The sequence below is a fragment of the Actinomyces stomatis genome (assembly GCF_031292835.1).
GTDB lineage: Bacteria > Actinomycetota > Actinomycetes > Actinomycetales > Actinomycetaceae > Actinomyces > Actinomyces stomatis.
Map to the genome: position 1 here is coordinate 56,742 of NZ_JASPEP010000007.1, position 57,671 is coordinate 114,412.

Annotated in this window: 46 protein-coding genes and 1 pseudogene; 8 read left to right on the top strand and 39 right to left on the bottom strand. The window is 69.0% G+C overall.

The window, feature by feature from the left end; genetic code table 11:
- Nucleotides 1-98 precede the first annotated feature (98 nt).
- From RIV12_RS06120 to RIV12_RS06130, 3 genes are all read right to left on the bottom strand, one after another.
- Complete coding sequence (locus RIV12_RS06120; RefSeq protein WP_075379513.1) at nt 99-548, bottom strand: hypothetical protein; 450 nt, start codon at nt 546-548, stop codon at nt 99-101.
- A 48-nt stretch (nt 549-596) separates the two neighbouring features.
- Nucleotides 597-1,664 carry an LLM class flavin-dependent oxidoreductase gene (locus RIV12_RS06125; protein ID WP_309322829.1) on the bottom strand — a complete coding sequence of 356 codons (1,068 nt, stop codon included), beginning with the start codon at nt 1,662-1,664 and terminating at the stop codon, nt 597-599.
- Between the two features lie 83 nt (nt 1,665-1,747).
- The gene (locus tag RIV12_RS06130) at nt 1,748-2,242 is read right to left on the bottom strand and encodes a methyltransferase family protein (protein ID WP_075414272.1); all 495 of its coding nucleotides are present in this window, start codon (nt 2,240-2,242) and stop codon (nt 1,748-1,750) included.
- Nucleotides 2,243-2,565: 323 nt separating this feature from the next.
- Between RIV12_RS06130 and RIV12_RS06135 the strand changes: the two genes are divergently transcribed.
- Nucleotides 2,566-4,770, top strand: a complete 2,205-nt coding sequence (locus tag RIV12_RS06135; RefSeq protein ID WP_309322830.1) for a PQQ-dependent sugar dehydrogenase family protein — start codon at nt 2,566-2,568, stop codon at nt 4,768-4,770.
- A gap of 112 nt (nt 4,771-4,882) precedes the next feature.
- Here RIV12_RS06135 and RIV12_RS06140 read toward each other — a convergent pair whose 3' ends face one another.
- The 10 genes and pseudogenes from RIV12_RS06140 to RIV12_RS06185 form a co-directional block, all read right to left on the bottom strand.
- Nucleotides 4,883-6,589 carry an MDR family MFS transporter gene (locus RIV12_RS06140; protein ID WP_309322831.1) on the bottom strand — a complete coding sequence of 569 codons (1,707 nt, stop codon included), beginning with the start codon at nt 6,587-6,589 and terminating at the stop codon, nt 4,883-4,885.
- Between the two features lie 87 nt (nt 6,590-6,676).
- Nucleotides 6,677-7,399 (bottom strand): TetR/AcrR family transcriptional regulator, encoded by a 723-nt coding sequence (locus RIV12_RS06145; protein ID WP_309322832.1) that lies wholly within the window; start codon nt 7,397-7,399, stop codon nt 6,677-6,679.
- Between the two features lie 382 nt (nt 7,400-7,781).
- Nucleotides 7,782-8,230 (bottom strand): annotated as a pseudogene (locus tag RIV12_RS06150) (RpiB/LacA/LacB family sugar-phosphate isomerase).
- A 54-nt stretch (nt 8,231-8,284) separates the two neighbouring features.
- Nucleotides 8,285-9,109, bottom strand: coding sequence for a class I SAM-dependent methyltransferase (locus tag RIV12_RS06155; RefSeq protein WP_309322833.1), 825 nt, complete (start codon nt 9,107-9,109; stop codon nt 8,285-8,287).
- 53 nt (nt 9,110-9,162) lie between these two features.
- Nucleotides 9,163-9,345 carry an NAD-binding protein gene (locus RIV12_RS06160; protein ID WP_309322863.1) on the bottom strand — a complete coding sequence of 61 codons (183 nt, stop codon included), beginning with the start codon at nt 9,343-9,345 and terminating at the stop codon, nt 9,163-9,165.
- A gap of 200 nt (nt 9,346-9,545) precedes the next feature.
- On the bottom strand, nt 9,546-9,668 hold the full coding sequence (locus RIV12_RS06165; RefSeq protein WP_256695847.1) for a hypothetical protein: 123 nt from the start codon (nt 9,666-9,668) through the stop codon (nt 9,546-9,548).
- A 271-nt stretch (nt 9,669-9,939) separates the two neighbouring features.
- On the bottom strand, nt 9,940-10,389 hold the full coding sequence (locus tag RIV12_RS06170) for an RpiB/LacA/LacB family sugar-phosphate isomerase (protein WP_309322834.1): 450 nt from the start codon (nt 10,387-10,389) through the stop codon (nt 9,940-9,942).
- A 108-nt stretch (nt 10,390-10,497) separates the two neighbouring features.
- Nucleotides 10,498-11,931 carry a dihydrolipoyl dehydrogenase family protein gene (locus RIV12_RS06175; protein ID WP_309322835.1) on the bottom strand — a complete coding sequence of 478 codons (1,434 nt, stop codon included), beginning with the start codon at nt 11,929-11,931 and terminating at the stop codon, nt 10,498-10,500.
- A 241-nt stretch (nt 11,932-12,172) separates the two neighbouring features.
- Entirely contained in the window at nt 12,173-12,295 is a 123-nt protein-coding gene (locus RIV12_RS06180; protein WP_256695847.1) for a hypothetical protein, read from the bottom strand.
- Nucleotides 12,296-12,362: 67 nt separating this feature from the next.
- Nucleotides 12,363-13,655 (bottom strand): IS30 family transposase, encoded by a 1,293-nt coding sequence (locus tag RIV12_RS06185; RefSeq protein WP_309322836.1) that lies wholly within the window; start codon nt 13,653-13,655, stop codon nt 12,363-12,365.
- Between the two features lie 236 nt (nt 13,656-13,891).
- Between RIV12_RS06185 and RIV12_RS06190 the strand changes: the two genes are divergently transcribed.
- Nucleotides 13,892-14,962 (top strand): alpha/beta hydrolase, encoded by a 1,071-nt coding sequence (locus RIV12_RS06190; RefSeq protein ID WP_309322837.1) that lies wholly within the window; start codon nt 13,892-13,894, stop codon nt 14,960-14,962.
- A gap of 19 nt (nt 14,963-14,981) precedes the next feature.
- Here RIV12_RS06190 and RIV12_RS06195 read toward each other — a convergent pair whose 3' ends face one another.
- The 4 genes from RIV12_RS06195 to RIV12_RS06210 form a co-directional block, all read right to left on the bottom strand.
- Nucleotides 14,982-15,629 (bottom strand): response regulator, encoded by a 648-nt coding sequence (locus RIV12_RS06195; RefSeq protein WP_309322838.1) that lies wholly within the window; start codon nt 15,627-15,629, stop codon nt 14,982-14,984.
- A complete protein-coding gene (locus RIV12_RS06200; RefSeq protein WP_309322839.1) occupies nt 15,626-16,876 on the bottom strand; it encodes a sensor histidine kinase in 1,251 nt (416 codons plus the stop codon). Before RIV12_RS06200 ends, RIV12_RS06195 begins: the two co-directional genes overlap by 4 nt.
- A 43-nt stretch (nt 16,877-16,919) precedes the next feature.
- Nucleotides 16,920-18,890 carry a serine hydrolase domain-containing protein gene (locus RIV12_RS06205; RefSeq protein ID WP_309322840.1) on the bottom strand — a complete coding sequence of 657 codons (1,971 nt, stop codon included), beginning with the start codon at nt 18,888-18,890 and terminating at the stop codon, nt 16,920-16,922.
- Nucleotides 18,891-19,063: 173 nt separating this feature from the next.
- On the bottom strand, nt 19,064-21,160 hold the full coding sequence (locus RIV12_RS06210) for a restriction system modified-DNA reader domain-containing protein (protein WP_309322841.1): 2,097 nt from the start codon (nt 21,158-21,160) through the stop codon (nt 19,064-19,066).
- A gap of 412 nt (nt 21,161-21,572) precedes the next feature.
- Here RIV12_RS06210 and RIV12_RS06215 point away from each other — a divergent pair, with 412 nt between their 5' ends.
- On the top strand, nt 21,573-24,119 hold the full coding sequence (locus RIV12_RS06215; protein WP_309322842.1) for a bifunctional lysylphosphatidylglycerol flippase/synthetase MprF: 2,547 nt from the start codon (nt 21,573-21,575) through the stop codon (nt 24,117-24,119).
- Nucleotides 24,120-24,257: 138 nt separating this feature from the next.
- Here the strand turns inward: RIV12_RS06215 and ppdK are convergent, their stop codons facing one another.
- From ppdK to RIV12_RS06255, 8 genes are all read right to left on the bottom strand, one after another.
- Nucleotides 24,258-26,963, bottom strand: a complete 2,706-nt coding sequence (ppdK, locus tag RIV12_RS06220) for a pyruvate, phosphate dikinase (RefSeq protein WP_309322843.1) — start codon at nt 26,961-26,963, stop codon at nt 24,258-24,260.
- A gap of 139 nt (nt 26,964-27,102) precedes the next feature.
- Nucleotides 27,103-27,540, bottom strand: coding sequence for a putative glycoside hydrolase (locus RIV12_RS06225; RefSeq protein ID WP_225792351.1), 438 nt, complete (start codon nt 27,538-27,540; stop codon nt 27,103-27,105).
- A gap of 147 nt (nt 27,541-27,687) precedes the next feature.
- Entirely contained in the window at nt 27,688-28,134 is a 447-nt protein-coding gene (locus tag RIV12_RS06230) for a universal stress protein (protein ID WP_009234307.1), read from the bottom strand.
- A gap of 28 nt (nt 28,135-28,162) precedes the next feature.
- Complete coding sequence (locus RIV12_RS06235) at nt 28,163-29,575, bottom strand: MFS transporter (protein WP_009395377.1); 1,413 nt, start codon at nt 29,573-29,575, stop codon at nt 28,163-28,165.
- A 202-nt stretch (nt 29,576-29,777) separates the two neighbouring features.
- The gene (locus tag RIV12_RS06240) at nt 29,778-30,887 is read right to left on the bottom strand and encodes a putative glycoside hydrolase (RefSeq protein ID WP_060957342.1); all 1,110 of its coding nucleotides are present in this window, start codon (nt 30,885-30,887) and stop codon (nt 29,778-29,780) included.
- Nucleotides 30,884-33,565 (bottom strand): GT4 family glycosyltransferase PelF, encoded by a 2,682-nt coding sequence (gene pelF / locus RIV12_RS06245; RefSeq protein ID WP_309322844.1) that lies wholly within the window; start codon nt 33,563-33,565, stop codon nt 30,884-30,886. Before pelF ends, RIV12_RS06240 begins: the two co-directional genes overlap by 4 nt.
- Nucleotides 33,562-35,010 (bottom strand): hypothetical protein, encoded by a 1,449-nt coding sequence (locus tag RIV12_RS06250; RefSeq protein WP_075418452.1) that lies wholly within the window; start codon nt 35,008-35,010, stop codon nt 33,562-33,564. The genes pelF and RIV12_RS06250 overlap by 4 nt, the downstream gene beginning before the upstream one ends.
- A 630-nt stretch (nt 35,011-35,640) precedes the next feature.
- Nucleotides 35,641-38,241 (bottom strand): ATP-dependent Clp protease ATP-binding subunit, encoded by a 2,601-nt coding sequence (locus tag RIV12_RS06255; RefSeq protein ID WP_075418451.1) that lies wholly within the window; start codon nt 38,239-38,241, stop codon nt 35,641-35,643.
- 267 nt (nt 38,242-38,508) lie between these two features.
- On the opposite strand from RIV12_RS06255, the gene RIV12_RS06260 reads away from it, so the two are divergent.
- Nucleotides 38,509-38,862 (top strand): DUF6054 family protein, encoded by a 354-nt coding sequence (locus RIV12_RS06260; RefSeq protein WP_075418450.1) that lies wholly within the window; start codon nt 38,509-38,511, stop codon nt 38,860-38,862.
- A gap of 173 nt (nt 38,863-39,035) precedes the next feature.
- On the opposite strand, the gene RIV12_RS06265 is transcribed toward RIV12_RS06260, so the two are convergent.
- Entirely contained in the window at nt 39,036-39,236 is a 201-nt protein-coding gene (locus RIV12_RS06265) for a LuxR C-terminal-related transcriptional regulator (RefSeq protein ID WP_075418449.1), read from the bottom strand.
- 151 nt (nt 39,237-39,387) lie between these two features.
- Here RIV12_RS06265 and RIV12_RS06270 point away from each other — a divergent pair, with 151 nt between their 5' ends.
- Together RIV12_RS06270 and RIV12_RS06275 are read left to right on the top strand one after the other, a co-directional pair.
- Nucleotides 39,388-41,556, top strand: coding sequence for an MFS transporter (locus tag RIV12_RS06270; RefSeq protein WP_309322845.1), 2,169 nt, complete (start codon nt 39,388-39,390; stop codon nt 41,554-41,556).
- The gene (locus RIV12_RS06275) at nt 41,553-42,770 is read left to right on the top strand and encodes a hypothetical protein (protein ID WP_309322846.1); all 1,218 of its coding nucleotides are present in this window, start codon (nt 41,553-41,555) and stop codon (nt 42,768-42,770) included. Before RIV12_RS06270 ends, RIV12_RS06275 begins: the two co-directional genes overlap by 4 nt.
- 108 nt (nt 42,771-42,878) lie before the next feature.
- On the opposite strand, the gene RIV12_RS06280 is transcribed toward RIV12_RS06275, so the two are convergent.
- Together RIV12_RS06280 and RIV12_RS06285 are read right to left on the bottom strand one after the other, a co-directional pair.
- Nucleotides 42,879-43,862 carry a ribokinase gene (locus RIV12_RS06280; RefSeq protein WP_309322847.1) on the bottom strand — a complete coding sequence of 328 codons (984 nt, stop codon included), beginning with the start codon at nt 43,860-43,862 and terminating at the stop codon, nt 42,879-42,881.
- A gap of 41 nt (nt 43,863-43,903) precedes the next feature.
- Entirely contained in the window at nt 43,904-44,833 is a 930-nt protein-coding gene (locus RIV12_RS06285) for a LysR family transcriptional regulator (RefSeq protein WP_309322848.1), read from the bottom strand.
- Between the two features lie 82 nt (nt 44,834-44,915).
- Between RIV12_RS06285 and RIV12_RS06290 the strand changes: the two genes are divergently transcribed.
- Nucleotides 44,916-45,944, top strand: a complete 1,029-nt coding sequence (locus RIV12_RS06290) for a threonine ammonia-lyase (protein WP_309322849.1) — start codon at nt 44,916-44,918, stop codon at nt 45,942-45,944.
- 310 nt (nt 45,945-46,254) lie between these two features.
- Here RIV12_RS06290 and RIV12_RS06295 read toward each other — a convergent pair whose 3' ends face one another.
- The 7 genes from RIV12_RS06295 to RIV12_RS06325 all read right to left on the bottom strand — a co-directional run bounded on the left by RIV12_RS06295 (nt 46,255) and on the right by RIV12_RS06325 (nt 52,267).
- Nucleotides 46,255-47,118: a DUF559 domain-containing protein gene (locus RIV12_RS06295; RefSeq protein WP_309322850.1), complete on the bottom strand. Its 864-nt coding sequence runs from the start codon at nt 47,116-47,118 to the stop codon at nt 46,255-46,257.
- Nucleotides 47,119-47,347: 229 nt separating this feature from the next.
- Nucleotides 47,348-47,854, bottom strand: a complete 507-nt coding sequence (locus RIV12_RS06300; protein ID WP_309322851.1) for a DUF3995 domain-containing protein — start codon at nt 47,852-47,854, stop codon at nt 47,348-47,350.
- A gap of 30 nt (nt 47,855-47,884) precedes the next feature.
- The gene (gene dtd, locus RIV12_RS06305; protein ID WP_075418442.1) at nt 47,885-48,313 is read right to left on the bottom strand and encodes a D-aminoacyl-tRNA deacylase; all 429 of its coding nucleotides are present in this window, start codon (nt 48,311-48,313) and stop codon (nt 47,885-47,887) included.
- A complete protein-coding gene (locus tag RIV12_RS06310) occupies nt 48,313-48,711 on the bottom strand; it encodes a DUF2516 family protein (RefSeq protein ID WP_309322852.1) in 399 nt (132 codons plus the stop codon). The genes dtd and RIV12_RS06310 overlap by 1 nt, the downstream gene beginning before the upstream one ends.
- A 125-nt stretch (nt 48,712-48,836) precedes the next feature.
- A complete protein-coding gene (gene ygfZ, locus RIV12_RS06315) occupies nt 48,837-50,093 on the bottom strand; it encodes a CAF17-like 4Fe-4S cluster assembly/insertion protein YgfZ (RefSeq protein WP_309322853.1) in 1,257 nt (418 codons plus the stop codon).
- Nucleotides 50,093-50,830, bottom strand: coding sequence for a heme-binding beta-barrel domain-containing protein (locus RIV12_RS06320; RefSeq protein ID WP_075418439.1), 738 nt, complete (start codon nt 50,828-50,830; stop codon nt 50,093-50,095). The genes ygfZ and RIV12_RS06320 overlap by 1 nt, the downstream gene beginning before the upstream one ends.
- Nucleotides 50,831-51,130: 300 nt before the next feature.
- Nucleotides 51,131-52,267 carry a hypothetical protein gene (locus tag RIV12_RS06325; RefSeq protein WP_309322854.1) on the bottom strand — a complete coding sequence of 379 codons (1,137 nt, stop codon included), beginning with the start codon at nt 52,265-52,267 and terminating at the stop codon, nt 51,131-51,133.
- Between the two features lie 194 nt (nt 52,268-52,461).
- Between RIV12_RS06325 and RIV12_RS06330 the strand changes: the two genes are divergently transcribed.
- Complete coding sequence (locus tag RIV12_RS06330) at nt 52,462-53,133, top strand: winged helix-turn-helix domain-containing protein (protein WP_075418437.1); 672 nt, start codon at nt 52,462-52,464, stop codon at nt 53,131-53,133.
- 217 nt (nt 53,134-53,350) lie between these two features.
- Here RIV12_RS06330 and pstB read toward each other — a convergent pair whose 3' ends face one another.
- The 4 genes from pstB to pstS all read right to left on the bottom strand — a co-directional run bounded on the left by pstB (nt 53,351) and on the right by pstS (nt 57,621).
- Nucleotides 53,351-54,130: a phosphate ABC transporter ATP-binding protein PstB gene (gene pstB, locus RIV12_RS06335; protein ID WP_003781705.1), complete on the bottom strand. Its 780-nt coding sequence runs from the start codon at nt 54,128-54,130 to the stop codon at nt 53,351-53,353.
- A 68-nt stretch (nt 54,131-54,198) separates the two neighbouring features.
- Nucleotides 54,199-55,425 (bottom strand): phosphate ABC transporter permease PstA, encoded by a 1,227-nt coding sequence (pstA, locus tag RIV12_RS06340; protein WP_309322855.1) that lies wholly within the window; start codon nt 55,423-55,425, stop codon nt 54,199-54,201.
- Between the two features lies 1 nt (nt 55,426).
- Nucleotides 55,427-56,443, bottom strand: coding sequence for a phosphate ABC transporter permease subunit PstC (gene pstC / locus RIV12_RS06345; RefSeq protein WP_075418435.1), 1,017 nt, complete (start codon nt 56,441-56,443; stop codon nt 55,427-55,429).
- Between the two features lie 104 nt (nt 56,444-56,547).
- Nucleotides 56,548-57,621, bottom strand: coding sequence for a phosphate ABC transporter substrate-binding protein PstS (pstS, locus tag RIV12_RS06350; RefSeq protein ID WP_309322856.1), 1,074 nt, complete (start codon nt 57,619-57,621; stop codon nt 56,548-56,550).
- Nucleotides 57,622-57,671 lie beyond the last annotated feature (50 nt).

The window sequence follows — 57,671 nt, forward strand, 5'->3', positions numbered from 1 at the left end:
CCCCGCGCTTCTAAGTCGCGGCCCCGGTGGGATCTTCTTGTCTGCAACCATTCTCCCACGAGTCGACTCACCATTGCAATGACGAGTCGACTCATGAGTCAGTCGCGACGCGGCTCTATCCGAATCAGGTCGGGGTCGAATTTCACGTGACCGGGCGTGATGGGCTCGATGGTCACCGTCACCAGCTCGTCCACGAGCATCCGGCGGCGGTCCACGTCCAACACCTTCCACTTCGCCTCGACCACCTCGCGGCGCTCCGCGGTGCCGACCGGCTCCTCGACGTCCGCGAGCAGCTTCGCCGCCGCCGACACCGAACGGTCGAGCAGCTCCGCGTCGATCTCGTCGATGCGGGCCTTCACGTCGTTGATCGCTGCCGTTATCTCCAGGACCGGCTGATGGATGTCGCGCAGCAGCGGGCTCAGCTCCTTCACCCGATCGACCAGGGCGTTCCGCTCCGTCAGCAGCTCCTCGCGATCCGGCCCATCGTCCTCCTGTGGCATCACGAGGTCGTGCACGACCACCGGGGCCTGATCGCCTGCACCCTCCATGACGGAACCGTATCGCGACCAGACGGGACGGTGACCGCTGCCGGAGGTCTACGCCTCCAGGGAGTAGCCCGTCACCGGTCCGGCGGTGTTGGGCTGCCACCCCAGTGCCGGGGCGACATGCTCTGCGAAGGCCTGCAAGATGTGGAGGTTGAAGTCGACGCCGAGCTGGCTGGGAATGGTGAGCATGAGGGTGTCGGCGGCATGGAGCGCCTCGTCCCGGGCGAGCTGCTCGATGAGGACGTCGGGCTCGGCGGCGTAGGTGCGCCCGAAGGTCGACTGCAGGCCGTCGATGACGCCGATCTGGTCGTGGGAGTCCTCGCCGCGCAGCGCGAAGAACTTCCGGTCGACCTCGGAGACGATCGGGAAGATGGAGCGCGAGACGCTCACGCGCGGGGTCCAGTTGTGGCCGGCCTCCTTCCACGTCTCGCGGTAGCGGCGGATCTGCTCGGCCTGAAGGTGGGAGAAGCCCTCGCCAGTGGCCTCGGTCAGGAGGGTCGAGCTCATGAGGTTCAGACCCTGGCGGGCGGTCCACTCGGCGGTCTCCCGCGAGCCGGCGCCCCACCACAGGCGGCGGTCCACGCCGGGGGCGTGCGGCTCGATGCGCAGGCGGGAGCTGGCGCCGGGTGCCATGCCACCGCTGGTGTCGAGGTCCGCCTGCGGGACGCCCCGGACGGCGTCGAGGAACTGGGCGGTGTGGGCGTGAGCGACGTCAGCCCCGCGCGGGTCGACGCCGCCGGTGTAGCCGAAGGTCTCCCAGCCGCGGCGGGCCTGCTCCGGCGAGCCGCGGGAGATGCCGATGGCAATGCGCTGGTCGGTGAGCAGGTCGAGGGCAGCGACCTCCTCAGCCAGGTAGAGCGGGTTCTCATAGCGCATGTCGATGACGCCGGTGCCGACCTCGATGCGCCGGGTACGGGCGCCGGCCGCGGAGAGCAGCGGGATGGGGGCGGCGGCCTGGCGGGCGTAGTGGTGGACGCGCCAGTAGGCGCCGTTGACGCCGATCTCGTCAGCGCCGACGGCGATCTCGACGGCCTCCTTGAGCGCCTGGCCGGCGTCGGGGTCGCCAGGGCCGCGACCGTGTCCATAGTGTCCGAAGCTGAGAAACCCGAATGCTTTCATACAACCTTCAACTACGCGCTCCGCCGGATCATTCCGGCCGACCGCGCGATTCAGGTCACCCCACCCTCATGCGCCGCACACCCTCAGCGCCGGCAGCGCGCCTGACAGCACCCTCGAGCGCACGGCACACCCAGCCAGCGGGGAACGGCCTCCTTGTAGTCGAGGTAGTCCTGCCCGAACCTCTCCTCCAGAGCCTTCTCCTCGGCCGGGATCTGGTGACGGTCGATGAGCCAGACGAAGCCGGCCAGCGGGATCAGCGCGGACGGGCTCCTGCGCGCGATCGCGTGCGAGAGCAGCAGGCCCGTCAGGCCCAGGTACATGGGATTGCGCGTCAGCCGGTTGGGGCCGTCCACAACGAGGTGCTGGGCCCGCTCGACCCTCACTGGGTCGACCGTGGTGCGGTGGCGAAGAAAGCTACCCGCACTTCCGGCAAGCAGGCACAGCGAGCCTCCGACGACGGCGGTGGCCGCCGCCACCGACGCAGGCGTCACTGTCCGACCACGAGCCATGGCGCCCTGCGCCGCGCCCGCCATCGCCAGCAGCACTGCCGGGGGCGGTCGCCTGAAGATCTGCTTCATCACCGGGCCATCCTCTCACCCACCACGCCCCGGCGGGACATCGGGCTCAGCCACACGACTGCTCCGGACCACCAGAACGGAGGTCGCACCGAGGGACCGACTCCTGGAGACGAAGAACAGGAGCCCGCACTCAAGTGGCGCACGACACTCACAATCAGTACTCTCTCAGTGACTTATCGTTCAACTTCACGTTTGGTTTCACCATCGTTCGTGTTGCCCCCGTTGAACAATGGCCACACGGTTCGTTCCACCCCAACGAGTTCAGCTGGTTGGACGGCGACACGCGTAGCACCTTCCTCCCCCGACACAATGCGAGAACAGATATGAGACAGCCAGCAAGGACGACCATCATCACGCTATGGGGCGCGCTTATCACCGCCCTTGCCCTGGCTCTGTCCATCACCGCGCCCGCCGTTGCCATCGACCCGGGGGGCCGGGAGGAGGCGCTGCCCACCCCACCACCACCCAAACCCAGCGTGCCAAGCGTCGGCACCACCGCCTTGAGTGACGGCACCCCCGTCGGCATTGTCGTGGCCGGAGGCGACGGCGGCATGCTGCATATCGTGGACCTCAGCACCCGCACACTGAGGTCGCGCGAGCGGCTCGCCCCGGAGAACACCGACGTGCAGCCCTGGGAGTTCGCCAGGCTGTCGAACCGGCACGTCCTGCTCGCCAGCGGCGGCGGACAGCTCTTCGAGATCGATCCGGATGCCCCCGAGGGGAAGAAGGCCACGAATCTGAGCGATCCGTCCCGGCCCGGCTACGAACAGGTCGCCGCCTACAGCAAGTTCCTCTGGGACGTCGTCGTCGACGAGCACGACCGGGTCTATGTGGCCACCCAGAGCGATCGCGGCGGCCACATCCTGCGATACGACCCCTCCGCCAACCAGGGAAGGGGCCAGTGGACCGACCTGTTGCCGGGAGGAGTCCAGGCCGGACAGACCGAGGTGCGCAGTCTCGCCTACGACAACGGGTTCCTCTACGCCGGGACGGGAACGAAGACCCTGTCCATTGTCCGGATCAACACCTCCACCAACGCCGCCACCAAGCTGTCGGTTCCCAGTCACGTCACCGCCGGCCTCGGTCACCTCGAGCGACTGCAGGTCAAGGCCGGCAACCTGTACGTCGGCACGAACGTCCCGGGTGGAGTCCGGCCGACCTGCGGGGGAACCTGCGTCCTGGACCCGGCCACCGGGGCGCAGAAGATGAAGGACGGCAAGCCGATTGAGCTGGACACCTGGTCCAGCCAGGTCGTCACCCGCCCCGGCGAGGCCGAGAAGGTCTACTACACCGTCCAGAGCGCCAACACACCAACGCTCCAGGAGTACGACCCCCGGACCAACACCTCACGGACGCTGGCCGAAGGACTGGCCTCCACAGCCCGGCCGAGCCAGTCGAGCTGGGCGACGCACGACCACTTCATCTCAGCGGGCAAGGACGACGGCAGCATCGCCATTGTTCATGCCTCTGATCGCAGCGCGGCAGACCTCCCCAAGGACGCGAACGGAAGCAACGGGATCCGGGGATCACTCCGCAGCATCCAGTCCCTCACGGCAGTCCCCGGCGGAGACCTCTACGCCTCTTGGTACATGACCACTCCGATGCTCCTTCGTACCACCCCCAACGCGCAGGTGGACAAGACGCAGTACAGCCTGACCACGGCCCCGCTGGGCCAGGTCGAGGGCTTCGGGCACAGCAGCAAGTGGTTCGTCACGGGCATTTATCCCAGCGGCGAGCTAGTCACATACGAGATGGGGGCGAACGGGCCAAGGATGGAGCATCCCCGATCGGTGAAGATCACGACTGATGCCAGCCAGGTGCGGCCGTACACCATCGTACCGATCGATGCGGATCGATTCGCCGTCGGCACCACCCCCATGGGGAAGAACGGCTCCGGGGCGCTGTCCATCTACGACGCCGCGCGCAACGAGATCTCCACCTACCCGCTGGATGATATCGCCTATGCGGATCCGTCCCTGCGAGGCTCGTTGAGCAACCGCAGGCCTCTCTCAATCGTCCATCACAAGGACAAGCTGTACGTGGGGACCAGTGCGAGCGGTGACGGCATGAACGCCGCCCAGACGGAGGCCACCGCCCCCAGGCTCTTCGAGTTCGACGTGAAGACAAAGCAGGTGACGCGCGTGATGACACCATTCAAGGATCAGCGTTCCATCACGGCCCTGACCTCGGGCAGCGACGGCACCTTGTACGGGACCACCGGCATGCACGTCTTCACTGTGAACCCGACAGACTTCACGATCGGACGCAGCCGAGCGCTGACAAGGCAGGGCTACGCCGACGCCAACCGCAGTCAGATGATAGAGCGCGACGGCGTGCTCTACGCCATCATGGCGGGCCGGCTGCGGGCCCTGAGCACATCCTTGCAGGACGACGGCACCGTCATCGCCGACTTCGTGAACACCCCCCAAGGAAAGGTCTACGTCAACTCCCTGACCCTCGGCGCCGACCGCAATCTCTACTACGCACGGGGAGCCACGATCTACCGTTACACGTTCCCAGCGGGATGAGGCGGATGCCGCCTGACCGTCGGGATGCCGGTGGCAGAGCCCGCCGACCTTGTCGGTGATCCCGGGCGGTGCGGAGCCGGGCCGGCCGCCCGGCTCACCACACCGCCCCTCATCATTCTGCGTCGGCCGCCGACTCCGGCGCCGCCGGCTCCTGCGCTGAGTCCGTATCCTGCGGCGCCGTCGGCTCGCTGACCTCGGCCTCGGCAGCACCCTCTGCCTCGGCGACCTGCTCCATCGCGGTCTTCTGGGACAGGGGCACCTCGGGCAGGAAGAGGGCGACGACGGAGGTCGCCACGAACAGCGGGATCATCCAGCCGAAGATCGGCAGGAGGGCGTCGGCGTAGGAGCCGGCCACGGCGTCGTGCAGGGCGGCGGGCAGCTGGTTGACCAGGGCGGGCGTGAGCGAGGAGGTGTCGGCGTCCTTGAACTGGGCCAGCGTCCCCAGGACGGCCGGGTCCGCGCTACGGGCCAGCGCCCCGATCCGATCGGTGAGGTTGGAGGTCAGACCGGAGGAGAAGGCCGCACCGATGAGCGAGGCACCCAGAGAGACGCCGACCTCGCGGAAGAAGTTGTTGCCGCTGGTGGCCGTGCCCAGGTGCTTGGCCGGCAGAGCGTTCTGAACCACGGTGACCAGGAGCTGGAAGAACAGCCCAATGCCCGCCCCCATGAGGAAGGTGGCCGCGGAGATCTGCCAGACGGGCGACGTCGTCGACAGGCGGGAGAGCCAGAAGGAGGCGCCGGCGGCGATCAGGGGTCCCAGGACCGGGTAGATCTTGTAGCGGTCGGTGCGCGACACGAGGACGCCTGACAGGATCGAGGAGACGAGCATCCCGACCGTGATGGGCACCAGGAGGAGGCCGGAGGCGGTGGCCGAGTACCCGTAGACCATCTGGAGGTAGGTGGGCAGGTAGCTCATGACGCCGATCATTCCGCCCATCGCGAGCATGCCGACGGCCGTGGAGACGATGAAGGTGCGGTTGGTCAGGATCGACCAGGGCAGGATGGGGTCGGCGGCGCGGGTCTCGACGAAGGCGAACAGCCCCCAGCAGACCAGGCCGACGACGCCCAGGCCGATGATGACGGGGCTGGTCCACGCGTACTGGTTGCCGCCCCAGGTGGCCATGAGGACGATGGCGATGGCGCCGGCGTTCATGAGTCCGAGTCCCCACCAGTCGATGGGGCTGGTCAGGCGGCTGCTGGGCAGGCGCAGGACGATGGCAATGGCGACGAAGGCGAGAACACCCAGCGGCAGGTTGATCCAGAAGGTCCAGCGCCAGGAGACCGAGTCGGTCAGCCAGCCGCCGATGATGGGCCCCAGGATGGAGGCGATGCCGAACATGGCTCCCATGGGGGCCATGTAGGTGCCGCGCACACGCGGCGGAATGAGGTCGCCGGTGATCGCCTGGGAGGAGATCATGAGACCGCCGCCGCCCAGGCCTTGGATGAAGCGGTAGATGATGAGCTGAGTCATGGTGTCGGCGGTGCCGCACAGAGCCGAGCCGATCAGGAACAGGGCAATGGCCACCAGGAAGAGGTTCTTGCGGCCCACGAGGTCGCCGAGCTTGCCGTAGACCGGCATGGCCACGGTAATGGCCAGGGTGTAGGCGGTCAGGACCCAGGCCATGTGGGCGGCGCCGCCGAGGTCGCCCACGATGGTCGGCAGGGCCGTGCCGACAATCGTCTGGTCCATGGCGGACAGGAACATGACCACCAGGAGCGAGGCGTAGACCGCCCAGAAGCGGCGGTCGGGGTGGAAGTCCGCCCCCGGTTCGTGGAGGGCGGGGCCGGTCAAGGCCGGCGTCGAGGTGCGTTGAGTCATGAGTGAGGCCTTGTCGGTGAGGGCGAAGAAAGGAAACGGTCGTTTCAGTGAGTCGGTGAGAAGGATGGGGGCGAGCCGCACGCTCAGCTATCCCGGCGAGCTCGACGGCCTCGGGTCGTTGGAAGCGGTGGAGGCCACTACTACCGACCGGGGGTGGGAGACGACCTCGGAGATCGCCTCGACCATGGCGCGGACGGCGTCGACCAAGCGGGCATGGGGGCACTGGCCTGAGGCTTCGGAGGCGCCGGTGGGCTCGGTGCGAGCTGCCGCCTCACGGTGTTCCTCCCAGGGGTGGGAGCGCCCGCACCACAGGTCCAGGGAGCTGCGCTGGACGGCCATAGCCAGGGCGACGACGGCGCGGGTGCGCGGGTCGTCAGGCTCGGCTCCCAGCCGACGGCCTGCTGCCTCCGCCAAGGACTGGGCGACGATGCGCAGCCGCTCGTGGACGGCTCGTTCCACCTCCGGGTTGTCCCGCACGATCTCCGGGAAGGACAAGAGCCAGCCGCGCTCAGACTCGACAGCCTCGGCGCCGGAGGCGAGCAGGGAGCCAAGGTCCTCCAGGAGACTTCCGGAGCCGTTGACGAAGGCCTCGATAACCGCGGGAGCCGGAGGCTCCAGGCCGACGACGAGGAGGTCGGCCTTGGAGGAGAAGTGGTTGAAGACGGTGCGCCGGGAGACTCCGGCGAGGGCGGCGACATCGTCGACCGTCATCGCGGCATAGCCGCGCTCCCGGGTCAGGGCGAGTGCGGCGGCGCGGATGGCGGCGCGGGTGCGTTGCGCATGGGTGGCGCGCAGGTCGGTTCCAGTCACACGCCCATCTTGCACTCAGTGCAGTATTGCACTCAATGCAGGTCTGCGCGAGGTTCCTCACGAGGGTCGTCAACCGGGAGCCGAGGCCCCATGCTCAGCAAGACTGGCCAAGATGTGCTGAGCGGTGTCCAAATCGGACACAAAGACTCGTCCCCAGTTCGGACACACAGAAAGAAACCGCATGATTCCGCGGTTCAGGCAGCAGCCACATCGGACTTCAGGCTCCTTTGTATCCGATTTGGACACAAGCTCCCCCTCCAGGAGCCGGGCGAGGCTCAGGCACTCTCGTCGACAGCGACGTCGATAAGGTTCTGGTCGGGTTCGCGCACGTAAAGACTGCGGATAGCGCCATGAGCACCCATCCGCTCGCGCGGGGCCGCCTTCAGGAGTGGAGGCGCGCCTCGTAGGCGGCGATCTCGCCGACCTTGGGGCCGTAGCTGCTGGTGGGGTCGTGATGCAGGTCGAGCCAGATGTCAATGAGCGCCCAGGCGGCTGGGGCCGCGATGACGTTCTGCCCCATGCACAGGATCTGGGCGTCGTAGTTCTCCACCGAGCCGCGCACGGTGAGCAGGTCGTGCGCGGTCGCTGCGCGCACCCCGGGACCTTGTTGGCCGCGATGGCGGTTCCCACGCCGGTGCCGCAGATGAGAACACCGCGGTCGGCCCATCCCTCGGCGACTGCCCGGGCGACCCGGAAGGAGACCTCCGGGTAGGTGATCTCCGGTGCGGACAGGTCGACGACGTCGCTCACGCGCCCATCCTCGACCAACCGCTCTTCGATGGCGTCCTTCAGGAGGGCTCCATTGCCCGGGGCACCGATGGCGATTCGCATGCGCCCAGTCTCTCAGGCCTCGTCACGGAAGGCGAGTATGCCCCGGTCAATGAGTCAGCAGGGTTCCCCTGAGACGGCAAAATCGGCGATGACCTCATAGAGAGCCCGACCCTGCCTCATCTGAGCGACGCCCTCGAGTACCTGTGCAGGAAGGGCTGAGGGATCGGCGGCGTAGGAGGACAGGTCGAAGTTCACCCTGATCTGGGAGACGCGGGGACTCCAGGTGTGTGCGGCGCAGGGGTCGGCGACCCGGAAGGGCATGGGGGCCGCGTCGATTCCTCGATCCCGGACGGCCTGCTCGCTCATCGCGACCATCTCCGGGGACTCGGAGTCGTAGACCAGACGGCCGCCGGGAAAGCGGTGGGACATCGCGTTGACGAGGTCTCGAACTGAGCTGGTCTCCAGGAAGTAGAAGACCCCGGAGGCCACGGCAATCAGTCCGCCGCTGGCATCGACCTCATCCATCCAGCGATGATCGGTTAAGGAGAAGGGGAGCTCCCGCTCTCGCTCATGGGGCTCGACCCAGGTGCGTCGGGACTCGAGAACGTCGGGGAAGTCCAGGTTGTAGATCAGCGCCCGACCGTTGTCGACCTCGTCAACGAGACGATCCAGTCCGCAGCCGAGATCGACGACGGCGGCTTCGGGGTGGGTGTCCAGGTAGCGCCGGATCTCCGTCACGGCGGCAAGGTGGCGCAAGGCGTAGATGGCGGCGGACATCTCGCCCATATCCATGTCCTCGACGCCAGGGCGGAAGGCGGAGACCATCGAGACCAGGCGCTCGGACCAGGAGTCCTGAAAGCAGCTCGGCCAGCTTCGCGCAGCACGAGCCCGCCCCAGAAGCGGGAAGAAGAGAGTCTCCTGAACCCCTGCGCCGATCATGGTCTCATCCTAGGAGACGGCACCACCGATGTCGATACTGACAATCACATTCATTATCCTTCATAGGAGGCCTCGCTGGTGAAGGACTCGATGAGTCGGGAGGCGAAGGACTCCGCAGCCGACAGGAGGCGGGGACCACGCACCAGCATGGTGACATCGCAGCCCAGGGCGGACATCCACGTGGCGGCCTCGCAGGCGACGACCCCGCCACCGACGACGATGAGATGCTGCGGGATCTACGGCATGTCGAGCCTCAGGCCAACCGCAGCGGAGTGATGGCATCGATCTGCATCGAAAGACGGTCCTCCGCCACGTCAAGGTCGTATTGGGTCTGCAGGTTCAGTCAGAACTGCGCGGATACCCCGAAGTACGTGCCGAGCCGCAGCGCCGTATCCGCGGTCACCGCAGGCTCGGAGGGCGAGCTCCCATCCCTGGCTCAGGAGGTCAGAGGGTCGTAGGCGGTGACGGCGCAGACGCCCAGGAGGAGGATGCCGAAGGCGGTCGTCAGGATCGAGGCCGAGGCCCGCCTCGCCAACGGCCCACCGAGGAGCCCTCCCACCTCTCCCCCGGCACCCCGCCTCACTTCGACAAAAACTCAGAAACGACGCGGCTCCGGGTCGTTTCTGAAGTTTTGGTCGGTGGGTGAGAATTCCGTCTTGGCGCCCCTTCCAGCGAGCAGTGCCATCATGGGGAGCGTGGACGCAAGAACCGAGCACACACCGGTGGACGCCTGAGGGGCCCGATATGAGACGCGCACTGCCCGCCGCGGGGCTCCTCGGCGCCGGGATCGCCATCTACGGTGCCACCCAGGCGCTTCGACGAGGCCGCCGTCAGGAGTGGAGACGCGCCTCGTAGGCGGCGATCTCGCCGACCTTGGGGCCGTAGCTGCTGGTGGGGTCGTGGCGCAGGTCGAGCCAGATGTCAATGAGCGCCCAGGCGGCGGGGGCCGCGATGACGTTCTGCCCCATGCACAGGATCTGGGCGTCGTAGTTCTCCACCGAGCCGCGCACGGTGAGCAGGTCGTGCGCGGTCGCTGCGCGCACCCCGGGCACCTTGTTGGCCGCGATGGCGGTTCCCACGCCGGTGCCGCAGATGAGAAGCCCGCGGTCGGCCCGTCCCTCGGCAACTGTCCGGGCGACCCGGAAGGAGACCTCCGGGTAGGTGATCTCCGGTGCGGACTGGTCGACGACGTCGCTCACGCGCCCATCCTTGGCCAGTCGTTCCTCAAGAGCGTCCTTCAGGAGGGCTCCATTGCCCGGGGCACCGATGGCGATTCGCATGCGCCCAGTCTCTCAGACTGGTGCCACTCAAGGCGAGGCTGCTCCAGGCTGATATCGCTGAAGACCTCTCATCCGCTTCCCATGGACGCCACGTGGCGCCGCCGCATATCACCTCTTCGGGTGGAGCAACTCGCTCGGGAGGGATTCGATGAGGCGCAGCCATATCTCACTGGCGGTGGGGTAGGCGGGCACGGCGTGACGCAGCCGATGGACGGGGACGCCCGCAGTAATAGCGATGGTGGCGGCGTGGATGAGCTCACCCGCACCAGGGCCCACGAAGGTGGCTCCCAGCACGGCCCCCGTCTGCCGGTCGACGACGAGCTTGGCCTCACCGTGGGCATCGTCGCGCAGGAGGGCAGCTCCAGCAGCCGAGGTGTAACCGACCTGGGCGGTGACGACGTCGTGGTCGAGGGCCCGGGCCCTCTGCTCGGTCAGGCCGCTGGAGGCGAGCTGGGGATCGGTGAAGACGACTTGCGGGACCGGGATGCTCTCGGGCACTGGTTCGGACTCGCAGCCCGCCGCATGGGCGGCGATCCTCTCCCCTACAACGCGTGCTCGGTACTTGCCTATGTGGGTCAACTGGGCCTCACCACTGGCGTCGCCGACGGCGTAGAGCCAGTCGGGCAGGCGACCGGCCAGGACGTCGTCGGGCTCCAGGCCGACGGTCTCCAGCCCAATGCCGGTCAGTAGCGGGCGACGGCCGGTGGCGACCAGAATCTCATCGGCCTCGATGGTTCGACCGGCGCAGGTGACCGTGACAGGGCCGCCATGGATACGACCGAGCCCGGTGTCACTGGCCTGGGACCGCTCGGCGGCAGTCACCCGAGCATCCGTTATGACGGTGACACCGCGGGCAGTAAGAGCCTCCTCGATGAGCCGGGAGGCGAAGGACTCCGCAGCCGACAGGAGGCTGGGGCCACGCACCAGCATGGTGACGTCGCTGCCCAGGGCGGACATCCACGTGGCGGCCTCGCAGGCGACGACCCCGCCACCGACGACGATGAGATGCTGCGGGATCTCCTGCACGCCGGTGGCGTCACGCGAATCCCAGGCCTCAAGGCCTTGGAACGCAGCAGGCATGACGGGCTGCGCGCCAGTGGCGAGAACGACAGCGCGGCGGGCACGAAGGACCCGCTCCCCCTCAGCGGTTCTCACGACGACGCGCCGCTCGCCGTCGAGGCGAGCCCATCCGCGAACGACGTCGAGGCCGGCACCCTCGGCCCAGCGCACCTGAGCAGCGTCGTTGTAGCGGGAAACCCACTCGTCACGACGCTCGAGCAGATCGAGCGCAGACAGTTCGGCAGGGCGCAGGCCACGGAGGTTGGCGGACGCCGCCGCGACCTCGATAGGCACGAGGAACGCCTTGCTGGGCATGCAGGCGTAGTAGGAGCACTCGCCACCCAGGAGCTCGCCCTCAACGAGGACCGCGGTCAGGTCGGTGCCCTTGATGGCGTACTGGGCGACGTTCTCCCCCGCCGGCCCGCCACCGATCACGACGACATCGTAGGTGCTGGTCTGCTCAGGCACTGTTTCCCTGCTCATGCCACCGATGCTGCCACGCATCTCGGCCGGCTGACCAACTTGTACGGCATGTCGAGCCTCAGGCCAACCGCAGCGGAGTGATGACATCGATCTGCATCGAAAGACGGTCCTCCGCCACGTCAAGGTCGTATTGGGTCTGCAGGTTCAGTCAGAACTGCGCGGATACCCCGAAGTACGTGCCGAGCCACAGCGCCGTATCCGCGGTCACCGCAGGCTCGGAGGGCGAGCTCCCATCCCTGGCTCAGGAGGTCAGAGGGTCGTAGGCGGTGACGGCGCAGACGCCCAGGAGGAGGATGCCGAAGGCGGTCGTCAGGATCGAGGCCGAGGCCCGCCTCGCCAACGGCCCACCGAGGAGCCCTCCCACCTCTCCCCCGGCACCCCGCCTCACTTCGACAAAAACTTCACAAACGACGCGGCTCCGGGTGGTGGGGTCAGGTGGTGTTTGCACCGTTGATGATGTCGTTGAGTTTCTCAGTTGGGGTCTGTCCGTTCAAGACGATGCGGGGTCGGCGGTTGAGGCGGTCCTGGATGGCTTGGACCTGGGTGTCGGTGACATCGGTGAAGCTGGTGCCTTTGGGGAGGTACTCGCGGATCAGGCGGTTGGTGTTCTCGTTGGTGGGGCGCTGCCAGGGGCTGTGGGGGTCGGCGAAGTAGACCGGGATGTCGGTGGCGGCGGTGAAGTCGGCGTGCCGGGCCATCTCGCTTCCCTGGTCCCAGGTGATCGAGGCCCTTACGGCTCGGGGCAGGTCAGCGACCATGGTCTGCAAGGCGGTGGTGACGGTCTGGGAGTCGTGGCCGGCGCCCAGGCGGTGTATGAGCACGAAGCGGCTGGTGCGCTCCACCAGGGTGATCAGGGCGCTGCGCCCGCCGGCGCCGATGACCAGGTCGCCCTCCCAGTGGCCCGGCACGGCCCGGTCAGCGGCCTGGGGCGGGCGCACACTGATCTGGGCCCCTTCGATCCAGGGACGCCTGGATCTGCGGGGCAGGCCGGCCAGCGGTGAGCGGGGCAGGCGCCGGGTGCGTCCCGAGCGCAGGGCCTTGTCCACCCGCAGCTGCTGGCGCAGGCTCCCGGCGCCCTGGACGTAGAGGGCCTGGTAGATCTGTTCATGGGAGATGCGCATGGCCTCATTGTCGGGGTGGGCCCAGCGCAGGCGCGCGCTGATCTGGCGGGGGCTGGCCCCGTCCTCAAGCAGGGCCACCACCTCGGCGCGCAGGACGGGATCGGTATCGAGCCTCCTGGCCTTGGGGCGGGCCAGGCGCTCCTGGGCCGCCGCCGAGGCCCTTGGGGCCCGGTAGACCCCGTCAGGGCCGGTGTTGCGGGCGATCTCCCGCCAGACGGTCTGACGGCACCGTCCCAGAAAGCGGGCGATGGCCCCGGCCGACTCCCCGCGGGCCCGGCCCTGAGCGATCAGGACCCGCTCGGCGTCGCTGACGCGCTGCCCGCGCCCGACCCGCCCGGCGCAGACCGACACCGACCAGCCCCCACGCCCCCGCCGCCTTGATGAGCGTCCTGATGCTGTTGCTGCGTCCTCCATGGCCTGATCGTGCCAGTACCGCCTCGCGGTATCCCGGCTCACCCCGGCCGCGGCTGCTGCCCGGGTCAGGGTTGCTCCGGCCAGGACGGCCTGGGCGACCTTGGCGCGTCTGGCCTGGTCGGACTGGACAGTCCCACCCCGTCGTCCGCCTACCAGCTCCACCCCCGCCGCCTGGCACCACAGACTCACCGACCCACGACAGCACCCCAGATCCCGAGCCACCGCCGAAGCCGACTCACCAGCCACCACACGCGCCACCGCATCACGACGCACACCCTGACCAAACCAAGCCCCAGACACACAACACCCCTCCCACGAGCGGTGCATCCACCACCAGACCCCACCGGTCGTTTCTGAAGTTTTGGTCGGTGGGTGAGAATTCCGGCTTGGCGCCCCCTTCCAGCGAGCGGTGGAATCATGGGGGTGTGAACGCAACGACCGAGCACGCGCCGGTGGACGCCTGGGGACCGGACTTCCTGGGCCCGGGCTTCGAGGCCCGCACCCTGGAGCTGCTGCCCGACGACGAGGACGACGGCGCCGTCGCCACCCTGGTGCGCCACCTACCGGCCCTCGACCCCGGCGCCCTGCCGGGCACCCCCACCACCCCCACCTTCATCTACCTCTACCTGCACGGCTGGAACGACTACTTCTTCCAGACCCACCTGGCCCGCGAGATCTCCCGCCTGGGCGGCGCCTTCTACGCCCTGGACCTGCGCCGCTACGGCCGCTCCTGGCGCGAGGGCCAGATGCTGGGCTGGTGCACCTCCCTGGCCGAGTACGACGAGGACCTGGGGCTGGCCCTGTCCGCCATCCGCGCCGACCAGGGCTGGGAGACCGAGGTCGTCCTGTCCGGCCACTCCACGGGCGGGCTCGTCGCCTCCTTGTGGGCCGATCGCCACCCGGGGGCCTTGCGCGCCCTGGTCCTGAACTCCGCCTGGCTCTCACTTCAGGGTTCCGAGCTCGTGCGCACCGTCGGCGACCCGGTCCTGCGCACCCTGGCGCTGCGCGATCCGCGCATGTCGATCCTCGACGGCTGGGTCGACCCGGCGCGCGTCTTCTCCGTCGCTGACGGCTGGGTCGCCGAGCGTGACGGCGAGCTGCCGGATCCCGCCTGGGCCGACGACCCCTACGTGACCGGCTGGGACATCAACCCCGCCTGGTCGATCAAGCCCTCCGCGCCCGTGCGCGTCGGCTGGCTCCAGGCCGTCATGGAGGGGCACAACCGGGTCGCCCAGGGTCTGGACATCCGCTGTCCGGTGCTGTCCATGGGCGCCGCCACCACCCGGCTCGGAGTGACGTGGACGCCGGAGTCGCGTAGCGCGGACACGATCATCGACGCCGACGCCACCGCCCGTCGCGCCGTCATGCTCGGCAAGCTGGTGACCATCGCCCGCTTCCCCGGCGGCGTCCACGACCTCACCCTGTCCGAGCCTCCCGTGCGAGAGCAGGTCTTCTCGGCCCTGCGCCGCTGGATGTCCGCCTACGTGCTGCGCTGAGCCCTGCCCGACAAGCGGCTCAGGCCAACCCGTTGCGGTAGGCCCACACGACGGCCTGGACCCGGTCGCGGGCACCGATCTTGGGCAGGATCCGCGTCAGGTGCGACTTGACCGTGCTGGTCTCGACGACGAGCTCGGCGGCGATCTCCGCGTTCGACATGCCGCCGGCCAGGAGCTGGACGACCTCGCGCTCCCGCTCGGTGAGCACACCGAGCGCCTCCTGGTTCTCGACCCGCCCCTGGCGGCGGGCGAACTCGGCGATCACCCGCCGGGTGACACTCTGATCCACCAGGCCGTAGCCGGAGGCCAGGCGGCGCACGGCGTCGATCAGTTCCTCGGGTTCGCAGTCCTTGAGGATGAAGCCGTCCGCTCCGGCCTCCAGTGCGCCGAAGACGTCGGCGTCCATGTCGAAGGTGGTGACGACCAGGACCGACGGGGTGCCGCCCTCCCGCTCGGAGACGATCTGCCGCGTGGCCGTCAGGCCGTCCCCCTCGGACATCCTCAGATCCATGCACACGACGTCGGGACGGGTCGCGCGCACCACGCGCACCGCCTCCCTGCCGCCGGAGGCCTCTCCCACCACCGTGATGTCCTCGTTCTCCTCCAGCAGGATGCGGAAGCCGGCGCGGATCACCGCCTGGTCATCCACCAGAACCACCCTGATCACGCGTCCTCCTCCTGTGCTAGCGGCAGGACCAACCGTACCCGCCAGCCGCCGCCCTCCACCGGGCCGGCGTGGAGAGAGCCGCCGACGGCGTCGGTCCTCTCCCGCATGACCGCCAGGCCGGTGCCGCCGCCACCGGGGTCGGTCGAGGGCCGGCGGGCCGGGCCGTTGAGAACGCTCAGCTCGAGGGAGTCCTCAAGGCGCTTCACCTCCACCGTGATCGGGGCTCCGGGAGCGTGCTGCAGGGCATTGCTGATCGACTGCTGCGCCACCCGGAAGACGGCGGTGTCGGCCGGCGGCGACAGGATCGGCATACCAGTCGGCGCGTCAGTGGGCGCGCTGCCAGAAGCTCTGACGGAGGCCGTCTCACCGGGCTCACCGTCCAGCAGTCCGCCGTCGAGCAGCTCGATGTCGACGCCGAGCGCCCGGGTGGAGGCGACCAGCTCGGGCAGGTCGCGTAGCCCGGGTGAGGGGTCTCCGGTCTCGGCGTCACTGCGCAGCAGCCCCACCACGGAGCGGAGCCCGGAGAGGGTCTCCTTGGCCTGCCGGCGCAGCTGCTGAGCCGCCTCCCTGGCCATCTGAGGGTCGCGGTCGATCAGTCGCTCGAGCGCGGCCGCCTGCACGACGATCCCGGCCAGGTGGTGGGCGGCGACGTCGTGCAGCTCACCGGCCAGGCGACGACGCTCCTGAATGAGGGCCGTCTCCAACTGCCTCTCGTGTTCACGCAGCTGGAGCTCCTGGCGGAAGTGCTCGTACCTGCGGCTGCTGGCCAGCGCGGCCCCGCCCAACATCGGCACCAGGTAGATCGCCAGCGTCACCAGTGCATTGACCATGTGCAGCTGCCACGGCTCGGGGGATCGTCGCCAGATGTCGACCGCCGAGTAGGCCAGTGACAGTGCGGTCAGGACAGCCGCCGTTCGACGCAGAGGAAACCGCATCCCCATGCCGAAGGACACGACGAGCTGGCCGTAGCCGCCGGCGACGTAGCCTGCGGGAAGCAGCAACACCGTCGCCACCTCCGCCGACCAGACCAGCGCCTGGCACAGCAGGGGGCGACTGCGCCACAGCACGAGGGCCAGACCCTCGGCCGCGAGCGGAATCGCCGTCGCGGCGAACCACGGCCGGGGGCCGGCCGGCACCGAGGTGCTCGCAAGAAACGCCACCGTCGGCTGAACCACTGCGGAAGCGAGGGCCAACAGCACATCGTTGCGCCGGATCGAGACCGGGCTGGTGGGAACGGACAGGCTCATGGCTGCATTGTCATCGACGGACACCGACCTCAACGTCCCCCGGTCACATCCCGAGGCTGGGTACCAGGGCGTTGCCGGCCCAGGCCCACCAGGCCAGCGCCACCAGTGCCGTCAGGAGAACGGCCGACATGGTGACTCGCCGCCACCCCGCCCGACGCCTCAGGGCGATGACCAGGTCAGCCGCCGCCGGAATGACGGCCACCACCCCCAGGACCTGAAGGACCTGGGCACATCGTGCCACCGGGATCAGCCAGGTGAAGGAACCGTCGGTAATAGTCGATGAATTGGCCACGAAAACAACGAGCAGCAGGGTCCAGGTGAGTTGGGCGGCCAGCGCCAGGGCCCCGCCGCCCCGAGCCACACGGGTCAACCACGGCACCGGGGCACCGACCTCCTGGCCCCCTCTGAGGGCCCGCCGTCGTCGCAGGGCACCGACCGGCCAGGCCACCGTGGCCACCAGCAGCAGAACCAAGCAGACACCGAACACGGGAACGAGCGCCTGCTGGACCGGTGTCACGGGGATCAGGGTCAACGCCGGCCCGTGGCTCAGGCTGGCAACCTTGCCGTCCTTGACCTGGGCGGCAATGGCGCCGGCACCGTCGACCTGTCGCCAGACCCACGGCTCGACCTCAACATACTGGGCCTCATCGAGCATGAGCTTCCCTCCACCCGTGTGCTCGATCGTTGCCTTGCCGAAAAAGGGTGACCAAGCTGCCAAAAAGGTATTCCAGGGACCTAGGCTGGATATGTAGGAGCCGGCGACCTGGCGGGCACGTTCGGCGGAGTCCTTGCTTCCGGAGGCCTTGACTGTCTCGCCGGGGAAGTAGCGGTCGGCGAAGCCCTGGGCCAGGTCCTCTCGCAGGCTGCGTGCGGACTCGTTGCCGTCACCGTTGTAGGAGATGAAGATGCCGGTCTTCTCCTCGGGGTAGAGCTCGAACTTGGAGTGCCAGCCCCGCGTATGGTCGCCGCTGTGCTCAACGATGCGCCGGCCGTGACGGGTGAGCTCGAAGTAGCCCAGGCCCATCTCCCCAGCCTTGGCCCGGTTGCCGAGCCGCTCCTCCCCCAGCCCAGGAGACCACATCTGCTCCCAGGTCTCCTCACGCAACAGCTTGGGCGAACGACTCAGCTGAGCGTTCATGAAGGCCGCGAAGTCCGGGGCCGAGACGGTCAGCGAGCCGGCCGGGAAGTCGCCCATGACCTCGAAGGGGACCTCCTCACCGGTGGAGGTGTAGCCCGGCCCCAGGGAACCGGCCATATCCTTGGGCAGGGGCTGCTCGTAGGTGGAGGAGGTCATCCCCGCCGGCTCCAGGACATGCTCACGCACGTAGGTCTCAAAAGGCTGACCACTCACCCGCTGCACAATGTAACCGGCCAGCGCCATCCCGTAGTTGGAGTAACCCGGGGTGGTGCCCGGAGCAAAGACCTGAGTCGGCGGATCGTTCTTGACGTAGGCCTCCAGATCCGTCGTCGGGGTGAGGCTGCCGTGTTCATCGAAGCCCGCTGAGTGGGTCAGCAGGTGACGCAGGGTCAGGGGCTCATCGAAGCGCCGCTCGATCTCGAAGTCCAGGTAGGCGCTGATATCGGCGTCAAGGTCCACCTTGCCCTGCTCCACCAGCTGCATCGCCGCGATGGAGGTCGGGATCTTGGAGATCGAGGCCACCCGGAACAGGGACTTCTCCGGGTCCACGGCCACCGGCTGCCCACCGGAGGCACCGATGTCGGCCCAGCCGTAACCACGAGTGGTCACCACCTGACCGTCCTTGACCACCGACACCACAGCACCCGGGATATCCCCGTTCTTCAAGGCATCGGGCAGCTTCCCATCCAACCAGGCGTTGACGTCCTCGGTCGTGAGCTGATGCTTCCCCGCAGGCGGCTCACGCGGCGGCAAGCTACTCGACGACGACGTCGACCCACAAGCGGTCAGTAGGGACAGTGAGGCCAACAGGGCCACCACGACCAGCGCCATGGCCCTGCGCGTCACGTTGCTCGTCGTATGGAGCGTCGCGTTCATGATCATCTCCCCGGCCCGCGTGATCGGGAAAGCCGCGAGCCACCTCCAGCCTCGCGGCATCGGGCGGCTCTCCTCTACGGGCGCAGGATGTCAGGTGGTTTACGACCTACGACGTAAGGGCCTCGACCGCACGGACGAGCCGACCGGACAGTCAGGTTCGGGGCCAGGGGATTTCAGAAGCCGCGGTCGGCCAAGTCATCGCGGAGGTCCCCCAGGTGGGCGCCGTGCACCCCTACGCGCCACACGCGCCAGCCGTCGGCGTCGGTAACGGCCTGGGCGGCATTGGCGGCCGACGTCGGGTCGGTGAAGGAACGCCCGTCGGACAGGGTGATGACGCCCTCCACCGACAGGGTCGCCTCGTGGTAGATGCCTCGGCGCAGCCGCTGCCAGACGAGCTGGGTCGGTTTGCCGAGTGAGGCCGCCACGGCCGCCAGCTCCGCGGTCTCCTGGACCAGGAGGGACTTCGAGGGGTCACCGCCCAGCGCCTCGGCCACAGGGTCGAGGGCGTCGGCCGACCCACGCAGCGGCTCCCAGGACACGAGCGGTACCGCGCCGGTGGGCGCCTCCGGGCGGGCATCGTTGGGGGCCACGGTGGACCAGGCCTCCGCGGCCCGCACCGTGGGCCCGCCGTTGTGGGAGCCGGGCGAGGCGTCGGCCTGCGAGCCGGGCGCGGCAGAGGAGGCGTCCGGCTGAGCGTGCGCCGCCCGCGAGCGCCGTCCCATGCGGGTGCGCGGATCGACGTCGTTCAGGGCATGACCGGTCTGCGGGACTCCTGCGGCATCGAGCGTCTCGTCGGAAGTGGCGCCGAGCGGAGCGGCGGAAGGCGCCGAGCCGGCCGACGCCGCTGAGCCGCTCCCCCCGGACAGGCTGCTCCCGCCGAGGATGTCGACGCCTCCGGCCAGGGCGGCGACTGCCCGCTCCTCGACGCTGCCGTCATCGGCGAAGTCGGGTTGGCCTCCGCGACCGGCGCCGGCGGGCTCGTCACCCAGGTCGACGACGGCGGGAACGGTCACGGTGTCGCCGCTGAGGATGTCGGCCAGATCCTGACCGACGTGACCGGCGCTTCCGGCAGCGTTGGGGGCGCCACCGTCGTGGTTGGAGTCACCGGGGCCGTCCGTGGGATCGGATGCAGCCGGAGCCTGAGAGGCGCCGGCGAAGCTCTCCGGGCCCGGATCAGGCCGGCTCTCCGTGGCCTTGTGGTCGCCCTCAGCGCCGTGGGCAGCATCGGGCGCGGTGTCGTCGGTGGTGTCCTTGGCCGGGCTCTGAGCGGGGGCGACAGGGGCGTGGGAATCGTCGGCGGGGCCGTCGGCGGCGCCGTCGTCCGGTTCGGACGCCGCCTTCCCGGCAGACTGGGTATCGCCCGCCTCGCCGGGGTTCTCGGGCCGGGGCTCGTCCCCGCCCTGGGCGGGCGGCTCGTGCACCTGGGGCTGCTCGGCGGTCACGGCCACCGGCTCGAACAGCTCGGAGAGCGCATCGGCGGCCCCCGTCGCGGCGAAGGCTCCTGCCGGAATAGCGGCGCTGCTGTCTTCGGTACCCTCCGCGTCGGGGGCGTGCGCCGGCTCTGAGGGCATGACGATCTCGATGGGGCCGGTGACCGGGCTCATGTACTCGACCTGCTCAGTGACATCGATGGCACGCGAGCCGGCGGAGGCGGTACTGGCCGGACCGGCGGAGCCGGCCAGGGCCGGGCGGGGCGCACGGGCCACGAGCAGCGGCCCCCCGGCAGCCACGTCCATCCCGGAGATCTTCTCCACCACCACGACGATGCGGGACTCGTCCACGATGCGCACGTCCACCTCGTGGATCTCCAACCCGGAGGAGGACAGCACTCCCAGCCCTCCGACGACGTCGGGCTCCAGGGCGGCACTCAGGATGGTCAGACGCGGGCCGGCCTCGACCTGAGCGGGCATCGCCTCGCGGAACTCGTTCCAGTCCTGGCTGAAGGCCCCCAGCCCGCCCGCGTACCTGCTGGCGATCTCACGGCGGCCCGCGGTAGCGGCCTGGGTCAGCCGCGACATGGCGGCCAGCAGCCCCGTGGAGTCGACGCTCTCCAGGACCTCGACGACGACGACCTGCCCAGTGGCGTCCAGGGCGGTCAGGCTCGCTCCGGCGTCGACCTCCTCCCATGACAGGGGGAAGAGCGGACGGCGCAGGACATCGACGATCTGCCGCTGGATGGCGACCAGACTGTGGGACAGGGTGATGGCGTCAGCGGAGCGACCCAGGCGCACGGGCAGGAGGTGGTTGCCGTCGAGCTCGTACATGGCCATGGATGGGGCCGCCTTTCCTCGTCGTCCTGCTCCGCGATGGCCCCCAGCACAGGTGGACACGCGCATGGCCGGCTCACAGTCGAGTCACCCACGAACACAGTGCCCAGCCATCCTGTCACGACCGCCAGCACACGGCAGACTATCTCATGACAGCAACAATGAGTGGGCCGTCGCCCCATCACATCGGCCCGCACACAGTGAGAAAACCGCGGGAGCACGGCCAGATCAAGGTTATCTCCGAGGGTTATCCCCGATCCTTGGAGAGACCGGTCTCATGGTTGCATCCACCTCGAGGTGGATGAGGATGCCCGAGAAGTGGACAAGAATGTCGGCTGGTCGGCTCCCGGCGGGGAGCCCTGCCATCCTCTATCGCATCACCAACCTCCCATCACCTACCGTCTGAGGAGCGTTCATGCCGTCGGTCTCGTCCACCACGACTCCCCCGGACGCACCCGAGATCGCGCCCTGCCCGGCGTCCTCCTCCGCCCCATCACCGTCATCCTCGCCGGCGGCCCCCGCGCCGCAGCCCTCGCGTCTGCACACCTACGCACACCGAGGCTGGCGGGCCGTACGCGCCTGGCTGGCCCCAGCGCCGGCAGCGACCACCTGCGCCGCACTGACCCTCATCATCGGGATCGTCCTCCTGCCCTGGGGGCCCCAGGGGCAGATCGCCCTGTCCGCCTACATCCACCGGCCCCAGCGGGTGTGGACCCTGTTGACCGCCTGGGCGGTCCCCGGTCACCTGTTGCCGCTGAGCGGCAGCCTCATGCTGCTGTCCATCGGCGTGCTGCTGGAGCGGCTCCTGGGCACACGACGGTGGCTGGCCACCGCCGCCGTGTCCTCCGCCGGGGGGATCGTCCTGGCTCAGGCGCTCTACCCCCTCATCGGTCGCGTGTGGGACGCCTGGTCGCCCTACCTCATCCACGCCCCGATCCAGGGCATCAGCCTGCCCACCGCCGGCCTGGTGGCGGCCTCCACCAGCGTCATGCGCCCGTCCTGGCGGCGTCGCACGCGTCTGGCGATGTTCGCCGTCCTCGTCGTCTCGGCCGCGGTGACCGGAACCGTGGGCGCCCTGGCCCGACTCGGAGCCGGCGTCATCGGCCTCATCATGGGCATCATCCTGGAACGCGGGCAGCAGACGGCTCCCTCCCAGGAGCTGCCCCGGCGCGTGGAGCGCGAGCTCGTGGCCTTCCTGGTGGCCTGCTGGGCCGTGAGCTGCGCCCTGGCGGTGGTGAGCAACGCCGCCGGCCCCCTGGCCGATGCCCGCTACGGGCTCACCCCAGCCATCCTGCCCAAGGACGCCGTCATCTACCCCGTCGAGCAGCTCCTGATGTGCATGCCGGCACTCCTGCAGCTGGTCCTGGCCGACGGTCTGCGCCGTGGGCGCCGCTCAGCGGCCCAGGGCACCATCGCCCTGCAGATATTCCTGGGGATGTGCGCGGCCCTGTTCGCCCTGGTGGAGAAGATCGGCGAGCAGTCGCCCGAGTCCGGTCCCACCACGGCCCGGCTCCTGGACAGCTGGCTGCGCTCGGGGCACCTGCTGGTTCCGCTGCTGCTCAACATCGTGGTCATCAGCCTCGTCGTGTGGACAAGAAGCCGATTCACCCTGGGGTCGCGCCCCGGCGTCATTCGCCGCGCCGTCATCGCCTGGGCCCTGACCCTCCTGGGCGGGGCGGCCCTGACCGTCGTCGGGGGCCTGCTCATGTCTCAGAACTTCTCCCCCTACGCGACCTGGCCCGCCCTGCTGGAGACCTACGTGTCCTACCTGCTGCCCGTGAGTACCGGCGGCATCGTGGGTCTGATCGTCGAGCCCCTGACCCCCGTGGCCTACCTGCTCACCGCCTGGGTACCGGTCCTGGTGTGGCTCCTGACGATCCTGTGGGTGTGGCTGGCCCAGTCCGCTCCCGCCCGCACCCAGGTCTCCGACCGGGAGGAGCTCGTTAACCTTGTGCGCAGCCGCGGCGCCGGGACCCTGGGGTGGATGCTCACCTGGGAGGGCAACGAGGCCTGGGTCAACGAGGCGGGTACGGCCGGCTTCTCCTACCGGCCCAGCCGCGACGTCGCCCTGACGGTCGGGGACCCCGCCGCAGACGACACCGATGTGGACCAGGCGGTGCGGGACTTCGCCGACTTCGCCACCGACGCCGGACTCATCCCGGCCCTGTACTCGGTGCACGCCCCGGCGATGGAGGCCGCCCGCGCCATGGGCTGGACGATCCTGCAGGTGGCCGAGGAGGCCGTCCTGGACCTGCCGGACCTGGCCTTCCGCGGCAAGGCGTACCAGGACGTGCGCACCGCCCTCAACCACGCCAACAAGGAGGGCATTGAGGCGGTGTGGACCACCTTCCGCGACTGCCCGGCCGGCCGGCGGGACCAGATCCGGGCCATCTCCCAGGCCTGGGCCAGTGATAAGCCGCTGCCGGAGATGGGCTTCACCCTGGGCGGCCTGGCCGAGCTCGACGACGCCGAGACGCGCCTGCTGCTGGCCGTCGACGCCGACGGCACCGTCCACGGCGTCACCTCCTGGCTGCCGGTCTATCGAGACGGACGCGTCATCGGCCTGACCCTGGACTTCATGCGACGCCGCGAAGGCGGTTTCCGCCCCGTCATGGAGTACCTCATCGGGCGCGCCGCCCAGGACGCCCAGGCCGAGGGCCTGGAGATCCTCTCCCTGTCCGGGGCGCCGCTGACCCGCTCCGCCCCGGCCGACGGCGGCGCCTCCTCGCCCTTCGACCGGCTCCTGAACCTGCTGGCCTCCGTGCTGGAGCCGGCCTACGGCTTCGGCTCCCTGCACGCCTACAAGCGCAAGTTCAAGCCGCGGGCGGTGCCCATGTACCTGGCGGTTCCCGACCTGGTGGATCTGCCCACGGTGGGGATCGCCATCGCCCGGGCCTACCTGCCCGACCTCAAGCCCTCCCAGACGGCGCGCTTCGCCCAGGTGCTCATGAACCGGGACTGAGGCCGGAGCCCACGACCAGGACCACGGCGCGGGCCGCGCAGTACAGACGCCGGAGCCGGCCGGCTCATCCCTCAGGGGGTTGAGTCGACCGGCTCCAGGGTGGTGCGGCCTCTCAGCGCGTCCCGGGCCTGCTCGGGTCTAGTCGGCCTTGTCCTCGACGGCTGCGCGCCCGGCCTCCAGGCGGGCCACCGGCACCCGGAAGGGCGAGCAGGAGACGTAGTTCAGGCCCACCCGGTGGAAGAAGCCGATGGACTCGGGGTCCCCGCCGTGCTCGCCGCACACGCCCATCTTCATCGTCGGCTTGGTGGAGCGGCCGCCCTCGACCCCCAGGCGCACCATGCCGCCCACGCCGTCGGTGTCGATGGTCTCGAAGGGGGAGACCCCGAAGATGCCGTCGTCGGTGTAGTGGCCCACGAAGGAGCCCTCGACGTCGTCGCGTGAGAAGCCCCAGGTGGTCTGGGTCAGGTCGTTGGTGCCGAAGGAGAAGAAGTCGGCCTCCTCGGCGACGTGGGCGGAGGTGACGGCAGCGCGCGGCAGCTCGATCATGCAGCCCACCGGGAAGTCGAGGGCGTAGCCGGAGGCCTGGGAGACCTCCTGCAGCACGTGCTCCACGCGCTCGCGCGCCAGCTGGAGCTCACGCACCGATCCGATGAGCGGGATCATGATCTCGGGGTGCGGGTCGCCGCCGGCCTTGAGGCGCTCGACGGCGGCCTCGGCGATGGCGCGCACCTGGAGCTCGATGAGGCCCGGCATGGTCAGCAGCAGGCGGACCCCGCGCAGGCCGAGCATCGGGTTGGCCTCGTGGCTCTTGCGCACCACGGCCAGGAGCTCCTCGTCGGCCGGGTCCAGCTCGCCACGCTCGCGGTCCACGGCCACCTTGACGCTCAGCTCGGTCAGGTCCGGCAGGAACTCGTGCAGCGGCGGGTCGATGAGGCGCACCGTCATGGGCTTGCCGTTCATCGTCTCGAACATCTGGATGAAGTCGCCCTTCTGCAGCGGCAGGAGGGCGGCCAGGGCGGCCTCGCGCTCGACCTCGGAGGAGGCCAGGATGAGGTTCTGGACGAACTGCTTGCGCTCGCCCAGGAACATGTGCTCGGTGCGGCACAGGCCCACGCCCTGGGCGCCGCGGTGGATGGCGTGGCGGGCGTCGTCGGGGGTGTCGGCGTTGGCGCGCACCTCCAGGCGGCGAACCTCATCGGCGTGGCCCATGAGGCGGTCCACGGCGGTGACGAGCTCGCGGGTGTCGTCGTCACCGGCCGCCTTGAGCGCCTCGTCCAGGCCTCGGCGCAGGTAGGTCATGACCGGGGAGTCGACGACGCCGACCTCGCCGAGGAAGACCTCGCCGGTGGTGCCGTCGATGGCGATGATGTCCTCACTGGTGAGGACCTCATCGCGCCCCGCGATGCGCAGGGTCTTGGCGGCGGAGTCGACCTCGAGGGCCTCGGCGCCGCACACGCAGGTCTTGCCCATGCCGCGGGCGACGACGGCGGCGTGGCTGGTCTTGCCGCCGCGGGCCGTGAGCACGCCGGCGGCCGCGACCATGCCGGGCAGGTCGTCGGGGTTGGTCTCGCGGCGCACGAGGATGACGGAGTCGCCCTTCTCGGCACGGGAGACGGCCTCGTCGTTGTCGAAGGCGATGTAGCCCACGGCGGCGCCCGGGGAGGCGGCCATGGCGCGGGTGAGCAGGTCGCGGCTGGAGTCGTCGTCGAACTGGGGGAACATCAGCTGGGTGAGCTGCTCGCCGGAGACGCGCGTGAGGGCCTCGTCCATGGTGATGAGCTTTTCGTCGACGAGCTGGGTGGCCACACGGAAGGCGGCCGCGGCGGTGCGCTTGCCCACGCGGGTCTGGAGCATCCACAGCTTGCCGCGCTCGATGGTGAACTCGATGTCGCACAGGTCGCGGTAGTGGGTCTCCAGGCGGCGCATGATGGAGCGCAGCTCGTCGTAGGAGGCCTTGTCCAGGCGCTCGAGGTCGGCCAGGGACAGGGTGTTGCGGATACCGGCGACGACGTCCTCGCCCTGGGCGTTGACGAGGTAGTCGCCGTAGACGCCAGTGCGCCCGGTGGAGGGGTCGCGGGTGAAGCACACGCCGGTGCCGGAGGTCTCCCCCATGTTGCCGAACACCATGGTGCACACGTTGACCGCGGTGCCCAAGTCGTGCGGGATCTTCTCGCGGCGGCGGTAGATGTGGGCGCGCTCGGTGTTCCAGGAGCGGAAGACGGCCTCGGTGGCCATGTCCAGCTGGGAGCGGGGGTCCTGCGGGAAGTCGATGCCGGCGTGCTCCTTGACGATGGCCTTGTACTCCTCCACCAGCTCCTGGAGGGCGTCCACGGGGAGCTCATAGTCCATGGAGACCCCCCGCGCGTCCTTCTTGGCGTCCAGGGCGTCGGAGAAGTGGTCGCCGTCGATGTCCAGGACGGTCTTGCCGAACATTTGGATGAGGCGGCGGTAGGAGTCCCAGGCGAAGCGCTCGTCGGAGCTGGCGGCGGCCAGGCCCTTGACGGAGACGTCGTTGAGGCCGATGTTGAGGACGGTCTCCATCATGCCGGGCATGGAGAACTTGGCGCCGCTTCGCACCGAGACGAGCAGGGGGTCCTCGGCGGCGCCGAGCTCGCGCCCCAGCTCCTCCTCGACTCCACGCAGAGCGGTAGTGACCTGGACCGAGAGCTCCTCAGGGACCTCGCCGCTGGCCAGGTAGGCGCGACAGGCGTCGGTGGTGATGGTGAAGCCGGGGGGAACGGGGAGAGCCAGCCGGGTCATCTCCGCCAGGTTCGCTCCCTTGCCACCCAGGAGATCCTTCTGGTCCTTGTCACCCTCGCTGAAGCGGTACACGTACTTGGGCATCCTTGCCTCTTTCGGTTCTTGTGGAACTAGGGACTCCGTGCACGCGCAGGCGCACGCGAAGCACTCTATGTGACTTCGGTCCCATGTTGCAGGTGACTCATCCAGCCGCGAACAGGGCTGCGCCGGCCGGCCCGAGGGCTTAAGGGCGCAGCGCCAACAGGCCGGTGTGTCCCGGCAGGGTGATGCGGGTGGACAGGGGCTCGCCGTCGGGCGCCCCGGTGGGGCCGGGCAGGACCAGGCCGGCGGGCAGCTCCAGCGTCGCCTTCTCCTCCCCGCTGAGCACGACGGCAGCCAGGCCGCCCTCGAACTCGCGCACCCAGGCTCCTGAGGTCCTCCGGGGCCGTCCCAGCGGGCGCCCCAGGTCGGCGTCGAGGGCGGAGAACCAGGCAGTGCGGGAGTAGTCGTCGTGACCGGTGGCAGCGTAGGCGCCCTCCCCCGCCCCGAAGACCCAGAAGGCCGCCAGTCCGTAGAGGCCCGGGGAGCGGCGGGCGCCGGCCATGGAGCCGCCTCCCCCGCCGTCGGGGGTGCGCACGATGGACAGGCCCGGCCCGCGCAGGACCCCGAGACGCCGAACCACCGGCACCCGCTCACCCCGACCACGCCCTCACACACGAAGAACCTCAAAACATAGCGGCGGATGCCCGCCACACTTCCGCGTGGCGGGCATCCGCCGCCGGTCCGATCGCGCAGGATCCGACGCGTGCGTCCGACGTCTATCCGGCGACTAGGGAACGACGACGAGGACGTCGCACTTCGACTTGCGGAGCACCTGGACGGAGACGGCTCCGAAGATGCGGCCGAACAGCGAATCGACGCCTTTGGATCCGACGATGACGAGGTCCGCCTCGGTCTCCAAGGTGACGAGGGTGACGGCATCGACCGCCGTGCCCTCGACGACGACGCCCTGGGCGAGGGCGACGCCGCGCTCAACGGCGGTATCACGCGCCTTCTCGACGACGGCGTAGGCCTGGTCCTCGGTGAGCCCGACCCGCACATCGGCGACGGGGGCAAACTCGTTGATGCGAGCCTTGTCCCGCGCCGAGACGGGGTCGAAGCCGGCGACGAGGAGAAGAGCGGCGTCGCACAGGCGAGCCATCTCGCAGGCGCGATCGATGACGTGGGTGTTCGCCTCGACATCGCCGACTCCGGCGACAATGGTGGTATAGGTCACGGATGACATCCTTTCGTGGGGCACCCGGTCAGGCCACGGCAGTCTCAGTGGCGGACACGGCGGCGGCGCGCACCCGCGGGTCCGCGTCCTTGACGGTGTCGATCCACTCGATGAGCAGACCGGCGATGACGAGGAAGACTGCGACGAAGAGCATGGCGTTGACCGGGTGATCGCCGAGCAGGTGCTTGTAAATGGGACCGAAGGTGAGGGTCTGGATGAACTGGGGGATGACGATCATCATATTGATAACGCCCATGTAGACGCCTCGGCGCTCCTTGCGGATCATCTCAATGGCCATGATGTAGGGTACGCCCGTAATAGAAGCCCAGGCCACACCAATGCCGATCATGGGCAGGTAGAGGACCGCGGTGTGGCCGGGGCTGCCGATGCGGGTGAGCAGGACCAGGCAGACGGCGGCGAGGCACAGCGCCGCGGTGTGGACGTGCTTGGGGCCGATGCGGTTGGACAGTCGCGCCAGGAAGAGGGCGACGACCGTGCAGGAGACGTAGTAGGCGACCATGAGCCCGGTGGCGAAGCCGGAGGCGTTGTTGAAGGCCTCGGTCTTGGCGTACCCCGGGTCGGACAGGTTCACGCCGAAGTAGGTGACGGCGCACATGAGGCCCAGGTACTGCCAGAAGACGTTCATGGCGTACCACTGGAAGAGGTAGACCAGGGCCATCTTCTTCAGGCCGCGGGGCATCTCGACGATGGCGACGCCGATGTCCTTGACGAAGCCGAAGGGGCCCTCCTCCCGCTTCTTGCGCTCGAGCTCGACCAAGCCCTCCGGCGTGGGCGGCAGCTCCTTGGTGGAGAGCACCGAGATGAGCACCGAGCCGATGGAGCACACCGAGCCCACCATGAAGGCGCCGAAGACCCAGTAGGGGATGCCGGCGGCGGTGGCGCCCGCCAGGGTCTTCTCCAGAACGACGAGGGTCCCGGCGGCCAGGGCCGAGCCGGCGCCGATGAACAGGGACTGGGCGAGGAAGCCCTTGGCGAGCTGCTTGGAGGGCAGGCGGTCGCCGATGAAGGCCCGGTAGGGCTCCATGGCCGTGTTGTTCGAGGCGTCCAGCAGCCACAGGCACAGAACCGCCATCCACACGGCGGTGACGAAGGGCATGAGGAACAGGAACACGGAGCAGCCGACGGCCCCGATCAGGAAGAAGGGCTTACGGCGTCCCCACTTCTCGCTCCAGGTCCGGTCCGAGAGCGCCCCGATGAGCGGTTGGACGAGCAGGCCGGTGACGGGTCCGGCCAGATTGAGGATGGGGATCTCATCAGCGGAAGCCCCGAGGAACTGGTAGATGGGCGACATGGCGTTCTGCTGCATGCCGAAGGAGTACTGGATGCCGAAGAATCCGACGTTCATCAGCAGGATCTGAGCAGTGCTCATCATGGGCTTGTGCGCGATGTCCGCCGCGCTATTCTGGGAAGTCTGTGCCATAGGTCATCCTTGTCCTGGGCCCTGTGGAACTCTGTCGACGCCGCCCGAGACGGACGCCGCACTTCCTGCCCGAGAGAACGCCGTACGGGACGGCGGGGATCTCAGGAAGTCAAGCAGGTCAATGATCCACCCAACATGACTAACGTTTGACAGGTCTTTAGTCCCATTATCGGATCTCGCACGAGCCGGACCGGGTCATGACTCAGGCACGCAGGGCAATCATCCCACGATGCGCGCTGAGGCGCACCTCCAGAGCCAGCGCCTCACCGTCCGGGTCCCCGGTGGGCCCCGGTGACCTGAGGCCCGCCGGGAGACGCACGGTGCCGCCTCCCTCCTCGCCGAGCGCGACGGCGGCCACTCCGCCCTCGAACTCGCGCACCCAGGCGCCCGAGGTCCTCCGGGGCCGTCCCAGCGGGCGCCCCAGGTCGGCGTCGAGGGCGGGGAACCAGGGAGTGCGCGAGTAGTCGTCGTGACCGGTGGCCGTGTAGGCGCCCTCCCCTCCCCCGAAGACCCAGAAGGCCGCCAGCCCGTAGAGGCCGGGGGACGTGCGGGCACCGGACATGGAGCCGCCGCCCCCGCCGTCGGGCGTGCGCACGATGGACAGGCCCGGCCCTCGCAGCTCGTGAATCTGGGCCAGGGCCGTGGCCTCATCGAAGAGGTGATGGTCCCCCCAGCCCAGCCAGCACTCGTCGAAGCCACCACCCCAGGCCGAGTGGCGCTCCCAGCGGCCGGGTTCCCGGCGGGCCTCGGCCACGTTGGGGATGAGGATCTTGCCGACGCCGTTGAGGCCGGCACCGGCCTGGTCCACGAAGATGTTCAGCTCGGCGCGCAGGGCGGCGGTGTCGGCGATTCCGTCCAGGGGGAGGTCCAGGCCGTAGTAGTCGTCGAAGACGTCGTTGTCCGCCATGACGCCGTCGAAGGCGGTCTCAGCGGTGGCCTGGCAGACCTCCTCCACCCAGCGGGCGCGGTAGTCGGGGTCCCACACGCGGGCCTGGAAGTGGCCGGGGTAGGTGTTCCACTCGACCAGGTCGCCGTTGTCACGCCTGGCGAGCCAGCCGCGGCGTCGGGCCTCGCGGTAGGACAGCCCGGAGGCGCGCATGGAGTCCGGCTCGAAGTCTCGCGTGGAGGACAGGCACCGGTAGGCCAGGACCGTCATGTCCGGTCGCGCCTCCTTGAGGCGGGCTGCTGCCTCGGTCTCCCAGGGCTGGAGGATCGCGGCCCGGTAGTGGGCGATCGCGAAGTCCAGCTCCCCGGGCTCGAGCGGGTTTCCGTAACGGATCCAGGCGCCGACGCCGCCGGTGCTGCTCCTCATGCTCCTCCTCGGTCGGCGCGGGTACCGGTCTGCTCGCCGGCACCGCCCTGACGGTAGATCTTGTTGTAGGAGGCGTTGACCTTGACCAGGTCGTAGGCCGCCTCCACGCGGCCGCGGGCGTTGAGGCTCAGGCGCTCGTAGAGATCGACGTCGCTGATGACCTCCTGGACCTTGTCCGCCATGACGGCGGGGTCACCGGGCTCGATGATGATGCCGCAGGGGTCCCAGGTCTCCCCCTCGTCGGTGACGATCATGTCCTCGACGACGGAGCGCACGGCGCCGACGTCGGTGCTCACCGTGGGGATGCCGGCGCCCATGGTCTCCAGGGAGACGACCGGCAGGCCCTCGTTGTAGCTGGGCAGGACGAACAGGTCGAACTCGGGCAGGAGCTCACGGACCTTGACGGTGCCGCGGATGGTGATGACGCTCTCCAGGCCCTGCTCGACGATGCGGGTGAGGCACTGCTCGAAGTAGGAGGGCATGTGCTCGGTCGGCCCGCACACGTCCAGGTGGATGTTCAGGCCCCGGTCCACCATGAGGCGCACCGAGTCGATCATGTCCAGCAGCCCCTTGATGGGTACGACGCGGGCGATGTACACCAGCTTCCACAGGTGCTTGTCCGCGCCCTCCTTCTTAATCTCCTCGATGGCGGCCAGGCGCGCGGCGTAGGAGGCGTCGAACTCCTTGGTGACAATGCCGTTGGGGATGACGATGGCGCGCCCGGCGTCGCCGCCGAGCTCATTGGCCTCGGTGATGGCCCGCGGGTAGAGGTAGGTGGAGGCGTAGGCGTAGGGGTAGCACAGGCGCCCCATCTCCAGCCACCAGGCCATCCACATGCGCTCGCGCCCGGTGACGTCGAAGGTGCGGTAGTCGGTGAGCTTGACGTTGAGGTCCAGCCTGCGTTCCAGGAGGGTGTTGACGGTGTCGCGCACGTAGAGGTTGTGCTCGGTCAGCAGCACCTTGGTGCCGTGCTCACGGGCGGCGTTGACGCCGAGCAGCATGGCGTAGCCGGTGGTGTGGGCGTGGTAGACCTGGGCGCGCGGGACGGGCTCGGCCAGGACCGCGTAGGCCAGGGAGAAGAAGTCGCGCAGGCACCAGAAGATGTCGGTCATCGACATCCCCAGGTCCGGCATCATGTCGTGGTAGGCCTCCATGAACTCGCGCGTGCCCAGGATCGCCCAGACCGGGTATCGACGTGAGGCACTCAGGCCCTCGCTGATGATGTCCCACAGCGGCTCGGTCCGGCCGTCCTGGGCCAGGGCGAGCAGGGCGCCCAGGATGCGCCGGGACAGCTCGCGGCGCTGGCGGCGGTTCATGCGCAGGTCGCGCGGGCGGGCGCGCAGGAAGTCCTCCTGGTGCTCCTCCATGGACAGGTAGAGGACCTTCACCCAGGCGACATTGTCCGGCATGCCGTAGAGGTCCTTGAGCGGCGAGTGGGAGTCCCAGGTGATGTGGATGATCCCGAAGGTGAGGTCCGGGTTGCCGGTGATGATGTCGTGGACCACCGCGGAGACCCCGCCCTTGAGATAGGGGTAGGTGGACTCCATGACGATGGCGACATCGACGTCGACGTACACGCCGTCCTCAGGGACGCCGTCGGGCAGGGCCTGGGGATCCGGCTCCGGCTCGGACTCCTCGGGCGATAGCGCGATCTCGGCCGCCCCGGCCGGAGCATCCTCCGTCTCCTCCTCGTCCTCGCCGGTCTGCTGGGACAGGGGAATGGCGGCGGCGTGGGAGGCGGCCGAGGCCACGGACTCCCAGGCGATGGCGGGGGGAGCCGACGGGGTCGAGAAAACCTCTCGCGCTTCGTTGTCGGAGGCGCCGGGACCGTCGGAGCCGGTGACCGGGGCGGTATGCCCCGGCAGGATCGGTGCCGTCTCCTGGAAGGGGCCGGCAGCGGTGGGCGAGGGCTCGGCAGCCCCATCGTCCCTCTCCGCGAAGGGCTCATCGGGAGCCGACGGCGCGGCCGGGGTATCCGGGGAGGCGGTGGGTTTGGGGAAAGCCGCGGGAGCCGGGGATGCCACAGGCCTTGGGGAGGCAGCGGGCCTTGCAGGGGCGACAGGCTCGGGGGAGGCCGCTGAAGCCGCGGGGGCGGAACGCACGGTCCCGAAGATCGGGGAGTCCAGGACCTGGGCATCGCCTGGGGAGGCGGGAGGCTCCGGGGTCCTGGGCCGCGGCTGGACCAGGCCGTAGCCGGCTGGGGCCGGGGTCTGCACGACGCCGTAGATCGGCACCGCGGGCACCTCAGGAGTGGAGGCCGATCCGCTCGAGGAGGGCGTGGCGTGGGCGGCCGCCGCCCTGGAGGGCGCGGGGGCCGCGGCATCGGCCTGTTCCGGAGTGCCGGCCGACGCCGTCGCGGCTGAGGGCTCGACCCGTTGCCGGTCGTGATCGGCTCGCCACCCTCTGGAGGCCTCGGGCGCAGCCGGGGCACTGTGCGCGCTGCGGGCAGTGACGGCGCTGGGTGCCGAGGGACCGCTCGGGGCACTGGCCCCACCCGTGGTGACGACGACGCCGTAACCATCGGGGCCGACCTTGATCCTGGGGCCGGTCTCCTGGCCCCGGTCGCCGATGCCGGGGGCGTCGTCGGGACTGGGCATCGGGGCGTAGCCGCCGGCAGGAGCCGAGTAGCGCAGCGGGAGGCTCTCCAGGCGGGCACGGAAGGAGGATGACGAGCTCACCAGGACATGGCCTTTCCCCAGAAGAAGGAGTACTCGGGCGCGGCCCACCGCTTGCGGTAGAGCAGCAGCCCCAGCGCGCACAGCACCAGGTCGACGCCGGCCAGCGGCAGATAGGCGACGGCGTCGGCCAGCTTCAGCAGCAGGGCCGCGGCGATCGCCACGTGGATGCCGGACAGGAGCAGGGCGGTGGTCGAGTCGCCGACATGGTCGATCTCGTAGCTCAGGAGCGTCAGCACCGTGAACAGGGTCGAGGAGAGGCACACCTCGAGGACCAGCGGGACCTGCTCGGGGGACATGAGCGCCATGGAGCACACGACGACGATGACACCGGCGACCCCGACGACGCAGGCGCGAATGAGGCTGGCGTCCAGCAGCCGTCGCAATGTGCGCCCACGATCGCGCAGGCTGGCCATGCCCTCACGCTTGAGAACCGTCTGGAACAGGGCGATCTCGGTGTTGACCCGCGGCGCTGTGACCGCGAAGTAGTAGCAGTAGGCGACGACGGCGGGCTGGAGGCACAGGTAGACCAGCGCCACGTCGAAGTCGCGACCGGCGCCCAGGAAGAGGAAGAACTTGTCCGACCACAGCACTCCCCCCAGGATCGCACCGCGGAGCATGTCCTGCACGAGGATGCCGGTGGCGACCCCGCGGGGCCGCAGAATCCTGCCCAGGGAGCGCCCCATGGACAGGAACTGACTGAGGGCTCCCACCAGCGGAGGCAGGTACCACCAGGTGGGCTCGGCGACGAGTGCGACGGCGTAGCAGAGCCAACCCACCGACCACAGGCGGCGTCGTCCGGCGACGTCGGCGACGATGAGCGACTGGACGAAGACGACGTGCAGGAGGAGCAGGGCGGTGTGGACGCCCAGGACGTGCAGGTTCCAGCCGGTCACGGCGGCCACGATGAGGATCTCCAGTGCCGTGGGGACCAGCGCCCACAGGAACAGCGCCGGCCAGATGGAGCAGTAGCGCTCCAGCACCGCCCGCGGACCGCGACCGATGGAGTCGCCCAGGAGGCGGTAGACGGGGGTGCCGATGATCTGGCTGAGCCAGGGCACCGCCACCGACACGCTCAGCACGATGACCGGCAGACCCGTACCGCTCACCGTGCTGGCGGCCATCTTCTGGGAGACAACGGGGAAGCTCAGACCCAGCAGGATCGCCGGGGACATTCCCAGGAGCATCGCCGCGCCCCAGTGCCAGCGGGCCCCCGGGGCGATGCCGCCGCGCTTGAGCGCCCGGGTGGGTGGCGCCGTGACCAGCCCCAGGCCGATGAGGACAGTAACGACCAGAACACCGATGGTGACCTCCACCGGCCAGCCGATCCAGGGCAGCACCGCTGTCACCACGCCGACGACCCCCAGGGTCGCAGCAGCGTTAGCGGTCCGCAGGCGCGGGAAACGATGCTGGTGGAAATGTCGCGGTTCGTATCTGAGTTGGGTCATGGGAGTAGCGGCACCAAGAATCCGTGAGCACGCACGGGCGATCCGAGCCGGACATTCGGGCACCGCGGTCGAGGAGCGCCACGGCGGTCTGAATGAGGGCGGACAGGTACGGACAGTGAGGACGAGTAGGGGCTAAGACGGTTGAGACGGCCCCGCGCTGCGCGGGGTGACGACACCGACCGACCATGTCCGAGGGACGACTTTCGACGGATCGTCACTCAACTGTATCCGGCAGAGGACAGACATGAGACAGCCAAGCCAAACTCCCAGAACATTCTCTTGCTTCACCCAGATTTCATTCAATTTTCATTCCCTTGCTTCTCCACGGCGGCAGCCTCAGACCCCGTGCATATTCACAATTCCGAACCAAGCCCCGCAAACTCTTGCGCCCAAGATAATGGTCGCCACCTGGAAAAATGGAGGCCGAGGCAATGCGGCCCCACTTCCTCTCCCGTGATTCACACCAACGCGTCTTGCAGGCCGAGGCGCCCGCCGTGCAGCGACAACGATGGGCCGCAACCCCAGCGGGGTTGCGGCCCATCGTATGGAACTGATAAGGGGACTTGAGGCCGCCGGGGCGGCACTCGCGCCCCAGCGACCTCAGTAGGACCCGGCCTGAAGGCCCCGGGATCAGCGCCCGGGCTCAGCGGCCGGTGAGGCGCCGCCGTCGCGACTGATCGGCGTCGAGGAGATGCGCAGAGGGCTGGAGACCCCTCCCCCACCGCCGGCCGCAGCATCCTCGGCCTCACGCAGCGCGGCGACCTCGGCCTCGCCCTGCTCCCAGGGCTCGCCACGGAAGATGAACTCGCCCAGGATGGACTCACCCTCGGCGTCGACGATGACCTTCTGCCCCCGCTCGATCTCCCCGAAGAGGATCTTCTCGCTCAGGGCGTCCTCGATGTCGCGCTGGATGGCACGGCGCAGCGGACGGGCACCGAGCACCGGGTCGAAGCCGCGCTCGGCCAGGAGATCCTTGGCGGCCTCGGTCAGCTCGATGGTCATCTGCTGCTCGGCCAGGCGCTTGTCGAGGCGCACGATCATGAGGTCGACGATCTGGCGCACCTCCTCCTTGGTCAGCTGCGGGAAGACGATGAGGTCGTCGACGCGGTTGAGGAACTCGGGCCGGAACTGCTGCTTGAGCTCACGGTTGACGTGGGACTTCATCTCCTCGTAGTCCATGGCACCGGACTCGGTGGACTGGAAGCCGGTGGCCACCGACTTGCCGATGTCCTTGGAGCCGAGGTTGGTGGTCATGATGATGACGGTGTTCTTGAAGTCGACCACGCGGCCCTGGGCGTCGGAGAGGTGTCCGTCCTCCAGGATCTGCAGCAGGGAGTTGAAGATGTCCGGGTGGGCCTTCTCGACCTCGTCGAACAGGACCACGGAGAAGGGCCGGCGGCGCACCTTCTCGGTGAGCTGTCCGCCCTCGTCGTAGCCGACGTAGCCGGGAGGGGCGCCGAAGAGGCGCGAGACCGTGTGCTTCTCGGCGAACTCGGACATGTCGAGCTGGATGAGGGCGTCCTCGTCGTCGAACAGGAACTCCGCCAGGGCCTTGGCCAGCTCGGTCTTACCGACACCGGTGGGGCCGGCGAAGATGAAGGAGCCGCCGGGGCGCTTGGGGTCCTTCAGGCCGGCACGGGTGCGGCGGATCGACTTCGACAGGGCCTCGATGGCCTTGTTCTGGCCGATGATGCGCTTGTGGAGCTCGGCCTCCATATTGAGGAGCTTGGCGGACTCGGCCTCGGTCAGCTTGACCACCGGGATGCCGGTGGACATGGCCAGGACCTCGGCGATGAGTGCCTCATCGACCTCGGCGACCTGGTCGAGGTCGCCGGACTTCCAGGCCTTCTCCTTGGCGGCCCGCTCGTCGGCCAGGCGACGCTCGTCGTCACGCAGGGAGGCGGCGCGCTCGAAGTCCTGGTCGTCGATGGCGGACTCCTTCTCCCGCTTGACCTGGGCGATCTGCTCGTCGATCTCGCGCAGCTCGGGCGGAGCCGTCATGCGGCGGATGCGCAGGCGGGCGCCGGCCTCGTCAACCAGGTCGATGGCCTTGTCCGGCAGGAAGCGGTCGTTGATGTAGCGGTCCGCGAGCTTGGCGGCGGCCTCGATGGCCTCGTCGGTGATGACGATGCGGTGGAAGGCCTCGTAGCGGTCTCGCAGGCCGGTGAGGATCCCGATGGTCTCCTCGATGCTGGGCTGGTCGACGGTCACCGGCTGGAAGCGGCGCTCCAGGGCGGCGTCCTTCTCGATCTTGCGGTACTCGTCCAGGGTGGTGGCCCCGATGGTCTGGAGCTCGCCGCGGGCCAGCATGGGCTTGAGGATGGAGGCGGCGTCGACGGCGCCCTCGGCGGCGCCGGCACCGACGAGGGTGTGGATCTCGTCGATGAACAGGACGATGTCGCCGCGGGTGCGCACCTCCTTGAGGACCTTCTTGAGGCGCTCCTCGAAGTCGCCGCGGTAGCGCGATCCGGCCACGAGCGAGCCCATGTCCAGGGAGTAGAGCTGCTTGTCCCGCAGGGTCTCGGGGACGTCGCCGTGGACGATGGCCTGGCTCAGGCCCTCGACGACGGCGGTCTTGCCCACGCCCGGCTCCCCGATGAGGACGGGGTTGTTCTTGGTACGCCGGGAGAGGACCTGCATGACCCTCTCCATCTCCTTCTTGCGGCCGATGACCGGGTCCAACTTGCCCTCGCGGGCGGCGGCCGTGAGGTTGCGGCCGAACTGGTCCAGGATGGCGCTGCCCGAGGGCGTGCCCTCCTTGGAAGGGCCGCCGGCATTGACGGTCTCCTTGCCCTCGTAACCGGAGAGCATCTGCATGACGGTCTGGCGCACACTGGACAGGTCCCCGCCGAGGTTGGTCAGGACCTGGGCGGCCACGCCCTCGCCCTCGCGCAGCAGGCCGAGCAGCAGGTGCTCGGTGCCGATGTAGTTGTGTCCGAGCTGGAGGGCCTCGCGCATGGAGAGCTCGAAGACCTTCTTGCCGCGAGGCGTGAAGGGGATGTGACCGGTGGGGGCGGACTGCCCCTCGCCGATGATCTCAATGACCTGGCTGCGCACGGCGTCCAGGGAGATGTCCATGGACTCCAGGGCCTTGGCGGCCACCCCCTCGCCCTCGTGGATGAGGCCGAGGAGGAGGTGCTCGGTGCCGATGTAGTTGTGGTTCAGGGCCCGCGCCTCGTCCTGCGCGAGCACGACGACGCGACGGGCGCGGTCGGTAAAGCGTTCAAACATCAGTAATTCCTCCTCGGCACGCGCTCAGTGCGGGACCGCTCGTCCGGTGGTGGCGAGGGATGTCGCAGCGCCGGGGAGAGATGGCGCTGAGAGCACGTGCTGACAAGGCTAACCAGGCCGACGCCTGGGCCATGCCCCTGTTCGCGGTAGGCGTGAGTAAGCCTTGAGCCGGGTCGACTCAAGATGCGGAGCCGCACGCTTGGGCGCACGCACATACCCTGGTGGACACGGAGACAGTTCCAGCGAGGACAAGGAAGGAAAGTACCCATGGCAACGACCACTCGGACCGTCGTCGGACAGCTCAGTGAGGTGGTCCCGTTCCTTGAGGCCGGAGTACTGGGCCGGTCCCGCTCGGCCTCCGCAGAGGCGGCTGTGGACCTGGGGACCTCCGCCGGAGGTATAGCGGTCAGAGGTTACGAACGCTTCAGCATGATGGGGAACAACCGTGTGGGAATGTCCGTCACCGCTATCCAGGACGGGCCCTACGTTCACATCGTCGGGATCACTCTGGGTGGCAGTCAGGCGGTGTTCCTCAAGCTCAACACCATCGGCGAGGAGGAGTTCCTGGCCACCCTCAACTCCACGATCTCCCAGTGGGAGGAGGAACACCCCGACGGATGAGGGAGCACCTCGCCAACCAGCCCGACCCGGCCGACCAGAGCCCCTGCTCTCGCCCCGTCGCAGTCGCAGGGCAGGTCTCGCGTTCACGCCCTCTGCCCCTCGAACGCGTGCCCGCAGGTACGAACTCGCGGGGTCGCGGCCGAGGTGAAGAGCCCGGGACGCAGCGACGCGGCTCAGTCCAGCTCGAGCAGGCCACGGCGCAGCGCCTCGGTGACGGCGGCCGTGCGCGAGTCGACGCCGAGCTTGGCGTAGGCGCGCAGCAGATGGGTCTTGACGGCGACCTCGGTGATGTAGAGCTCGGCATCGATCTGGCTGTTGGACAGTCCGCGTGAAGCCACCTGGAGCACCTGCCTCTCACGTGGGGACAGAGTCACCGGCGTCTCTGTCCAGAGCGTCGCCGCAGTGGGAGCGACCGACGCAGCACCAGTAGTCCAGCCCGCTGGAGTGCTCCACCTGGCCCGTCCATCCGAGTGATGGCCTCGCAAACACCTGATATAGTCACGGATGGGTCATCACAATAGGCTCATGCCTCCCATGCCCGATACCGACGACAACGGCACCGATCAGCCCGGCATCGATCCCAGCAACCAGCCAGGCGCAGCCGCCTTCAGCGACGAGACCTCGAAAGAGCCGGACACGGGGGAAACCGAGGACAGCGCCGACCACGATGCCACTGAGGCCAGCCAGGCCGCGACCGACACCGGCGACAGCGAGGGCGAACCCTTCCCACCGCGCGGTGTCCTCACCCTGCGCGCCCTGCGCTGGGGCGGACTCATCGGCGGCGTCGTGTTCGCAGTGACCACTCTGGTGCTGCGCCGGGGGCTCGTTGGTACTGGCGACCTGATCCCGGACAAGGTCTCAGCACTGACAATCTGCATGATCGTCGGAGGGATACTGGCCTGGCCGTCCCTCACCTTAAGGGACAAGAAGCGCCCCGTCCTGGTGACGATCCTGACCACGATCATGGCGGCCCTGGGCGTGATGACCTCAGCATCCCTGATACTGGCGTGGTGGGACACCTACCAGGAGACAGGATTCTCCGTCCTGTTCCTCCTTACCCTGACTGGAGTGGCGCTCTCAGCCACGCTCTTCCTGAGCATCGGACCACTCCTGCACTACCTGCGCAGCACCGCGGTAGGTAGCAGCGATCCCGATGACCCGAGCCGCTGGGCTCCTCTCCAGCGCAAGACGGGAGAGAAGACCGACAAGGGACTCCCCCGGTACGAGCGCGTGCGGGTACCTCGCCGCACGCGCAGGTACCTCGCGGCCCTGGTCATTGCCCCAGCACTGACACTTGGTTCCGTCATCGCGGGAACATGGGCACTCATTAACCCGGTCCACCATGTCATCGCCAAGGCCACCGCCGACGTCTCACTAGCGCCACCCACGTCGCTGGCGCCGAAGGCCTCCTGGAGTAAGGAGATATCCTCCACCGAGCTGACCACCGCCGCGGGCGCCGGCGGCCCCATTTTCCTCACCGACGACGGCATCATGGCGCTCAACTCCAAGGACGGCAGCGTCCTGTGGAGCTACGAGCGCAAGCGCGCCACATTCGCCCCCAACAGCCACTCCGACAGCCCTAAACTCATCACCAGTCCTGACAGGAAGTACGTGGCCACTCGAATCAAGTTACCCAGATTCGTTGCATCTCCTCAAGAGGGCGAAGCCGCTATCACCCTGGTCTTCGATTCTCTGACCGGCAGAATCGTCTTCGAGCATCAGAGTACCGCCGGCGATCTTCAGCTGACCGATTCCGCAGTCCTCGACGAGGATACTGCCTTCTCACTGACCGACGGGGCCAAGATGTGGACTCTCCCGGAGAGGTCCGGCATGTACTACTCCGGTCCTGCCGGACACGCCTCATTCATCCTGGACTACGACGAGGACCACACTGCCGAAGTTACCCCGTCCGGAGTGAAGAAGGCAGCAATAACCATTACGGTCTGCCCTCAGAACGATCCCACCGCCGAGGTCGAAGTTCAACAAATCCTGTCAGAATTTACCTTCGAGGAAGGGGTCGTCAACAATTTCAGTTCCTTCATCGAAGGCTGGGGTGCCCGCTACACCGGCAAGATTGATTCCTCGGGTAGCCCCATAGCTGAAGCGATCAGCCTGGACGCACTGGCCAAGGTCAACAGCGCCGACACCACAACCTTCTCCCTAGGAGCGACCTCGGGGATCAATACGGAGGCATCGCGCCTCTCAGACAGCATCGTCACCTACCCCGCTATCACTGCGGACGCAGCTTTCAAGCGTCCCCACGAAAATACACGGGCCGAGGCAGTCTTCGACCCCTCCACTCGCACAGTCACCCCGGCGTCACAGGATCGGAGCCTCGCCAGTGCGCGCACTGGGATCGTTGAAGTATCAGCCGACGACGGCTCCACCTTCGCGACACTCGTCATTCGTCCCGGTGACGACTCACCCGGCACCACCATTCCCATCACACCTGGTTCCACATTCCAGTCACCCCGCGAACTGGCAGACTACTTCAACACACCGGCCCAGCCGCTATTCTCCAGAGGCGTCGACTCCTATAGACGAGTAAAGGCCATACGGACGCCTGGCGCCACCATCGTTACCCTCAACACAACTAGCATAGGTTACGGACACTGCAGTGCCGGAGCAAAGGATGACGGCCAGAGATGCCGAGATACCTATCGGATCTTCGGAGTCGCAGGAGGACAGGAATGAGAGTCGCACATCCTCTGAGTCCCCGCACGTCCTCCATGCTCCGGCGACTGTCAGCACTCACCGCAACTGTGACGCTCGCGCTCACCATCGGTTCATGCAACATTGGGGAGGACACTCAAAGACTCGTCGTCTCCTCCCTCAATGAGCAGGAAGCAGATGCTGCCAAGCCGAAGGATTCAAGTAGCGACATGGACAATAGACCATTGTCAACCGCCAGTGGCGCCGTCACCATGAACACATCATACGTAGCCGGAAGGATAGGCTTCACTTCCGGAGGACTGACGACCACCGTGGTGAGTCGAGATCCTTCCACCGATAAGTTCCAGTGGGCGGTTTCCATCAAGCCCGAAGTCACGGACCAAGAGAGAACTGAATACAGAAATAGCGCCCAAAACCCGCTTCACAAACACACGGGACGGTCATCGGCGGGAAGCTCTGTCGTCAGTCCTGACGGACGCCACCTGTCATTGATCCTCCTTCCCGCCGAGCAGCAGGCGGGAGAGACGGCAGCCGATCAACGCACGCATATCGTTGTCCTTGACACCAAGACTGGCAAGACGGTCAGGGACGACACAGTCTCCGGGATCATCCTGGGGCAGGCCCTCACCAACAGTACCCTCGCCGTCGAGACCGCTCAGAACTACTTCCCGGCCGGCTCCGGGAAGGGAACCATCAACATCTTCTCCCTGACAAACACGAGCGCTCGACCCTCCTCCGTCCCCAGCGACAAGTGGCTGGTGGGTGCCACCGGCGAGAACCTCATGCTCACACCCAACCTCCTCCCAGACAACTGCTTCGATAGATGCTGGCTGACGACCATCTCCCTCACCAGCATCGATGGGTCCACGACCGAGAGTGTCTCCGGAGCTACTGCGGTCTACCCCGGCGGCTGGATCCGCCGGTTCGCAAACCCCAAAGCAGCCAGCGATTTTCAGCAACGCTCGAAGGCGGCATCAGAGGACGAGCGGAAGTCACTCAGTCCCTCCCGGGAGGCAGTTGAACAGCAACTCGTCAATCCCAGCATCAAGAAGACAATCGATATCACCGGAAAAACCGTTCTTGAACGCGGCGTATCCACCGGCCCCGGACTGCTCGTCAAACAGGACGTCCCCAACAGGAAGGGCTCCACGGAGTCCAAGCCCGCCTTCTGGCTCAGCGCCACCGATGACGGCCACCCGCACACCGAGAACCTCGAGCAGTTCAAGGACGAATGAGGCGCGGGCCGGCGGGCCAGTCTCCTGTCACCGGAACCTTGAGGCGCACAGCATCCTGCTGCCACCGCGAGCAACCTCGGCTCTCTCGCCTCGCTCGTCAGGCTGTGCTTATCCGAAGTGCTGCTCGACTGCGGCAATGTCCCCGTAGGAGGCCTGCGCCCCCACTGAGGTCGTCGCGAAGGCGGAGACGGCCGAGGCCGCACGTGCCGCCTCCCTGAGTCCGGCGCCTGCAGCGAGGGCCGCCAGCAGCGTGCCCAGGAAGGAGTCGCCGGCTCCGGTCGTGTCCACGACATCGGCCGAGAAGGGATCGATCGGGGTGATCTCCTCCCCCTCGATCACCATCGACCCGCGGCCCCCCAGAGTCACCACCGCGGAGGGGATCCCCATCGCGGCCAGTCTCCTTGCACAATCGCCCCAGTCTGTGGCGTCGTCGCCTCGCTCGAGCTCCGGCTCAGCCGCTGTCTCAGGCATGCCCTGCTTCAGCATGTCGGCGAGCTCATGCTCGTTGACGACCAGGACGTCAATGGCCTCCAGGAGCCCGGCGGACAGGACGGGGTGGAACGGAGAGTTGTTGAAGACAACGCGGGTGCCGGCGTCGTGGGCGATGCGGGCCGCAGCCTCCACCGCGTCGGGGCTGACCTCCATGCACAGCCCCAGCACTCGGGCCTCGCCGATGACGCCGCGGTGCCGCTGCGCCGTGGAGACATCCACCTTTCCGTTCGCTCCGGGAGACACCACGATGGTGTTGTCCCCGGTGGAGTCCACGGTGATGATTGCGGTGCCGGTGGCCACGTCCTCGCGCTGGACCGCATCAGTGTCCACGCCGGCGCGCTGGAGGGACTCGATGAGCAGGTCGCCATGACCGTCCCCTCCGACGACCCCGATCATCCTCACGCGAGCGCCAAGAAGACCGGCCTGAACCGCCTGGTTCGCCGACTTGCCTCCCGGCAGGATCACGAGGTCCTCGCCGCTGATCGTCTCGCCGGGCTTGGGGAAGCGCTCCGTTCGGACCGTCAGGTCAGCGTTGAGCGACCCGAAGACGGCGACCTCGCCGGATACGTCACCCAGGACGGCTCGTACACCAGCCCCCATTCCCGATTCCTCTCTGCGATGCAGCACGGATACACGCCCCATCACACCACACCTCTCCGAGAGGCAGCACTACCGCCGGCCCTGACCGCGGGTCGGCGCAGGCTCGTGCGGTGGGTCGCCGTCCGGCAGGCATCCACCAGGACGTCAATGGCCAGCGGCCGGGGCTGCTCGGCGCGAGTGACCACTTCGACGCGCCGCTGCTCGCGGGCCAGCGGCCGCACCTGGACCCCCTCGTGCCGGTAGGCGCTCAGCGCCATCCCGGGCAGCAGGGCCGCCCCCACCCCGGCGGCGACGAGCGCCTGCACGGCCACGTAGTCGTCGGAGGCGTAGGCGGTCTCGGGCGTGAAGCCGTTGGCCCGCCCCACGGCGATGAGCTCCTCGTGGCAGCGCGCGCAGCCGGTCACCCACCGGCACTGGGCGCCGTCGGCGATGCGCGTGATGCCGCCGGGGTGGGTGACGAGATAGAGGACGTCGTCGAGCAGGTGCTCGGCCTGAAGCCCCTCACCGGCGTCGTCGTCGATGTAGGAGAAGGACAGCGCCGCGTCCACTCGCCCGCGCCGCAGCGCGTCGAGGGCCTCGGGCGGCTCGGCGTCGACGAGCTCGACCTCCAGGCCCGGATACTGCTGGCCGACGACGTCGAGCACCCCCGGCACCAGGGAGGCCACCGCGGAGGGGAAGGCGGCCAGCCGCACCCGCCCCGACTCCGCCTGCGCCATGGAGACGACCTCGCGCTCGGTGCGATCCAGCAGGTCGAGGACCTCCTGGCCCCGGATCGCCAGCGCCCGGCCCTCCTCGGTGAGCCGCACCCCGCGTCCGGCCCGTGTCAGCAGTACTGCGCCGGTTGCGCAAGACAGGGCGGCGAGCTGGTGGGAGACGGTGGACTGGCTGAACCCCAGGGACTCGGCGGCCGCGGAGACGGTTCCAAGGCGGGAGAGCTCCACGAGGGCCCGCAGCTGCTGCACATCGATCACGCCACCAAGTATGTCTTAAATCGATGGGTATTCGTCAAAACATTCATTGGACCGATACTCCGGTCGCCCTCATCATGGAGCCATGACCGCGACCGACACCCTGCCCCAGGCACCCGCCACGACCCGGACCATTCTCGACTTCGACGCCGTCCTGCGTACCTACGAGGCCGTCTCGCGGGCCCTGCCCGAGACTCCCGCCTGGTCCTACCCACTGCTCAACGCCGAGGCCGGGGTGGAGGTCGTGGTCAAGCACGAGAACATCCAGCCCACTGGCGCCTTCAAGGTCCGCGGCGGGGTGGCGCTCATGGCATCGCTCAGCCCCGAGGAGCGCCGCCGCGGCGTCGTGACCGCGTCCACCGGCAACCACGCCCAGTCCCTGGCCTGGGCCGGCGCCCGCAGCGAGGTCCCTGTCACCGTCGTCGTCCCGGTGGGCGCGCCCGCCCGCAAGGTGGCCGCGGTGCGCGCCCTGGGCGCCCGCGTCGTCGTGGAGGGCGAGACGATGTGCGAGTCGCTCGCCCACGCGGAGACCCTCGCCCTGAGCGAGGGGATGCGCATGGTCTCCCCCGGGGATGAGCCGGCCATCGTGCTCGGGCACGCCACCGTCTACCTCGAGCTCTTCCGCCGCCACCCGGGCCTGCGGGCCGTCTACGCGCCGGTCGGCTCGGGCTCCGGGGCCGCCGGCGCCTGCCTCGTGCGCGACGTCTTGGCCCCCGAGTGCCGGGTCATCGGTGTCCAGTCCAGCGCCGCTCCGGCCGCGCACCGCGCCTGGACGTCCGGGGAGCCGACCACCGTCCACAGTCGCACCCGCGTGGCGGGACTGGCCGTCGGGGCGAGCTTCGCCCTCACCCAGTCCGTGCTGGGCCGCAGCCTCAACGACTTCATCCTGGTCGATGACGACGCGATCCAGCGCGCCGTCGGCCTCATGTCCACCCACGCCCACACCCTGGCCGAGGGCGCCGGGGCCGCGAGCCTGGCCGGACTCATGGCCGACCCCGCCCGCCAAGGACCCTGTGCGATCGTCTGCACCGGCGGCAACGCCGACGACCACGAGCTCGCCGGCATCTCCGCCACCGACACCACCGTCGGCACTGACGCCACCCTCAACTGCTGAACCCGTCCACCCCATACCTGACAGCCGGTTGGGGAATACTCCCCGTTGAGCCGGGACTGCCGGCCGAGTGACACTCGAGTGAGGGCCGGGAAGCGCAGTCGGGGGCGCATACCCGGCCCTCCCCCGTGCGCCAACGGTGCCGACCAGACTCACCGGGCCATGCCGCGGCCACAAGTGTCCACAGCGCTGACATCAACTGATTCGGCCGGCCGGCACCATCGGGAGAACCGCGGAATCACGCGGTTCCAAAACCCGGGTCGACGACGTCGGCGGCCTGATGTCAGCGCTGTGGACACTTTCGTGGGTGCCGTCATGCCATCCTCATCATCGCCGCGCTTGGGTGGGCAGCAAGGACCCGCCTGACGTCGTCGACGATTCTGCCCGAACGCACATTGTTCGCCGTGAACCGCACGACGGTGTATCCCTGCTGCGTCAGTTCCCGGTCGCGGGCACGGTCGTGGTCGAAAGTCCACATGTCCGAGTGGTACTCATAGCCGTCGAGTTCAACAACGAGCCACCCCGCAACCAGAAGGTCTACCTCGCCGACACCGCCGATCCCCACACCGTCAGCGACATCAAGACCGGCGCCCCGCAGCTGGATGCGCGCCAGCGTCTCCAACGGGCTGCGCGCTCTGCTGCTCGTCCGCTGAAGGCGCCTGCGTCCCAGCGCCCGACGAGCCCCACGCAAGTAGGTGCCGACCTGTTCATAGGTGACCTGGCGCCGATGGAGTGCAGCGTCGACGACGACCAGTGCAGTCCATTCCTGGGCGCAGCACAGAAGATCCGCGAGACAACGCGCCAAGGGTGCAACCGGGAAGGAACTCAGAGGCATGACCGGAAGATCTCGGGTCTCATGCTGACGCTCACCCCATAACGACTCCAACTTGTGCCCTTGCGGCGTGAGAACATGAAGAGCCTTCGGCGATGACGGCAGCGGTAGCCGGTAGTAGGCAGCGGCGTGCTCGCAGGTGATCAGCCCCCGATGGATGCGGGCGATCAGCACTCTCCTGTCGACGTCAGACAGAGCCACCACACCATGCGGATGACGCGTGAGACAACCAGAGTCCACAAGCCTTTGAAGACATCGACGTTGCGCGCGTTCCAGCCGAAGATCCGACTGACGGACCGCGCCATGAGCATCACTGATACGGGCGATCAAGGCGTCGGCGTCCATGACCACATCGTGGGCCGGGGGCGGAGGAGGACACCAGAGACACGAAGGCGCCTGTGGATAACGACCGGCGGTCACCACCATCCTCAACGCGGCCGGTGTCCACAGCGCTGACATCAACTGATTCGGCCGGCCGGCACCATCGGGAGAACCGCGGAATCACGCGGTTCCAAAACCCGGGTCGACGACGTCGGCGGCCTGATGTCAGCGCTGTGGACACTCGCCGCGGGAGTTATCGCCCAGCAGGGACCGCGTGCACAGCAGAGCCGGTAGCCGCGGGCCGGCTCCAGCGCAAGTAGGCGATCGTTGCGGCCAGCACCAGGATCCCGCCCATCCAGAAGTGAGGCATCCAAAGAACCAGCCGCCACCATCCATAGTGGGAGAGCGGCTCTCCCGCCAAGATCGTCGGGATCGCCGGCACCGAGCCGACCACCCCGTAGGCCATGAGTAGGGCTCCCGAGACCCAGCCGAAGGCCAGGCGCATCCAGCGCGGCACCCTGATGACGTCCGGGCGCAGCAGGGCGAAGCCGAAGACGACGAACCCCAGCTTCACCAGCCCGGAGACGAGGACGACCACGACGAACCAGGTGGGCCGCTCTTGGGCGAGCCTCAGCCCCTCACCCTGAAGGACCGTGTCGACCAGCCACGGGGAGCCCAGCGCCCAGGACACGCTGACACAGCCGAAAAAGGCCCACCACAGCATCATGGCGATGACCACCGCCCGTGAGCATCCCGTCATCTCAGCGCCCCCTTCTGCGGCCTCCTCGAACTACTCGGCCTCGACCAGGATCGTCACCGGGCCGTCAGCCTCCATATCGATCTTCATGTCGGCACCGAAGCGGCCGGTGGCCACCTCCAGGCCACGCCCGCGCAGGTCTTCGGCCACAGCCTCCACCAGGGGCTCGGCCACCTCGCCGGGGGCCGCCTTGTTCCAGGTGGGGCGCCGACCCTTGCGGGTATCGGCGTACAGGGTGAACTGGGAGACGACGAGCACGGGCGCTCCGGCGTCGGTCACCGAGAGCTCGTCCTCCAGGAGCCGCAGGTCCGCGATCTTGCGGGCCACCGTGGCCACCTGCGTGGGGCCGTCGTCATGTGTGGCCCCCACGAGAACCATGAGGCCGGGGCGGGTGATCTCGCCAACCACTTCGCCGTCGACCCGGACCGCCGCCCGGTTGACCCGCTGAATGACCGCACGCATCAGCGACCAGTGCTCCAGTCGCGCGGGCCGCGCCCACCGCGTCCCGGCCGGCGCTGCGAGGCCCGCCCTGGGATGCGGATCGAGGAGCGCACTCGCACCGGCGCCAGCGCCTGCAGGGCGGGGCGCACGTCCACCAGGTAGACGGCGCTGGCCACGACGCCCAGCAGGCCGAACATCGAGGCCGCGCCGAGGAGGCCGACAACCGCCGTGCCCACCGCGTTGACCGCGTTCCAGAATCGCTTGGTGTTCTTGCCGGCCGCCGCGTAGTGCTCCGCGGGCCGCATCAGAGAGTCGATCAGCGCCCAGACTCCCATGACGAGGGAGACGGCCTGGGCGGCGATCCAGGTCCACCTGACCGCCTCGGAGAGAAAGAATGACACAGCATAGAGGACGCTCACGCATCCCAGGCTACCGGTCGCGGGTCACCGATCCCAGAGCGACGGCCACGCCCAGCGAGAACAGTTGACACCTCATGCAGCAGCCGGCCCGGGAGCGCCCGGGGCCGGGCCCCCGACCGCACCGGTCAGAGCCGCAGGCCCTTGCGCAGTCCGGCACCGGGCCGCTCGGCGGGGCTGGCCTGGGCGCGCCCCTCGGGGGAGACCAGTACCTCCTGGGCGGCGTCGACCCGGCCGACGGTGACGGTCTCGCCGGTGGCCTCGTCGACCTCGGTGATCTCCACGGTCAGCTGCTCATCCACGGGAACGGCACGGCGCAGCAGGGCCAGGGCGATGGGACCGAGCTCGTGGTGGCGCGCCACGGAGGTCACGGCGCCCACGACCCGCTCCCCCATGCGCACGCTCGCACCCGGCCGGGGCAGGTCGCCGACGAGGCCGTCGAGCTGGAGCACGGTGAGGCGTCGCGGAGGACGGCCGAGGTTGAGGGTGCGCGCGATCGTCTCCTGGCCCGGGTAGCAGCCCTTCGTCAGGTGCACGGCCGTGCGCAGCCAGTCCAGCTCGTGGGGGATCGCGCGGGCGTCGGCCTCGCGGGCGCGGCGGGGACGTCCGGCCTCAATGCGCAGGGCCTCCCAGGCCAGCGCACCGGCCAGACGCCGTCCCTTCCCGGCGGTGAGGAAGGTCCCCGCCACGGCGTTCACGCTCTGGGCGGGCACCAGGACGAGACCGCCCCGATACTCCTGGCCGGGATGCGGCCGGTCCTCTCCGACGTCGTAGCTCGTGCCGCCCTCGACGACGCCCGGCCACGGGTCGCGCCACAGGCCGATGAGCGAGCCCTGAGGCTCGGCGCCACCGGTCTCGGCGGCGCCGGCCTGAGCGTCGGAGGAGTCGGGAGCGGCCGGCGAGTCCGGCGCCGTGTCGCGCGCCGCCCGGGCCAGGGCCTCAAGCCCCTCCCCGAGGGCGCCCAACGCCATGACGTCGGGCCGTTCGGTCACCTCGACGCGCAGCATGAAGCGCATGGAGTCCAGGAAGGCAGCCAGGTCCTCGCCGCTGCCGGCCTCGGTGACGAGCCAAAGAGTGCGGCCGTCGTCGAGGGCCGCGAGCGCGTGGGTGATATGCCCCTGGGCGTCGAGGAGCAGCGTCTCCGCCCCGCCGTCGCCGGGCTCCAGGCCGGTGAGCACCTGGCTGGACAGTGTGGTCAGCCAGCTCAGGCGGTCCGGCCCGGTGACGGTGACAACGTCGCGCGCCAGGGCGCAGGCCGCGCGCCCCTCGGCCAGGGCGGCCTGCTCGCGACCGGGGTCACCGAGATGGGCGGGAACGGCCTGGTCGGGGTCGTCCGGGGCGGAGGCGACGGCGCCGGGTCGGGTCAGCAGCGGAGAGGGGCGCATCAGGCGGTCGGCTCGGCGTCGTCGGAGGCGGGCGTGTTGGAGTCGGAGGACTCGCCGGCCGGTTCGAGGGCGGAGCCGGGCTGGGCGGCGGGATCGTCTACGTCGTCGACGCGGCCGAGGCGCCCAGAGGCGTAGGTGCTCACCTCGCTCTGGCCGAAGGCGGCCATGTCCTGGGTCCACATGAGGTCGCCGCCCACGAGCCCGAACATGCGGGTCATCTCCTCCACGGGGACGGCGGTGCGTGCCCGCCCCACGGCCTGGGTGCCGACCTGGGCGCGCGGCCCCTGGATCCAGCCCTCCCAGACGCCGACGTGACCGGCGGGGTCGGCCGAGACGAGCTCGAGCCGGGTGATGGGGGTGAGCGGACCGCCGGCGCTCTCAGTGTCGGCCGGGCCGGTGGTCTCGGCGGAGTCTGCGCCGTCGGGCTGCTCCTGGCCGACGGGCCGCCAGTAGGTCGTCTCGGTGGACCAGATCTGGGCGGGGGCCAGGAGGGAGGCGCCCTGGAGGCCGGGCATCTCGAAGTCGAGGTTCTTGGAGCGGGTGGCGTCGACCGTCCAGATGGTGGTGGTCTGGCGCAGGTAGGGGCCACCGTCGTGGTCGAAGGTCATCTCCTGGTAGACGGCCTGCTCGGGCACGGTCTCGCCGTAGGTGAGGATGCCGTAGCCGCGCCAGGTGCCGGCCAGCCAGGCCAGCGGGTAGAGCTCGGGGGGCAGGTCGTCAGGAAGCGTGAATGCCATGCCCGCAGCCTACGACGTCACCCCAGCCCGGGACACGCGCCGCCCGCCCGGGCCGCACGGATCCGCCAGCGCCCCGAGTGTCCGGCGCGGTCCGGAGCCGCAGATCCGGGCAAGATCGGCGCCGCAGTGTCCAAATCGGTGACAAAAGCGGTGAAGAGCACTGAGCGCGCCAGATGAAACCGCATGATTCCGCGGTTCCTTCGCTTGACCGCAGGACCTCGGAGTCTCTTTGTCACCAATTTGGACATTCGGACGCCTTGATGCGGGTTGTCGGGCCCTCGCGGGGCTGGGCGGCGGCCGTCAGCCGGCGAGGAAGCCGCCCAGGAGGCGGGCGATGGCGTAGACCGGCACGCCGACCGACAGGATCGGCACGAGTGCGGAGGCCACAGCCGCCCGTCCGCCGGGCACCCACCGGTGGGTCCACAGGACACGGTTGCCGGCGGCCATGAGAACCCCCGCCACGAAACCGACGGCCACGCAGGCCACGGCGCTTTGCAGGGCCGCCGTCGCACTGATGTGGGACAGGCCGAAGAAGCCGGCCGAGGCCAGCACGTAGCCGGCACCGCCGGCGAACAGCGCCGGAACCGTGACGGTGAGGGCCTCCAGCATCCGGGCGCGCACGTTGAGGACGGTCAGGACGGCACCGACGAACAGCGCCAGGCAGGTGGGCACGACGATGGCCGGATCGGCCAGCCCCGGTTCTAGGGCGCACCAGGCCGACCCGGAGACCGCCACGAGGCAGCCGGCCACCGTTGCGGACAGGTCCTCGACCAGGTTGTGCCGGCCGTCGCGCCGCAGCATCTGGCCGACGAAGGCCACCAGGATCGAGAAGGCCATGACCAGGCCCGCCATCCCCATGTCTCCAAGGAGGTAGACGCTGGCGGCGGCCGACAGTCCAGTGATCGTCATGACGATCGTGCCGCCCAGATCGTGCCGGGCGCGCACGAGTGCGGGCCAGCCCTGCGCGGCGGCCGGCACCAGGGCGGCCACAAGGGCCAGCCTCACCCATCCGGGCAGCACCGAGCCGACCGCCAGCAGCAGAGGCACGACGCCTGCAAAGGCGAGCCGGGTCCAGGCCGGATCCACCAGGCCCGGCTCCTTGGGGCGGTTGGAGGCGCGGCGAGTGGCGTAGCCCAGGTCCTCAGCAAGGTCGGCAGTGTCACCCGAGTCCGCTGAGAGGGCAGTTGCCGGAGCACCGGAGGAATCGTTCGGCTCACCGGAGGGACCCGACCCGCTCGAGCGCGAAGCGGACTCCGATCCGGTCCGCCCGGCCGAGGCGCCGGAGTCGCCTACGCCGATGACGCTGGCCCAGTCCGCCGCGCCGCCGGCGGCCATCGGAACGGCTGCGGCATGGGAGTCGTCGCGGGAGACACGGGAGGCTCCGCGGGTGCGCGCGGCCGGCTTGGCTCGTCGGTGGTGGGTAGTCACAGCACGCATCGTCCCACACCCGGGCGGCCGCAGCGCCCTCTCCAGCCCGCCCCAGCATCCTCCCGGATGGTCAGTATCCGGTCAGTTGCCGTCTCCGGGATTTCGCCTGCGACCAGGTGTGGTTGACTTGTCCCAACAGTCTCGCCGCTGGTCATCTCGACTGAACCAGCGAGTCCAGGTCGAGAGCCACGGAAGGAGCAGCCATGCGGATCATCATGTTCACTCGTGAGAGTGACGCCACTGACGTCCTGCCGGCAACCGCCTTCCTCGACTCCCAGGTGGAGTGCCTCGCCCCGACCCCCTCGTCCTACGCGGAGGTGGACAACGCCGACGTCGTCATGATCGACGCGCGCGGGGACCTGACCCGTGCTCGCGCTCTGTGTCAGCTCTTCACCGGCCCCATGGACTGCCCGCCCATCATCCTCATTGTGGAGGAGGGCGGCGCCGCTGCGGTGCAGATCGACTGGGGCGCCGCCGACTTCGTCATGGCCGGCGCCAAGCCCGCCGAGCTGTCGGCCCGACTGCGGCTGCTGCGCGCCCATGTCCCGGTCGTGGACGAGGCCGACGACGACCGCATCGACGTGGGCGATCTCGTCATCGATGTCACCGCCTACACGGCCCGACTGCGCGGCACGATCCTGGACCTGACCTACAAGGAGTTCGAGCTGTTGAAGTTCCTGGCCGCCAACCGGGGACGGGTCCTGACGCGTGACGCGCTCCTGCACGAGGTGTGGGGCGAGGACTACATCGGCGGCTCGCGCACGGTGGACGTTCACATCCGTCGTCTGCGCGCCAAGCTGGGCACCGAGCACGACAACCTCATCGGCACGGTGCGCAACGTCGGCTACCGACTGGACGCCCCCGAGGACGCCTGAGCGCACCGGCCCCGGAGAAGACCGGGAGGGTCAGGCACCTCTCCCGACCACCGGGTGGATTCACTGGGCGGACACCGGGACGGCCGGGAGCCCGGACCTGTAGACTCGTGGGCGGCGTCGGGCCGTGACGGGCCCCGGGCTCCAACTCAAGCCGCCGCGAGCGGCATTCGCGCCGACTGGCGCTCTCCGGCCCGACGTCCTCATCCCTCCTCGCCCCTCAGCCGAAGCGGCCGGAGATGTAGTCCTCGGTGGCCTGCTGGCTGGGGGCGGAGAAGATCTTGTCGGTGGAGTCGTACTCGACGAGGTGCCCCGGCTTGCCAGTGGCCTCCAGGTTGAAGAAGCCGGTCATGTCGCTCACGCGCGAGGCCTGCTGCATGTTGTGGGTGACGATGACGATCGTGTAGTCCGTCTTGAGCTCGGAGATGAGGTCCTCGATGGCGAGCGTGGAGATGGGGTCCAGGGCGGAGCAGGGCTCGTCCATGAGCAGGACGGCGGGCTTGACCGCGATGGCGCGGGCGATGCACAGGCGCTGCTGCTGACCGCCGGACAGGCCCAGGCCGGGACGGTCCAGGCGGTCCTTGACCTCGTCCCACAGGTTGGCCCCACGCAGGGAGGCCTCCACCAGGTCGTCGGCGTCGGACTTCTTGATGCGGCGGTTGTTGAGGCGCACGCCGGCCAGGACGTTCTCGGCGATGGACATGGTGGGGAACGGGTTGGGCCGCTGGAAGACCATGCCGATGGCGCGGCGCACCTGGACGGCGTCGACGCCGGGGCCGTAGAGGTTGACGCCGTCGACGATGACCTGGCCCTCGACGCGGGCGCCGGGGATGGTCTCGTGCATGCGGTTGAGGGTACGCAGGAAGGTGGACTTCCCGCAGCCGGAGGGGCCGATGAGGGCGGTGACGGACTTGGGCTCGATGACGACGTTGACGTCCTTCACGGCCAGGAAGTCGCCGTAGTAGATGTTCTCGCCGATGACGTCGATGCGCTTGGACACGTCGGTTCCTTTACCTGAGGTGGACTGCTGAGGGCTCTGGGGCGCTGCGGGCTGCGGCTCCGGCCGGGCTAGCGCCGGCCGCCCTTGGGGCTGAAGTACTTGGAGATGAGGCGGGCCGCGAGGTTGAGCAGCATGACCAGGATGATGAGGGTCAGCGCCCCTGCCCAGGCCCGCTCCATGGCGGCGGCCTCCCCACGGGAGTACTGGTCGTAGACGAGTACCGGAAGGGTGGACATGGAGCCGTCCAGCGGGTTGGTGTTGGTGCGGATCGTCAGGCCCACGGTGATGAGCAGCGGGGCGGTCTCGCCGATGACGCGGGCGATGGCGATCATGACGGAGGTGGTGATGCCGGCCACTGCGGTGCGCAGCACGACCTTGACGATGGTGAGCCACTTGGGCACGCCCAGCGCGTAGGAGGCCTCGCGCAGGTGGGAGGGGACGAGCTTGAGCATCTCCTCCACGCCGCGGATGACCACCGGTGTCATGAGGACGCTCAGGGCCACGGCCCCGATGATGCCGGCCTGGTAGCGGGGGCCGGCCGCGATGAGGAAGATCGAGTAGGCGAACAGCCCGGCCACGATCGAGGGGATGCCGGTCATGACGTCGACGAGGAAGGTGATGGCCCGGGCGATCCAGCCGCCGTTGTACTCCACGAGGAAGACGGCGGTGAACAGCCCCAGGGGCACGGAGATGAGGGTGGCGATCCCGGTGATCTGGAGGGTGCCGACGATGCCGTGGTAGAAACCGCCGTTGGAGGCGTCGGCGCCGCGCATGTTGGTGGTCAGGAAGTCGTAGCCGAAGCGGGCCGAGCCGCCGGACAGGACCATCCACACCAGGGAGACCAGCGGCACCATGACGACGGCGAAGGACAGGTAGATGAGGAGAGTCACCAGGGTGTTGCGCCCCCAGCGCTCGCCCTCACGCACCCAGGACACGGCGGTGGCGCCCACCACCCACACCAGGGCGGTCAGGGCGACGACGACGGCGATGCTCCACCCGGCCAGCAGGCCGATCCCGCCGACGACGACGAACGCGGCTCCCAGCGCCGCCCAGATGAACCAGTCGGGCAGGCGGTAGGAGGTCAGGGGCACGCCCTCGATGGAGGGCGGGTCGGCCAGCGGGTCGACGGGGGCTGCCGGGGCCTCGGCGGCCGCGAGCGCGGCCTTGAGGGACTTGGGCGCGGGGGCACCGGTCTCTCGGGCTGAACCGGCAGCACCGGTGGCCGGGACGGGGCGGGAGGCCTCGCTGCTGGAGGCGGCGCCGTCGGTGGGCTCGGGTGTGTTCGTGGGCGTCATATCAGCTGGCTCCTGAGAACTCGGAGCGGCGAGCGATGATCCACCGCGCCAGGGAGTTGACCGCGAAGGTGATGATGAACAGGACCAGGCCGGTGGCGATGAGCACGTTGACGCTCAGGCCGTAGGCCTCGCGGAACTGCGAGGCGATGTTGGCGGCGATGGTCTGGTGCTGGCCGGCCTGGAGGACTCGGAGGTTCAGACCCATGCCGGGCGAGAGGATCATGAGGACGGCCATGGTCTCCCCCAGGGCGCGTCCGAGCCCCAGCATGGAGGCGGAGATGATGCCGGAGCGGCCGAAGGGCAGGACGGCCTGGCGGATCATCTCGTAGCGGGTGGCGCCCAGGGCCAGGGAGGCCTCCTCCTGGAGCGTGGGCGTCTGGAGGAAGATCTCGCGGATGGTGGCGGTGATGATCGGCAGGATCATGACGGCCAGGACCAGGGAGGCGGTGGTGATGTTCTTGGCCGGGGCCGTGTAGTCGGCGAACAGCGGGATGAAGCCGAGGTGGTCGCTCAGCCAGGTGTTGATGGGGTCGAGCAGGGGCACCAGCCACAGGAAGCCCCACAGGCCGAAGACCACGGAGGGGATCGCGGCCAGCAGGTCCACCATGTAGCCCAGGGCCTGGGCCAGGCGGCGCGGGGCGAAGTGGGAGATGAACAGGGCCACGCCGATGCTCAGCGGCACCGCGACGCCCAGGGCGATGGTCGAGGACAGCAGCGTTCCGAAGACGAGCGGGGCCACGTAGCCCCACAGTCCGCGATCGCGCATGAAGGAGACCGACTCCAGGGTCTCGCGCGAGGCCGTCAGGGCGGGCAGCGCCTCCCGGATGAGGAAGGCGGCCACGAGGGCGAGCACCACCATGATGAGGGTGCCGGCGCCGAAGGACAGGCCGGTGAAGATCCGGTTGCCGGTCTGCCCGGGGGCCTTGCCGGGCTGGATGATGGCGTCATCGGCGCTGCTGGAGGCGGTTGCGGCGCCCGCTGGGGGCGGCGACGACGGCGGTGCGGTGGTGCTGGCCACGGCTGACCCTCCTCGGGGTGTCTGGGGCGGCGGCTGGGCGGGTGAGTGCTGGCTGGACATGTGCGGTTCGGTGCGGCGGCGTCGTGGTGGCCGGCCGGGAGGCCTCAGGCGGCGATCTTGTCGATGGCGGCGTTGATCTTCTCGCGCATCTGGCGGGTGATGGGGGCGCAGCCGGTGGCCTTGGTGGAGGCGTCCTGCCCCTTGGTGGAGGCGGCGAAGCGCAGGTAGGCCTTGACGACGGCGGCGATCTGGGTGTCGTCGTAGCGCAGGCGGGCAGCGAGGTAGGAGACCAGGACGATGGGGTAGGCGCCCTCGGTGTCATGGCTGGGCTGGTAGAGCAGGCGGGTCTCGTCGGCCTCGGCGCCCAGGGTGGCGGCGTCGAGGGCGGCGGCCGCGGCTTTGGCGGAGACGGGCACGTAGGCCCCGTTGCTGCCGACGGCGACGGTGCCCAGGGTGGCGGGGACCTTGGAGGCGTCGGCGTAGCCGATGGTGCCGGTGGCCGCGGAGACGGTCTGGATCATGCCGGCGGTGCCGTCGCCGGACTGGCCGCCGCGCAGCGGCCAGGTCTCCTCGGGCTCGTGGGGCCAGGCCGTGGGGGCGACGGTGGCCAGGTAGGTGGTCAGGGCCTTGGTGGTGCCGGAGTCGTCGGAGCGGCCCACGACGATGATCCGCTGGTCGGGCAGGGCGACGCCGGGGTTGAGGGCGGCCAGGGCCGGGTCGTTCCAGCGGGTGATGGCCCCGGAGAGGACCTTGGCGAGGACTTCTCCGGTCATGTTGACGTGGGACTCTCCGGTGAAGCCGGGAAGGTTGTAGGCCACGGCGATCGGGGAGATGTAGAGGGGCAGCTCGACGGCGCCGCCGATCCTGCTGATCTCGTCGACGGTCATGGGGGTGTCGGTGCCGGCGAAGTCGATGGCGCCCTCGACGAGCTTGGTGCGCCCGGCCCCGGAGCCGCCGCCGGCGTAGTCGACGGTGGCGCGCAGGTTGGCGCCCATGAAGGTGTTCATCCAGGCGTCCTGCGCGTCGGACTGGGAGGTGGCGCCCGCGCCGCGGATCTGCCCCACCAGGTCGCTGGAGGCGTTGGGGTCGGCGGCGCCGGCGTCGCGCCCGCAGGCGGTCAGCGCGGTCAGGGTGGCCACGCTCAAGGCGCCCAGGGCGCCGCGACGGGTCAGGAGCACGGGCTCTCCTCGCTGAGTCAGAGGGTGTCGGAGGGTTCAGTCGGATACCG

What these genes read in the sequence shown, in the direction of transcription:
- RIV12_RS06120 (WP_075379513.1), bottom strand. Translation starts at nt 548, where the DNA reads ATGGAGGGTGCAGGCGATCAGGCCCCGGTGGTCGTGCACGACCTCGTG.
- RIV12_RS06125 (WP_309322829.1), bottom strand. Translation starts at nt 1,664, where the DNA reads ATGAAAGCATTCGGGTTTCTCAGCTTCGGACACTATGGACACGGTCGC.
- RIV12_RS06130 (WP_075414272.1), bottom strand. Translation starts at nt 2,242, where the DNA reads ATGAAGCAGATCTTCAGGCGACCGCCCCCGGCAGTGCTGCTGGCGATG.
- RIV12_RS06135 (WP_309322830.1), top strand. Translation starts at nt 2,566, where the DNA reads ATGAGACAGCCAGCAAGGACGACCATCATCACGCTATGGGGCGCGCTT.
- RIV12_RS06140 (WP_309322831.1), bottom strand. Translation starts at nt 6,589, where the DNA reads ATGACTCAACGCACCTCGACGCCGGCCTTGACCGGCCCCGCCCTCCAC.
- RIV12_RS06155 (WP_309322833.1), bottom strand. Translation starts at nt 9,109, where the DNA reads ATGATCGGCGCAGGGGTTCAGGAGACTCTCTTCTTCCCGCTTCTGGGG.
- RIV12_RS06170 (WP_309322834.1), bottom strand. Translation starts at nt 10,389, where the DNA reads ATGCGAATCGCCATCGGTGCCCCGGGCAATGGAGCCCTCCTGAAGGAC.
- RIV12_RS06175 (WP_309322835.1), bottom strand. Translation starts at nt 11,931, where the DNA reads ATGAGCAGGGAAACAGTGCCTGAGCAGACCAGCACCTACGATGTCGTC.
- RIV12_RS06200 (WP_309322839.1), bottom strand. Translation starts at nt 16,876, where the DNA reads ATGAGCCTGTCCGTTCCCACCAGCCCGGTCTCGATCCGGCGCAACGAT.
- RIV12_RS06205 (WP_309322840.1), bottom strand. Translation starts at nt 18,890, where the DNA reads ATGAACGCGACGCTCCATACGACGAGCAACGTGACGCGCAGGGCCATG.
- RIV12_RS06210 (WP_309322841.1), bottom strand. Translation starts at nt 21,160, where the DNA reads ATGGCCATGTACGAGCTCGACGGCAACCACCTCCTGCCCGTGCGCCTG.
- RIV12_RS06215 (WP_309322842.1), top strand. Translation starts at nt 21,573, where the DNA reads ATGCCGTCGGTCTCGTCCACCACGACTCCCCCGGACGCACCCGAGATC.
- ppdK (WP_309322843.1), bottom strand. Translation starts at nt 26,963, where the DNA reads ATGCCCAAGTACGTGTACCGCTTCAGCGAGGGTGACAAGGACCAGAAG.
- RIV12_RS06235 (WP_009395377.1), bottom strand. Translation starts at nt 29,575, where the DNA reads ATGGCACAGACTTCCCAGAATAGCGCGGCGGACATCGCGCACAAGCCC.
- RIV12_RS06240 (WP_060957342.1), bottom strand. Translation starts at nt 30,887, where the DNA reads ATGAGGAGCAGCACCGGCGGCGTCGGCGCCTGGATCCGTTACGGAAAC.
- RIV12_RS06250 (WP_075418452.1), bottom strand. Translation starts at nt 35,010, where the DNA reads ATGACCCAACTCAGATACGAACCGCGACATTTCCACCAGCATCGTTTC.
- RIV12_RS06255 (WP_075418451.1), bottom strand. Translation starts at nt 38,241, where the DNA reads ATGTTTGAACGCTTTACCGACCGCGCCCGTCGCGTCGTCGTGCTCGCG.
- RIV12_RS06260 (WP_075418450.1), top strand. Translation starts at nt 38,509, where the DNA reads ATGGCAACGACCACTCGGACCGTCGTCGGACAGCTCAGTGAGGTGGTC.
- RIV12_RS06270 (WP_309322845.1), top strand. Translation starts at nt 39,388, where the DNA reads ATGCCTCCCATGCCCGATACCGACGACAACGGCACCGATCAGCCCGGC.
- RIV12_RS06275 (WP_309322846.1), top strand. Translation starts at nt 41,553, where the DNA reads ATGAGAGTCGCACATCCTCTGAGTCCCCGCACGTCCTCCATGCTCCGG.
- RIV12_RS06280 (WP_309322847.1), bottom strand. Translation starts at nt 43,862, where the DNA reads ATGGGGGCTGGTGTACGAGCCGTCCTGGGTGACGTATCCGGCGAGGTC.
- RIV12_RS06290 (WP_309322849.1), top strand. Translation starts at nt 44,916, where the DNA reads ATGACCGCGACCGACACCCTGCCCCAGGCACCCGCCACGACCCGGACC.
- RIV12_RS06295 (WP_309322850.1), bottom strand. Translation starts at nt 47,118, where the DNA reads ATGGACGCCGACGCCTTGATCGCCCGTATCAGTGATGCTCATGGCGCG.
- RIV12_RS06300 (WP_309322851.1), bottom strand. Translation starts at nt 47,854, where the DNA reads ATGACGGGATGCTCACGGGCGGTGGTCATCGCCATGATGCTGTGGTGG.
- dtd (WP_075418442.1), bottom strand. Translation starts at nt 48,313, where the DNA reads ATGCGTGCGGTCATTCAGCGGGTCAACCGGGCGGCGGTCCGGGTCGAC.
- ygfZ (WP_309322853.1), bottom strand. Translation starts at nt 50,093, where the DNA reads ATGCGCCCCTCTCCGCTGCTGACCCGACCCGGCGCCGTCGCCTCCGCC.
- RIV12_RS06320 (WP_075418439.1), bottom strand. Translation starts at nt 50,830, where the DNA reads ATGGCATTCACGCTTCCTGACGACCTGCCCCCCGAGCTCTACCCGCTG.
- RIV12_RS06325 (WP_309322854.1), bottom strand. Translation starts at nt 52,267, where the DNA reads ATGCGTGCTGTGACTACCCACCACCGACGAGCCAAGCCGGCCGCGCGC.
- RIV12_RS06330 (WP_075418437.1), top strand. Translation starts at nt 52,462, where the DNA reads ATGCGGATCATCATGTTCACTCGTGAGAGTGACGCCACTGACGTCCTG.
- pstA (WP_309322855.1), bottom strand. Translation starts at nt 55,425, where the DNA reads ATGACGCCCACGAACACACCCGAGCCCACCGACGGCGCCGCCTCCAGC.